The organism is Amycolatopsis sp. NPDC021455 (assembly GCF_040640995.1).
In the GTDB taxonomy this organism is placed as follows: Bacteria; Actinomycetota; Actinomycetes; order Mycobacteriales; family Pseudonocardiaceae; genus Amycolatopsis.
In genome coordinates this window covers 1-51,834 of record NZ_JBFACT010000066.1, presented here as the reverse complement: position 1 = coordinate 51,834, position 51,834 = coordinate 1, and the positions used below count along the sequence as shown (strand labels likewise).

Below are 51,834 nucleotides of genomic sequence, written 5' to 3'. Positions count from 1 at the left end.
CGTGTGGGGGGGGGCCGCGGGCGGCGGCCCCCCCCCCCGGGGGGGGGGGGGGCCCCCCCCCCCCCCCAACGCCACATTGGGTGCGTCAGACGCAACCAACGCCACATGGGGGCGCTTGGCTCCGGCCGCGCCGGACGTCGGACAACTTGCGACGCACGACACTACTTCCGCCGGGTGGACCGGCTCGGGCAGCCGCGGCGGCCTGCCCTCCCCCGCCGCGCGGTAGGTCTCGCCGATCTCGTCCGCGAGCCGGCGCAGCGACCAGCCGTCGAGCACGACGTGCGAGGCGCTCAGCGCGACCGTGGTCGCCCCGGTCCCGGAGGTGATCACCGCCGCTCGCGCCGGTGGCCCGGCGGCCAGGTCGAAGGGCTGCCAGAGCACCGCGTCGAGGTCCTTGTCCTGCTCGGTGCGCGACCGGCCGCGGCCGTCCACAAGCGACACTTCGGGGGCCGGGCCGTCGGTGCGGTAGACCAGTTCCCGGCGGGCGTGGTCGAGGCGGAACACCGAACGCAGCGCCGGGTGCCTGCCGAGCACGGACCGGATCGACGCGGCGAGCCGGGCGGCGTCCACCGGCCCGGTGTACTCCAGCACGAACGTCACGAGGTAGGCCTGCCGCAGGCCGGAAATCCGGTCGAGGAACCAGAGCCGCTGCTGGGCGGGCAACGCCGGGTACCACCCGTCGCCGGGGGTGACGGGCGAGCGCGGCAGTGGTTCGGCCGCGGTGTCCAGCAGCGCGCCGAGTCCCGTGACGGTGGGCTCGGCGAGGAAGTCCCGCAGCGCCACCTCGCCGTTCCAGCGTCGCGCCGCGTTGGCGACCATGCCGACCGCGAGCAGGGAATGCCCGCCGAGGCGGAAGAAGTCGGCGTCCGGTTCGCGCAGCGCGGCCCGCTGTGCCTCGCCGAACAGCCCCGCCGCCGACAGGGTCTCCGCGAACAGCTCCACCGCCCGCCGCCGTCCCGTCTCGGACGCTCGCGCCCGCGGCGACGGCGGCGGATCCGGCTCGGCCGGCGTGGCCAGCTTGAGTTCGCCGTCGCGGCCTCGCACGGCGCGATCCCCGGTCCGGCGCCGCCGTCGGTCGCCGGGCACCCCCGGGCCGAAGACCCACAGGTCTCCTTCGACCCCGTCGGGGAGTTCCTCGTCTCCGGCGCCGAGCACGTCCAGGCGGGTGTTCGGCACCGGCCGCAGCGATCCGCCGACGATGTCGGCCGCGAACCCGGGACACCCGGCGGCACGGTAGAAGGACCGGCCGTCGCGCTCGACGACGTCGGTGAGCACCAGGCTGGCACCGGAACACAGGCAGGCGAACGCCTCGACCACCGCCGCCGTGGCGGGAGCGAGCAGCCGGGAATCCGGGCCCAGCTCGTGCAGCCACGCCGTCGTGAGCGCCGCGTGCAGGAGATTTTCCTGCTCCCACACGACATTCTCGCCATCGGGCGAGACCAGGACCACCGCCGGAGCGCGCTCGTCGACCGGGACCGGCGCCACCGGCGGGCCCGGCTCCACGTCGGCCTCCCGGAGCACCTCGATCCCGGCCTGGTCGAGCAGCGCGAACGCGGCACCGGCCCGCAACACTCCCAGCCAGGCCGCGACCTGACGCGGGCCAGGCGAGATGGCGACGCCGACGACCGCACCGGGCCCCACACCGGCCGCCCGCAGCTTGGCGGTGGTTCCCCAGGCGAGCGCGTCGAGTTCCGCGTACGTGGCGGTCGAGCCGCCGCCCTCGACGGCGATGGCCGCGGGGTCCGCCAGCGCGAGGCTCGCCGCGACCATTTCGGGGACCGTCGTGGGTTCAGGCACGCGGCACCACCGCATCGGCGAAGAGCGACCGCGTGCCGCGGATCGCCCGCTCGACCTTCCGGAAGGCGTTCTCCGGATCCGCGAACGGGCCGACTTCGACCGCGATCGACCGTGCCCGCGCGGCCCGCAGCTGCGTGACGAAGGCGGGCAGGTCCGCGACGCCGTCACCGGGGGCGAGGTGCTCGTGGTAGCGGCCGTTCGAATCGGAGAAGTCGACGCTGTTGACCCGGCCGCTCAGCAGCGCCACCTCGGCGGCGGGCACCCCGCGGACCACCATGTGCGAGGTGTCGATGTTGGCCAGCACGGCTTCCGAGTCGACCTCGGTGATCAGCCTGGTCAGCGACGCGATGTCGTTGACCAGGGAGGTGTCGAGGGGTTCGAGCTCGACGCTGACCTCGACGCCGCGTGGTGCGGCGTAGTCGCCGATCCGGCGCACGGCGTCGACGAGCAGTTGCCACTGGGTCGCCGTCGGCCACATCGTGCGCCAGATCCATTCGCCGAGCAGGATCTTGAACACCGGGGCGCCCAGCTCGCGCGCCAGGTCGACGTGCCGCTCGGTGCGGACGATGTTCCATTCCCTGGCCACCTCGCGCGGGTCGTTGAGGCCGAAGGCGTGGCACTGCGCCATGGTCACCGGCACCCCGGCGGCCTCGACGTCGGTGCGCAGCGTGTGCAGCACCTCCGGCGTCATCTCCATGGCTTCCTCGGTGAGCGCGATCCAGTCCGCGCCGGCCTCCGCCGCGGCTCGCCAGGCGTCGCGGCCCAGCAGCGACGAGCCCATGAACGCCTGGTCGACGAGGATGCCGAGGGGCGAATCGATCACGGTGCGGGTTCCTTCCGGGAGGACGCCAAGCGCGCCAAGGCGTGCGAGGAGAGGTCGAGCCGGGCCTGCTGGGTGACGCGCCGCCGGGAGTGGGGTAGCTCGGCGACCGGGACGGCGGGGTTCCGGCAGGCCGCGCCGAGCAGGACGACGAACCCGTCGGCGAGCGCGGCGACCAGGTCGCGGGGGTAGCGTGCGGTGTCGTATTCGACGTGCCCGGTCAGGCCGCCGGGCCCGGCTTCGAGGAACACCGAGAAGTCGAACTTCGCCCACCCGGTGTCCGGTTCGTCGGCCGTCCGCCACGGCGCGGGCGGCTCGGTGCCGGTCTGCTGGAAGCTGAAGACGACCTGGACGAGCGGGCTGCGCCGGTCGGCGACCGCGGTCACCAGCCGGTCCAGGGGCAGCGATTCCGCGTCGAGCGCGGTCAGCACCTCGTCGGCGGTGGCCTCGCACAGCTGGGTGAACGTCTCGGCGTCGGCCACCTCGCAGCGGAGCGGGACGGTGTTGGCGAACAGCCCCACGAGGTCCTCGAGCTCCGGCCAGGGCCGGTTGGCCATCCCGGTGCCCAGCAGGAAGGCCGTCCGGCCCGACCACCGCCGGACGACGACGCCGAAGGCGGCGAGCAGCACGGCGAACGCCGTGACCCGCAGCCGGCGCGCCAGCTCGCGGACGTCCGTCCACAGGGGACCATCGAGGTCGAGCGGGTACCGGGCGCCCGGTCGCGGCCCGGCCACCGGTGGCCGGGGTCCGGGCCGCCGGTCGAGCGACAGATCGCCGACCAGGTCCCGCAGCCGCCCGGCACACTCGGCGACGCGGCTCGCCGTCTCGGGGCTGCCGGCCTCGGTCCGTTCCCGGACGGCGTAGGCGGAGAAGGCGATCTCGGTCGGCGGCAGCACGGGGACGTGCCCGGTCTCGGCGGCCCGGTAGGCGGTGGCCAGGTCGGCCAGGAGCACGTGGGCGGACCAGCCGTCGACCGCGATGTGGTGGGTGCGAAGCAGGACCAGGTCGCCGTCGGGGAGTCCGGGCCAGACCGTGCACCGCAGGGGCGGATCGGCTGAGGGATCGATCGGGACGGCCGCGCACCGCTCGGCCTCCTCGGCGGCATCTGCCGGACCGACGGGGCCCGCCGCACGCCGCCCGATGTCGGCGGCACTGTCCGGCTCGATCGGGCCCGCCGCACACCGCTCGGCCTCCTCGGCGGCATCGGCCGGACCGACGGGGCCCGCCGCGCTCCGCCCAGCCCCGTCGGCGGCACCGTCACGCACCTCGACTTCCACACCGGCCGGCTCGTGGATCACCTGCACCGGCCCTCCGTCCTCGAGCCGGTAGGTGGTGCGCAGCGGCTCGTGCCGGGCCACCACCGCGGCGAGCGCGACGGACAGCGCGGCCCGATCCACCGCCCCACGCCAGCGCAGCAGGATCGGCGTCGCGTACGCCGCCGTCCCGGGTTCGGCGGCCTCGACGAACCAGAGCCGTTCCTGCGCGGTCGACAGCGGGGCCGTCCGCTCGCCGGCGGACAGCCGGGTCCGGTCGAGCTTCCCCGTCGACGTCAGCGGGAGCTCGGGCAGCCGGACCCAGCGGGCGGGCACCATGTACTCCGGCAGCCGGTCCCGCAGTGCCTCGGACAAGCCCGCGGTGGGCCCCACAACGTAACCGGTGAGATGGGCGAGCGGCCCCTCGCCGGTCTTCTCCACCGCCACGGCCGTCACCAGCCCGGTGGCCAGCACCGCCGCCTCGACCTCGGCGAGTTCGACCCGGAACCCGCGCAGCTTCACCTGCCGGTCGACGCGGCCGAGGAACTCGATCGCCCCGTCGCCGCGGCGGCGGACCCGGTCGCCGGTGCGGTACCAGGGTCCCTTGCCGCCGGGGACGGCCTCGCCTGGGAAGAAACGCGCGGCGGTCTCCTCCGGGCGGCCGAGGTAGCCCATCGCCACCCCGGGCCCGCCGATCCACAGCTCGCCTTCGGCCGCCGGAACGCGGTCGTCGTCGAGGACGCACAGCCACGTGTTCTGCAGCGGGTACCCGATCGGCACGCGTCCGTCGACGGTTTCCGGCGTGCATTCGTAGAACGTGGCGAAGGTCGTGGCCTCGGTCGGGCCGTAGGCGTTGACCAGCCTGCCGGGCGGGTCCGCGTCGAGCACCCGCCGCACGACGGCCGGGTCCATCGTGTCGCCGCCGACCAGCAGCGTGGCCACCGAGGCGAACGCCGACGGCTCGGCGCGGGCGATCAGGTCGAACAGCGCGGAGGTGAGGAACAGGGCGCTGATCCGGTACCGCACCAGCAGGTCGCCCCACGTGCCGAGGTCGACCTGCCCGGCCGCGGGCGGGACGACCACGGTCGCGCCCGCGGCGAGCGTGCTCCAGACCTCGAAGGTCAGCGCGTCGAACGCCGGGTTCGCCAGCTGGGCGACCCGGTCACCGGGACCCAGCGGGCAGTAGGCGGCCGAAACCACCAGGCGCAGCACCGCGCGGTGGGGCACCACGACCCCTTTGGGCGCCCCGGTGGAACCGGAGGTGTAGGCGACGTACAGCGGCGTCTCGGGATCGAAGCGCGCCGGTCCGGACCAATCGCCACGCACCGCGGTGACGTCCAGCACCGGGACGTCCGGCAGCGGTGGCCAGCCCGGCCCCCGGACGACCACGGCGCAGGCCGCCTCCGCCAGAACGGCCGCGGTGCGCCCCGGTGGCGCGAGCGCGTCGAGCGGCACATACGCCGCGCCGAGCCGCGCGATGGCGAGCAGGGTGACGACCAGCGCGGCCGAACGGTCCACGGCCACCGCGACGCGGTCACCCGCCCCGACTCCGCGGGCCGCCAAGGCCGCGGCCAGGCCCGAAGAACGCGCCCAAAGCTGTTCGTAGGTGAGGTCTCCGTCGGCGGCGGAGACGGCGAGCGCGCCCGGCTCGGCCTCGACGCGGTCGGCGACGAGGTGGTGGATCCCCCGGTCCGCCGGCAGCGCGACCACCACGCCGTGCTGCGTCACGGAAGTACTCACCCGCCATTCCCCCGTTCAGTCCTGCCGCCTCGATTGACCTCACCCGAACGGCCGATTTACCGCCATTCGAATATGTTTCAGCCACTCGATTTCGCGCTCTCCTCAACACACTGGCGGGTGCCGCTGAGCGCGCGCTGAATGATCGCTGAGTTCCCGTCGAAAGCAGGTCCAGCGCGCGCTATCATCGCCGCGGCAAGTGTTTCCACTCCTCTTGGGACAGGCCAGGCGACCCGGACCGGGCATCCGAAATCCGACGAATTCCTTGAATTCACCGGCATCGGGATGCGACGCTCTCAGGTCGAAAGCGCCGGAATACGGCCGGGGGTCAAATGGAATTCGGGCTGTTGGGTCCGATCGCGATCTGGCACGAGGGTCGCCAGCTCGCGCTGGGCAGTGCGCAGCGCCGCTGCGTACTGGCCATGCTGCTGCTGCAGCCCGGCCAGGTGGTGCCCATGCAACGGCTGCGCGAGGCGCTGTGGCCGGGCAGGCACGTGCCCGGCACCGCCCGGAACGCCATCCAGGGCTGCGTGTCACAGTTGCGGAGCACCCTGGCCGCGGATCCCGCGATCCGGCTCGTCCACCGCCAGCCCGGCTACCTGCTCGACGTCGATCCGCAGCGGATCGACCTGTACCGCTTCCGGGAGCTGGTGGCCGCCGCGAAGGAGACCGCCGACGACCACGCCCAGGCCGCGCTGCTCGGCCGGGCGCTCAGCCACTGGCGCGGCGAACCACTGGCCGGCGTCGAGGACTCGACCATCACCGCGGCCGTCCGTTCCGCGCTCACCGACGAGCGGCTCGACGCCGAGGAGCAGTGGGTCGAAGCGCGGCTGAGGCTGGGGCACCACCGTGAGGTCACCGGCGAGCTCACCGTGCTGGTGGCCGCGAACCCGCTCCGGGAACGCCTGCGGGGGCTGCACATGCTCGCGCTGTTCCAGTCCGGCCGGCACGCCGAAGCACTGCGTGCCTTCGCCGATGCCCGGTCGGTGCTCGTCGACGAGCTGGGCATCGAACCCGGCCCGGAGCTGCAGCGCCTGCAACAGCGCATCCTCGCCGCCGACCGGACGCTGCTGAAGTCCCCGCAGCCACGGGAACCGCTCGTGCCGGTGCCGCGGCAGCTGCCCGCGCCGCCGGGCCTGCTGGCCGGCCGGGACGAGGAGCTCGCCGCGCTGCACGCGGCCGTCGCCGATCCGCGGGGTACCGGCGTGGTCACCGTCGAAGGCGCGGCGGGCACCGGGAAGACCGCGCTCTGCGTCCACTTCGGACATCAGAGCGCCGACGCGTTCCCCGACGGCCAGCTGCACCTCGACCTGCACGGGCACACCGGCCCCGGTCCCCTGCCGGCCGCCGAGGCACTCGCCCGGCTGCTGCGCGGGCTCGGCCGCCCGCCCGCACCCGGGGCCACCAGCGAACAGGAGCTCGGCGCGGCCTACCGGTCCGCGCTCGTCGGCAAGCGGATGCTGATCCTGCTGGACGACGCGCGCGACGCCGACCAGGTCCTCCCGCTGCTCCCGGGCGCCCCGGGGTGCCTCGTGCTGGTCACCGGCCGGGCCGGGCTCGCCGCGGTGGACGCCGGGCTCCGGCTGCGTCCCGCCCCGCTGGCGGAGTCCGCGGCACTGGCCGTGCTGGCGCACTGGGCGGGCGCGGACCGGATCGCGGCCGAGCCCGCCGCGGCCGCCGCCATCGCGGCCGCGTGCACCGGGCTGCCGCTGGCGCTGCGGATCGCCGGTGCGCGCCTGGCCGCCCGGCCCGGCCTCCCGATCTCGGCACTCACCAGCAGGCTGACCGATCCGCACCGCCGGCTGGACGAGCTGCGGGCCGGTTCGCACTCGGTCCGCGCGGCGTTCTCCGCGAGCCTGCGGGTCCTCGACGCCGGCGACGAGGCGGACCGGCTCGCCGCGCGGGCGTTCCGCCACGCCGGCGACGGCACGGTGCCCGGGATGTCCGCGGCGGACACCCACGCCGCGGCCGAGCGGCTCGTCGACCACCACCTGCTGGAGCCGGCGGGCCCCGGCCGGTACCGGATGCCGGAGCTGCTCCGGCTCTACGCCGCCGAACTCAGCTGCACCGAATCCCCGCCGAAGCCCCCACCCGAATCCCCGGAGGGATCCCGATGACCCGGATCGTGCTCGTCACCATGCCCTTCGCGGACTGGCGCAAGCCCTCGTTCGCGCTCAGCCAGCTCGCCGCGCTGACCCGCCGCGAGTTCGGCGACGCGGTCGAGGTCGACGTCCGCTACCTCAACTTCGAGTTCGCCGAATACCTCGGCATCGACACCTACGACGCGATCGCGGACGGCGTCGGGCACCTGATGACCGGGATCGGCGAATGGCTGTTCCGGCCGGTGGCGTTCCCCGAGGAGCCGGACAACGCCGAGGATTACTTCCGCCGCTACTACCTGGGCGCGCAGTGGCAGGAGTTCCGCGAGCGGATCGTCGAGCGCCGCGCCGGGATCGCGGACTTCTGCGCGGAGCTCGCCGAGCGCCACGACCTGTACTCCGCCGACGTCGTCGGGTTCACCTCGATGTTCGCCCAGCACGTGGCCAGCATCGGGATGGCCAAGGTGATCAAGAACCGCAACCCGGACGCGCTGACGCTGCTGGGCGGGGCCAACTGCGAGGCCCCGATGGGCGCGGTCATCGCGCAGGAGGTCGAGGCGATCGACGCGGTGTTCTCGGGACCTGCCCTGCACACCTTCCCGCAGTTCGTGCGGCAGCTGCTGGACGGCACTCCCGAAGGCCTGCACGCGATCCCGGGTGTGCTGACGGCGGAGAACTGCCACGATCCCGCCTACCGCGACACCGTCGGGCGGGAGCGCGACATCGACGACTTCTTCACCCCCGACTACACGGGCTTCGTCGCGAGTTTCGACGCCCACCGGGACCGGCTCGGCGGGCTGGAGACGGCGAAACCGATCCTGTTCTTCGAAACGTCGCGGGGCTGCTGGTGGGGCCAGCGCTCGCACTGCACGTTCTGCGGGCTCAACGGTCTCGGCATGGCCTACCGCTCGATGGCGCCGGAGCACGCCCGCGCGCAGTTCGAGTGGCTGTTCGACGAGTTCAGCCCGTGGTGCGACGAGTTCGTCTGCACCGACAACATCATGCCGAAGTCCTACCCGAAGGAAGTGTTCGCGAAGCTCGACCCACCGCCGGGCGTCTCCCTGTTCTACGAGATCAAGGTCCCGATGAGCGAGCACGACATGACCGTGCTGAGCCAGGCCAGGGTGACCCGGATCCAGCCGGGCATCGAAGCGCTGTCCACCGGGACGCTCAAGCTGATGAACAAGGGCACCACGGCGTTCCTCAACCTGCAGTTCCTGCGCAGCTGCCTCGGCCACGGCATCACGCCGGAGTGGAACCTGCTGCTCGGTTTTCCCCGGGAGCCGGAGGAGGTCTACGCCAAGTACGTCGAAGACATCCCGCTGCTGACCCACCTGCCGCCGCCGAACGGCACGTTCCTGGTGCGGTTCGACCGCTTCAGCCCCTACTACACGCAGGCCGACGAGTACGGGCTCGAGCTGACCCCGATGGACTTCTACCCGCTGATCTACCCGTTCTCCGACGAGCAGATCGCGCGGATGGCCTACTTCTTCACCGACCGCCGGGTTTCGCCGTACATGCGGCATTCGATCACCTGGCTGCGGCCGGTCACCGAGCAGGTCGAGTACTGGCAGACGCGCTGGGCCGACCGGGAAGTCCCGCCGGAACTGGTGCTGCGGTCGGACGCCGGCGAGCACTGGGTGCACGACACCCGGGACGGCACGGTCCGGACGGTCCCGATCGAGCCCGCGCTGCTGCCGCTGCTGCGCCGCCTGTCCGCGCCGGTCAAGGCGGACCGCCTGGCCGCCGACCTCGACCGGCCCGCCGAAGTCGTCGCCGCCCAGCTCGCCTACCTGCACAGCCACCGCTTGCTCTTCGGCGAAGGCGATCGGGTGATGAGCCTGGTCGTGCCGCCGCCGGGCGAACCGGCCCCCGAACCGGAACCCGCTGTCACGGCGCGGCGCGAGCTGCCGCTGGTCCAGGTGCGGCGCTGAACCGGTTCCGGGGAAAGGGAAAGCCAGATGCAACCACCAGACCGTCCGGCGGACCTCGGCGAGCCGCTCGGGCCGCGGACCGACCTCGAGTCGGAGCTCCTCGAGCTCTGGGCGGACCGGGTCGAGGTCCGGCCGCTCGGCGTGACGGACCACTTCTTCGCCCTCGGCGGCGATTCGCTGCAGGCGGTCCGGCTCGTGGCGGCCGCGCAGCGGCGGTACGGCGTGCGCATCGACCGGCGGCGGCTGTTCGCGTCGTTCACGGTCACCACCATGGCCGAGTTGCTCGGTGAAGTCTTCGGGAGGACGCATGACCCGGCTTGAGGAGTGGCTGCCGCTGGTCGGCGCGGTGACCGGAACGCCGGCCGCCGACGTCGCGGGCCGCCTCGGCGACACCTCGTTCGTGGCCCTCGGCGGAAGTTCCCTGGACGCCATCGAGCTGCTCGCGCTCGGCCAGCGGCACCTGCGGTCCAGTGTGGACAGCGCACGGCTGATCGGCCCGGAGCCGCTCGGCACCGTGCTGGCGGCGGCCACGCCGTACCTGGCGCCGCCGCCACCGGCGGACCCGGAGCCGGACCGGCCCCTGCTGCCGGGCCAGCGGGTGATGCTCGCCGCGCACCTGGCCGGCACCGACCGGCCGTACCACCTGATGTTCAGCCTCGAGACGCCCGACCCGCTCGACGAGGACCGCACCACGGCGGCGCTGGCGGAGCTGGTGGCCCGCCACGAGTCGCTGCGGACGATGTTCGTGGCCGACGGGACGGCCCAGTGCCGGCGTGTCCTGCCGCCCACCGAGCGGCCGCGGATCCTCCGCCAGCATCTGCCGTCCGTCCACAGTGTCCAGACCGCTCACGAGCTCTACGCGAGGGCGAGTGACGCGCTGCTCCGGCCGTTCGAGCGGCCGCCGGTGGTGTTCGTGCTCGGCCGGGCCGGCCGCGGCAGCGTGCTGACCATGCTGGTCCACCACGTCCTGGCCGACGGGTGGAGCATCGGGCTGCTCTGGCGTCAGTTCGGCGAGCTGTACCGCGGCGAGGCGGCCGCCCCCGGCCGGTCCCCGGACCAGGTCGCCGACCGGCACGCGGAGCTGAGGTCCTCGGGCGCGCTGGACGAGATCACCGCCCGCGCGGTCGATCGGCTGGCCGGGGCGCCGACCGTGGTGTCGCTGCCGGCCGACGCGCCGCGCCCGCCGGAGTCCGACGGCCGCGGCGCCCGGCTCGTTTTCCCCCTCCCCGAGCCGCTCGCCACCGCGACCGGGGCGCTGGCCGCCCGGTGCGGGGTCACGACCACCGCGGTGCTGATGACGGCGTGGGCGCTGACCGTCGCCCGGCGGACCGGCCTCACCGACCTGTTGCTCGGGCTGCCGGTGTCGGGCCGGTTCGGCGCCGGCACGGCCGGCGTCGTCGGGCTCTGCACCCGGGTCGTGCCGGTCCGGTGCCGGATCGACGACGGCGACAGCGCCGAAGCCTGCGTGCGCGGGATCAGCGCGGCGATCGCCGCCGCGACCGGCGGCGCCGACGTGCCCTTCGAACACCTCGTCGCCGCGCTCGGCGAGGATCCCGATCCGGCTCGCAATCCCGTGGCCCAGATCGGGTTCGCCGCGCACGACCAGCTCGTCCCCGAGTGGATCGGACCGGGCTGGCGCGTGCACGAAGGCCACTGCGGCGGGTCGGTGTTCGACGCGCTGCTCTACGTCCAGGCCTGGTCCGGCGGGCCCCGGCTGGCACTGGAGTACGCGACTTCGGTGCTGAGCCCGGCCGACGCCGGCGACCTCGCCGAGTCCTTCGAAGCCGGGCTGACCGAGCTGACGGCGTATCCCCGGCGTCGGCTGGGCCGCGCGCGGACGATCTCCGCGGACCAGCGTGCCCGCCTCGATCGCCTGGGCACCGGCACGCCCGTCGACAGCGACGGCGACCTCTGGCACGCGTTCGAGCGCGCGGCCGCCGCCGCACCGGACGCCGTGGCGATCAGCGACACGCACGCCGACGTCACCCTGACCTACGCGCAGCTGCACGGCTTCGCCTCGGCGCAGGCCCGGCAGCTCGCCGAGGCCGGCGTCGAGGCGGGTGACCGGGTGCTGATCGACCTGCCGCGGTCGGCGAGCGAAGCCGTCGGTGTGCTCGCGACGCTGTGTCTCGGCGCGAGCTACGTCGCCATCGATCCGGCGGCCACCCGGGAATGGCGCACGCACGTGCTGGCGACCGCGGCGCCGAAGGCCCGGATCGGGCCGGAGACGGCGATCGACCTCACCGGGCCCGTCCCGGCCGGCCGCCCTCTGCCGGAGGTCACCGGGAAGACGGCTTACATCGCGTACACCTCCGGCTCGACCGGTCTGCCGAAGGGTGTCGTCGTCACCCACCGCGGCGTGCTGCGGCTGGCCGCCGACCCGGACCTGTTCGTCCCGGCCGCGGACACCCGGATGCTCCGCATGGCGCCCCTGGCCTTCGACGCCTCCACGCTCGAACTCCTGGTCCCGCTGGTGAGGGGGGACACCGTCGAGGTGTACCCGCCGGGCGAGCCCGCGCCCGCCGCGCTGGCCGGGTTCCTCCACGACCGTCCGGTCACCCACGTCTGGCTGACGTCGGGTCTGTTCCGGATCGTGGCCGAACACCGCCCGGACGCCTTCCGCGGAGTGCGTCAGCTGTTCACCGGCGGCGGCGTGGTGTCGCCGCCGCACGTGCGGCGCGTCCTGGACCACTGCCCCGGGCTGCGGGTGACCAACGGCTACGGCCCCACCGAGAACACGACGTTCACCACGACGCACACCGTCGACGGTGCCCACCAGGTCGGGCCCGACCTGCCGATCGGGCGGCCGGTCGCCGGGACCGGCGTGGTGCTCCTCGACGCCGGCGGCGGGCTGGTCCCGCCGGGCGGGCTCGGCGAGCTGCACACGACCGGCGCCGGGCTCGCCGACGGCTACCTGGACGATCCCGCCCGGACCGGCGAGGTCTTCACCGGCCCGCCGTCGACCGGCCTCCGGACGTACCGGACCGGCGACCTGGCCCGCTGGGGCACCGACGGCACGCTCCACTTCCACGGGCGCCACGACCGGCAGGTCAAGATCGCGGGCCACCGGGTCGAGCTGGCCGACGTCGAGCGGCGGATCGCGAGCCGGGACGGCGTGCTCGACGCGCTGGTGTTCCTGTCCGGCGAGGACCGGCTGTGCGCGGCGGTCCGGACCGGCGGCGCGTCGCTGGCCACGATCCGGCAGGCCGTCGAGGCCGAGCTGCCGGCCTACGCGCGCCCGCAACGGTGGCTGCCCGTCACCGAGTTCCCCCTCACCCGCAACGGCAAGGTGGACCTCCGGGCGCTGTCCGCCGAAACGCTGCCGGCGCTCGCCACGACGACCGCCGAAGACGACGTCGCCGCGTTGGAGAAGGTCATCGCGGACGCCTGGACGACGGTGCTCGGCACTGACGACTTCGACCACGACGAGGCGTTCTTCGACGTCGGCGGCGACTCGCTCCGGCTCGCCCTGGTCCGCCACCAGCTCCGGGAACGGCTGCCGGAGCAGCCGCTGCCGCTGGTGGACCTGTACCGCTTCCCGACCGTCGAATCCCTGGCGCGGCACCTGGCGGGCATCGACACATGAGCGGGGCGGACATCGCGGTAATCGGGTTCGCCTGCCGGTTCCCCGGCGCGGACGACGTCTGGCGGTACTGGTCGAACATCGAGGCGGGCCGCGTCTCGATCACCACCATGAGCCGGGACGAACTGCTGCGCAACGGCGTCGGCGAGTCCGAAGTGGACGATCCGTGGTACGTGCCGTCCCGTGGCCGGATCGACGGCCCGGGCCGGTTCGACGCGGACTTCTTCGGCATCACGCCGAAGGACGCGGCCCTGATGGACCCGCAGCACCGCTTGCTGATGCAGACCGCGTGGGAGGCGCTCGAAACGGCCGGGCTGACGACGAACCGCCCGTTCGGCCGGATCGGCGTGTTCGCCGGCTCCGGGTTCGGCCACTACCTCGTCGACGCCGTGCTGAAGGATCCGGACGTCGCCGGCTCGCACGGCCTGCTCGCGGCGGTGCTCGGCAACGAAAAGGACCACCTGGCCGCGAAGCTCGCCTACCGGCTGGACCTGGGCGGACCGGCCGTGACCGTGCAGACCGCGTGCTCGACGTCGCTGGTCGCGGTGCACCTGGCCCGGCAGAGCCTGCTCGCGGGTGACGCGGACGTCGTGCTCGCCGGCGGGGTCTCCGTGCCGTTCCCGCAGGACACCGGCTACCTGTACGAGCCGGGCGGGGTCCTGTCGCCGGACGGCGGCTGCCGGCCGTTCGACGCGACCGCCGCCGGCACCGTGCCGGGCGGCGGCGTCGGCGTGGTGGTGCTGAAGCGCCTCGACGACGCGGTCCGAGACGGCGACCTGGTGTACGCGGTGGTCAAGGGCTCGGCGATCAACAACGACGGCGGCGCCAAGGCCGGGTACACCGCGCCCGGGGTGCGTGGCCAGGTCGACGTGCTCAGCCGGGCCTACGCGAACGCCGCGGTGGAACCGGAGACCGTCGGCTATCTCGAAGCGCACGGCACGGCGACCGAGGTCGGCGACGCGATCGAGCTCGCCGCGCTGTCGGAGGTGTTCGGCGGCCGTGACCGGCCCTGTTCGCTCGGCTCGGTGAAGGCCAACGTGGGGCACCTCGACGCCGCGGCGGGCGTGGCCGGGTTCATCAAGGCGGTGCTGGCGCTGCACTTCGAGCGGATCCCGCCGATGGCGGGCCTGACCCGGCCGCGGGCCGAGATCGCCGACGGCACCACGTTCACCCTGGACCGCCGGGCACGCAAGTGGACGGACTCCCGGACCCGGCGCGCCGCCGTCAGCGCCTTCGGTCTCGGCGGGACCAACGCGCACGTCGTCCTGGAGGAAGCGCCGGCCCGGACCGGTCTCGCGCCGCGGCCGCGGCAGGCGACCGCGGTCCTGCCCGTCTCCGCGCGTACCGCGGCCGAGCTCGAGGCGGCGAAGGCCAGGCTCGCGGCTCACCTGCGCACGGCGAACGACGTGTCGGTCCACGACGTGGCCCTGACGCTCCAGTCGCACCGCCGTCACTTCCCGTACCGGCACGCCGTCGCCGCCGAAGACGTGCCGTCCGCCGTCGCGCGGTTGACCGATCCGGCCGGCGGACCGGCCGTGAAGCGCCCGAACCCGGTGTTCCTGTTCCCGGGGCAGGGCTCCGAATACGCCGGGATGTCGGCGGAGCCCTACGCCGGCCAGCCGTCGTTCCGGTCCGATGTGGACAGTCTCGCCGAGGCGGCCACCGGCGTCCTCGGGTTCGACCTCCGCGAAGTCCTCCTGGATCCGGGCGCGCCCGCCGAGCGCGTCCACCGCACGGACGTCGCCCAGCCCGCGCTGCTCGTGCACGAATACGCGCTCGGGCGCCTGCTGGTGTCCTGGGGTGTCCGGCCCGCCGTCCTGATCGGCCACTCCGCCGGCGAGTACGCCGCCGCCTGCCTGGCCGGCGAGCTGGACGTCGAGGACGCGCTGCACCTCGTGGCCCTGCGGGGTTCGCTCATGCAGGCCGCCCCACCGGGCCGGATGCTCGCCGCGCTCACCGGCGAGGCGGTCGCCCGGCGGCAGGCCCGCGAGATCGGCGGCCTCGACCTCGCCGCGGTGAACGGCACCGACAACGTCGTCCTCTCGGGCACCGAGCAGGCGATCGACGAGCTGCGGGCGCGTTTCGACCGCCTCGGCGTGCGGCACCGGATGCTCCCCGCCCGCCGGGCGTTCCATTCCCGGATGATGGCCGACGCCGCCGACGGGCTCCGGCGTGCGCCGGCCGCGGCTCGCGGCCGGGACAGGCGGATCGACGTCGTCAGCGCACTCGACGGCACACTGCTCCCCCGCGGCACCCGCCGCGACGCCGGTTACTGGGCCGACCAGGTCGTCGCGCCGGTGCGGTTCCTCGAGGCGCTGCGAACCGGCCTGGCGACGGCGAATCCGGTCCTGGTCGAGGTCGGGCCCGGCAAGGCGCTCACCGCGGCCGCGCGGGCACTGCCCGAGGCGCGTGACGCCGCCAAGATCACGGTGCAGCCGGGCCGGACGAGCCCGGTCGTGGCCGCCGCCGGCGCGTTGTGGGCGGCCGGGGTGCACGTCCGCTGGGACGACGTCCGGCAGAGCGCGGCCGCCCGGATCCCGCTGCCGACGTACCCGTTCGCCCGCAACGAATACCTGCTGCGGCCCCCGGCCGCCGAGCCGGTGCCGGTGGCCGAGCCGGCCGAGCCGGCTTCCGAGCCCGTTCTGGCGCAGGTCATCGAGGTGTGGCTGGACCTGCTCGGGACCGCCGGAGTGCTCCCCGGGTCGGACTTCTTCGACCTCGGCGGCGAGTCGCTGCTGTTCGTCCGGATGGTGGCGCGGCTGCAGCGGCGGTTCGGCGTCCCACTCGACGTGGACGCACTGGCGGCCACCCCGACCCCCGCGGCGATCGCCGCGGTCATCACCGCCGCACCGGAACGGAACTGACATGGCACCGACCGTGGAGCAGCTGACCGGCCACAGTGGATCGCCGGCCGTCGTCGTCACGGACTTCCAGCCGCTGTCGGCGCAGCGGTCGCTGGCCGCGGAGCTGAGCGCGGCCGGCGCGGACCTGACGATCCTGCGCATCGACGCGGTCCGCGACCTGGCGGGCGGCTCTTCCTATCGCGGCCTGGACGATCTGGCCGAAACCTACGCCGGGCTGCTGGCGGGCGCGGAGATCGGCTGTGTCGTCGGCTACTGCAGTGCCTCCGGGCTGGCCGAACGGATCGCCGCGCGGCTCGGCGGGCTGCCGGTCGTGCTCGTCAAGCCCACCCGGCCGACGTTCGCGCAGGCTGTCGACGACTTCGGCGGCTTCGCGGCGAAGCTGGGTTCGTCCGCCGACGGCACCTCGTTCGACCCCGCGCGAGGCGCGCCGGAAACACATGCCGCGATGAACCGCGAACTCGCGGCCGCCCTGGCGGCGTGGGCGCTGGCCGAGGACATCGACGCCGACGAAGTGGAGCTGCTGGAGACCGAGCTGCTCGCCCGGTTCGACGGCTGGCTCGGCTTCCTCCTGGCCGCCGCGCAGCACCCCGACCCGCTGCCCCGCCGGGACGTCGTCCCCGGCGCCGAGCTGGACGACGACATGGTGACGGCGACCCTGACCGCGATCGAACGGGTCCGCGCCGAGCGCGCCCTCGGCGTCGACGGCGACACCCTGCTGGGTGCCGCGTGCGCGGTGCTGGTCCACCGCGTCACGGGCCGCGAGCGGGTCGTGGTCGGGCACGGTGAGCGCCGGAGCGCCGTGCGGCTCGGCCCGGACACGACGTTCCGCGAGGTGCTCGACCGGTTCCACCCGCCAGGCCGGGAGGAGGACGGCTGCGACGTGGTCGTGCGGGAGAGTGCCGTCACCACGGACCGGACCGGGGTGGTGACCGACGAACGGCTCGCCACCGTGCTGCCCGCCCTCGTCCGGCACCCCGACCGGCCGATCCGCCGGGCCGGGCTCGTCGGCGCGCGGGAACGGGAGCGGCTGCTCGCCTTCAACCCCGCGAGCACGCCCTTTCCGGACCGGCCGGTGCACGAAGTGATCCGTGACCAGGCCCGGCGGTCACCCGAGCGGGTCGCCGTCCGCCTCGGCCCGGCCGAACTCACCTACCGTGAGCTGCTCGGTCAGGCCGAGGCCGTGGCGGACCGGCTGCGCGAGGAGGGCGTCGAACCGGGCCGCGTGGTCGCGCTCTGTGCCGAACGCAGCCCGGCCATGGTCGTCGCGATCCTCGGCATCCTGCTGGCCGGGGCGGCCTACCTCCCGCTGGACGGCACCCATCCCCCGGCCCGGCTGACCGCGATGGCCGGCACCGCCGGGGCCGCGGCGGTGCTGGCCGACGACCACAACCGGGCCGCGGTCGCCGGGCTCGGCCCGGCTCAGTACACAGTGGACGGACGACCCACCGGCACCGGCCGGGTCCGGCCGGCCACGGCGCCGCCGTCCACCGGCAGCGCGTACGTCATGTTCACCTCCGGGTCGACCGGCACCCCGAAGGGGGTCGAGATGACCCACCGGAGCCTCGCGAACCGGCTGGCCTGGATGCAGGACACCTACCGGCTGACCGAAGAGGACGTCGTGCTCCAGAAGACGCCGTACACGTTCGACGTCTCGGTCTGGGAGCTCCTGTGGCCGCTGATGGCCGGCGCCCGGCTGGTGCTCGCCGAGCCGGGCGCGCACGCCGATCCGGAGGCGATCGTCGAGGTGATCCGGCGCGAACGGGTGACCACCGTGCACTTCGTGCCGTCGATGCTGGCTTTGTTCGCGGCCGAACCGGGGGTCGCCGCCTGCCGGTCGCTGCGGACGGTGATCTGCAGTGGCGAAGTCCTGCCGCCGCGGACGGTCAACAAGCTGACCTCGGTCCTGCCGGTGCCGGTGCACAACCTGTACGGCCCCACCGAGGCGGCGATCGACGTCACCGCGTGGCCCTGCCGCCGTCCCGAACCGGACACCGGCGTGCCGATCGGACGGCCGATCGCGAACGTCGCGGTCTACCTGCTCGACGAGGAGCGGCGCCTGGCCCCGCTCGGCGGCCGCGGCGAGCTGTACCTCGGCGGCGAATGCCTCGCCCGCGGCTACGCCGGCCGCCCCGACCTCACCGCGGACCGCTTCGTCGAAGTCGCCGTGGCGGGCGCGCCGGAACGCGTGTACCGCACGGGCGACCTCGGCTGGTGGACCCCGGACGGCTGCCTGCACTACGCCGGCCGCACCGACGGCCAGGTGAAGATCGGCGGCAGGCGGGTGGAGCTGGGCGAGATCGAAGCCGTGCTGCGCGGGCACGGCCGCGTCGGCAACGCGGCGGTCGTCCTGCGCGGCGACGTCCTCGTCGGTTACGTCGTCCCCGAAGGCGAGCCGCCCGACGAGGCCGAGCTGCGCGACCACCTGGCCGGGCACCTGCCGGGTTACATGGTGCCCGCCCGGTTCGTGGTGATCCCGCGCGTGCCGACGACGGCCAACGGCAAGCTCGACCGGGCCGCCCTGCCCGAACCGGGCCGCCGGCGGCGAACGTCTTGAACGACTCGTTCAGGTCATCGGAGGTCCTGAACGAGTCGTTCAAGACGTTTGTCCGGGCTAACCGGCCAGCAGCCGGACGGCGAGTGCGGACTCTTCGAGTGCCGGGTCCTGGCGCAGGATCGCGATCTCGAGGTCCCGCAGCCGCTGGTTGGGGTCGATGCCGAGGTTGTCGGCCAAGGCGGCGCGCAGCCTGCGGTACACGCCGAGCGCGTCGGCCTGCCTGCCGGTGCGGTACAGCGCGAGCATCAGCTGCGCGTGCACCTGCTCGTCGAGCGGGCGCGCGAGGGCCAGCCGCTCCAGTTCCGGTTCGAGCTGGGCGTGCTCACCGAGGGCGAGCCTGGCCCGGATCAGGGCCAGCTGGGCCCGGGTGCGCAACCGCTCGAGGCTCGCGGCCTGCTCGTCCAGCCACGCCACACCGCCGACGTCGATCAGGGCCCGGTCCCGCCACAGGGCCAGCGCGGCGCGCAGCGTCGCGACGCTCTCGCCCGGGTCGTCGCAGTATTCGCCGCGCGCGATCAGGCGCCGCGCCTCGGTCACGTCGGTCGTGCCGGAACCGAGCAGGTAGCCCGGTGGCCGGGCGACGATCGCGGTGCGGTCGCCGAGGATGCGCCGGAGCGAGGACATGTGGCTTTGCAGGGTGTTCGGCGACACCCCGCCCGCCTCGGCACCCCAGACGGCTTCGATCAGCCAGCCCGTGCCGGCGATTCCTTCGCCGTGCAGCGCGAGTGCCGCCAGCACCGCTCTTCGCCGGAGCCCCGATATCGACACGGGCACGCCGTCGACGAGGGCGTCGACGGGGCCGAGCAGTCTGACACGCACTTGGCCTCCCCCTGAGTTTCCGCTGAAATCCCGCGGGGACGCTTGCCCCCAGCCCGCACGATTCCACAAGCCGTCGACAATCCGTCGACAGTCGCGGCTCACGGGCCGAGGCGGCCGATCACGCCGGCGGCCGCGGCGCAGGCCTCATCGGTCACGACGTGCTCGTTCCCCGGTGCGATGGCCAGGTCGACCCGGGCTCCGGCGACCTCGAAGAGCCGGCCGGTTTCCACGACCCGGTGGGCGGGGACCCAGGGGTCGTCCTCGATGCTCCGCAGCAGCACCGGCACGCCGTCGAGCTCGCCGCCGGCAAGCGGGCTGATCGGGTCGGGCCCGATGAACCCGCCGGTGAGCAGCACCGCGGCGCCGACGCGGCGCGGCCGGGTGAGCAGCAGGTGCGCCAGCAGGCAGGCGCCCTGCGAGAACCCCAGCAGCACCAGGTCGCCGGCGGCCGTTCCGGCGTCGAGCAGCGTCTCGATCCGGGCCTCGATCGCCGCGAGCGCGTTGTCGAGGTGGGGCTGGTTCCCGGCGATCGGCTCCCGGAACGGCAGCGGGTACCAGGTGCCGCCGGCCGCTGCCGGCGCGACGAACCGCGCCGGCAGCGGGCCGAGCCGCCCGGTCAGCTCGCGCATGAACCCGGGCTCCTGCCCGCGGCCGTGCACGGCGAGCACCACGACGGACGCCTCGGCCGGGCCCCAGGTCAGGACCGGCTGCCCCAGATGGGGATTCACCCTCAGCCGTCGATCGGCTCGAGCGCGGCGAGCAGTTCGTCGCGGCGGTGTTCGAACTGCTCGGGCAGCTGGAACCGCTGCCCCAGCTCGTGCGGCGATTCGTCGCAGTCCCAGCCGCCGTCGGCGTGGGTGACCGCCAGCTCGAACAGGGCGCCGGCCGGGGACCGGACGTAGACGCTCTTGAAGTACTTGCGGTCCTTCAGTTCCGAGATGTCGGTGTAGCCGCGGCCCTCGACCTCGAACTTCAGCTCGTCCTGGTTCTCCAGGGTGTCGGCGTTCCAGGCGAAGTGGTGGTGGGTGCCGGCCCCGTAGTGCCAGGTCCCCTGCTCGTCGCGGCGGTTGACGGTGATCTCGAGGTGGTTGCCGTGGGCCTGCTTCCCGAGCTGCACGGCGATCCGGTCGCCCTCTTCGGCGAGCCCGTCCTGGGCGTAGAAGGTGTCGTTGGCGAACTCGACCGTGCGGTCGGGCGTCGTCACGTGCACCCCGAGACCGTGCAGGCCGTGGATCGCGTACTCCGGCGGGACCCCGTGCCCGGCGTGACCGACGCGGTCGTCGCCTTCGTTGGTCACGAGCATGTACTCGATGCCGCACGGGTGCTCGAACGCCAGCCGCCGCCGGCCGAAGACCTCCACGTCGCGGACCTCGACGTCGTGCTCGGTCAGCCGCCGGTGCCAGTGGTCGAGGCTCCCCTCGGGGACCGACAGCAGCACCTCGCGGCTCTGGTTGGTGCCGCGTTTGCCGTACAGCCCGGCCTGCGCCCAGGGGAAGGTCGTGACGACGCTCGACGGGTCGCCGTTCGCGTTCGCGTAGTACAGGTGGTAGATCGGCACCGAGCCGTCGAAGAGGACGGTGCGCTTGATGAACCTCATGCCCAGCACCTTGACGTGGAAGTCGACGTCTTCCTGCGCCCCGCCGACGGACAGCGTGATGTGGTGGGAACCTTCGATGTAGGCCATTGCGGGCGTCTCCTCGTCGAGCTGCGGCCACTGGGGAACCCAAGCTACGAACGGCGGGCCGTCGCGGGCATCGGCGGAATGTGCACGACGATGTCGCCGATGTGCACAGCCGGGGCCACGGCGTACCCTGACCGCGTTGCCCACGTGCCCCCAGGAGCGACCATGGCCGGTTCGTTCAGCCTGCTGCCCACCGGGAGCGCGGTACCGCGCACCGCCGCCGAGGTCGGCCCGGGCGTCTGGGAACAGCAGGTCAACGCCGGCGTGTCGCTCCACTTCAGCTTCGAGTTCGACACCTCGAGGAGCTTCGCCGGTTCCATCACCCACCGCTCGCTGGGCGACCTCGGCCTGTTCGGCGTGGCCTGCCGCCGGCACACCGTCCACCGCCGTCCCGAGGACCTGACGCGCGCGGGCGACGCCTATTTCCTGCTGACCCTGCAGCTCGCCGGAGCCAAGCAGGTCACCCAGGCCGGCCGGTCCGCGACCCTCCGCGCCGGCGAGTTCGCGCTCTACGATTCGGAACGCCCGCTGACCCTCGACGTCGGCGACGGCTACCGGTCGGTGAACGTGCGCTTCCGCAAGGCGGCGCTCGGCGCCCACGACGCGGAGGCCTTCGCCGAGCTGGCGGCCCGCACGTTCTCCACCGAGCACGGCATCGCGCCCGTGGTCTGGTCGACGATCCTCAACCTGGGTTCGCTGGCCCCGGCCCACCAGTCCGCCGGAATCCTGCTGGCGGGCAACGTGATCGACATGACGGCGACGATGCTGCGAGCCCAGGCGGGCATCACCGGCCCGGCCGGCCGCGACGACCGCGCCCGGCGCCGGCAGGCCGTGCAGGCCTGCATCGACGAACGACTGTCCGATCCGGACCTGCGCGTCGAGACGATCGCGGCCGCCTGCTTCGTTTCCGTGCGCCACCTGCACGCGCTGTTCCGCGACAGCGGCCACACGGTGGCCGGGTGGATCCGCCACCGCCGCGTGGAAGCCTGCAAGCGCGACCTGGCGAACCCGGCCGCCCGCACGGTCCCGGTCGCCGCGATCGGCGCCCGCTGGGGTTTCGCCGACGCGTCCCACTTCGGCCAGGTCTTCAAGAACACCGCCGGCGTCACCCCGGCCGAGTTCCGCCGCCAAGCCTTGGCGTGAGCTCACCCGACGTTCCCCGTCAGCAGCAGGTAGCCGGCGACGAGCAGGAGCGGGCCCGCGATGACGCCGATCAGGAGGCATCCCGAGCCGGTCCGCACGTCCTGTTCGGTGGCGTCGGTCAGCTGTGCGCGGGTGGCGCCGGTGACGAGGTGCTTGCCGCGCGCCTCACCGAGCAGCGGGTGGCCGTTCCGGAACCCGGGCCGTCCCTGCACGTGGAGCGGCTCGCCGGCCGGCAACACGTCTTCGCGCACACTCCAGCCCAGCGAACTCGACAGCAGCCCGCGTTCGAACGACTCCCCGCTCACCAGGCCCCGGGCGATCAAGCCCCGCAGGTGGGCGCTTTCCCGCGCGGAGCTCACGTCCTCCGCCACCACGTGCCGCACGGGCGGCCGGTGGCCGGTCCGGCTCGAGCGGCGGACGGGGTGGACCAGCCGGCCGTCGACGAGGACCGCCCCGGAACCGTCCCGGACCGCGAACGCCATGTCGCCGCCGGCTTCCCAGGCCAGGATCGTGGAACCGCCGTCGGAAATGGTGTTCTCCACCACCTGGCTGAAGTACCACACGCACGGCTCGCCGGACAGCGGCGCGATCAGCGGTCCCGCCGGGCCGGGCGAACTCCGCCCTTCGACCGCGCACAGCCGTTGTCCCGAGGCGGTCACTTCGGCGCACCGGGTGACGGGCAGGCGGGCGAGCCGCCTCCGTTCCCGGCGGGCACCCCAGGTCAGCAACGCCCAGACCGGCATCACCATGGTCAACGCGGCACCGAGCACCAGGAGCACGACCGCGACAGCCGTCATGTCGCCCTCCCAGCCTCGGTCCCGGGCCGGGAGATAGTACCTGGGATCCGGCGCCTTTCGGGGCGTTTCGCAATACCACGAGGGGCCACCCGGCGGTGTCCGGAATGGACAGCCGCCGCGGTGGCCCCTCACCCTGCCGGGGGTGTTCCTTAGAAGCCGGCCGCCTGGGCGGCGTTGAGCACCGGGATCCACGTGTTCGACGCGGCGCGCGCGTAGAACGAGTTGGTGGACCGGTCGCTGCCGGAGGTGACCGCGAGCAGCTGGTTGCTGGCGTTGATCACCGGGCCGCCGCTCCAGCCGCCGAACGCGACGCAGTTGTTGGTGAACAGGTAGGTGTCACCGTTGAAGCCGCCCGCGTCGCGGCCGTTGCCGATGCAGTGCAGCTGGTTCTGGCCGCCGTACATCTCCTGCGGGTAGCCGTGGGTGTCCCAGCCGTTGATCGTGCCGGAGTTGTTCGACACCCAGCCGAGGCCGCCGACCACGTTCGTGATCTTGTTCGCGCCCTGCGCGGCGATCGCCACGGTCGCCACGTCGTCTTCGTGGGTGAAGCCGTCGTTGCCGTGGTTGAAGTACGTCGTCGGGATCCAGAACTGCGCGGCGTTCCAGGTGCCCAGCGGGCGGCTGTTGTTGTCGTACGACGGGATGAAGATGAAGTTCGAGCTCCAGATCGACTGGCCGGCCCCACCCTGGAACACGCAGTGCGCCGCGGTGGCGACCACGCTCTTGCCGGTGGAGTTGATGACCGAGCCGGAACAGACGTACGTCAGGCCGTCCCGGGGGTTGACGAAGAAGACCTTGCCGGTCACCCGCGACTTGAAGTCCGAGGTGTACGGCCGGGCGACCTGCGCGTTGCCGAACTGGTCACCGCCCGGCGTCAGCACCGGGTTGGCCGCCTGCGGCTGGGCCGCCACCTTGGGGACGTCCTGGGCGACCGGTCTGGCGCTGCGCAGCCGCTCCGGCGTCCAGAACTTCTCCGCCTGCCCCTGGGTGAGCCGGTCGATCTGCGGGGACTGCACGACACCGTCCGGTGCCGCCGCGGCCGCGACCGGCGCCGACGCGACCAGCGCGCCGCCGGCCACCAGGCCGGCGACCGCCAGGAAAGTTTTCAGCCGCAAAGCACGGATTCCCATATGTTCTCCTCCCAATGAATGCGCGAAAAGGCGATCGGAAAATGACCCCGGCATCCGCCACGGCCGCCAGCGCGGAAACAGGCATGGCACACCCGTGGAACGGCTACGGATGTGACCAGGCAAAGCGCGACTTCGGCAACCACGTCGTCAGCCGGGACAACCGGCCGATCCCGTTCGGCCGGCTTCCGATCTCCCCGTGATCGGTAGATCCGACAACCCCTTTGAGGCGACGCCGCACCGGGCGCCGCGGCACAGTGTTCCAATTTACCGAAGTGATGTCAACACGAGCTCGATGACCGGGAATGGCCATGATTCTTTTCCCCGCCGAAGGCCCGGGAAAGAATGAGAAATTTTCAACAACCGCTTCGGCCGATGAGTCTAAGCGTGCAACACGACCGGACCATTGGCGGCGCACCCGGTTATCAGTGGTACAGGTGCGATGTCAATCGCCCTGGAGGGCACGCTTCCGGCCGGTTTCCGATCGGAGACACCACTCTTTTGCCAGTCCTCCGGCGACGCACGATCGGCCGTTTGCGTTGCACGCCCGCCGTTACCGCCGTTCGCCGCTCAAACCCTTCCGAACGCCAATGTGCAAGGCCGAAGCGGAACGTCGTCCGGCGTTAACCCGCGGACGGTCATCGGCGGCCCGGAAGGGCCGAACCAGACGGCCTCGCCGTACAAACCGAACAGGGCGTCCGCCATGGCCTGCCACCGTGCGCGGTCGGCGGCGGTCGCCATCGAAGTCCGGTTCACCTCGAGGGTCAGCAATGGCCGGTTGTCCCGGAGCACGGCGAACGCACCACGGACGAATTCCGGTTCGAAACTCTCGATGTCGACCTTGACGACGTCGGGCGCGCCGTGCTCGGCCGCGTAGCGGTCCCCGGTCGTGACAACCACCTCGAAGCTGCCGCCACCGTCGCGCACGAGGTGGGAGCCACCGGCACCGGAGGCCAGGACGGCCATCGGCCTGCGCCCGGCCTCGTCCGCCAGTGCGGCCTCGACCGGCTCGACGTTGTCGACGCCGTTCAGGCCGATGTTCGCGCGCAGCCGCGCCATGGTGGCCGGAATCGGTTCGAAGGCGACCACCCGCCGAGCTCGCCGGGCCAGCAGAACGGTGTAGATCCCGACGTTGGCCCCGACGTCCCACACGACGTCGGCGGGTTTGATCCGCGGAAGCAGCCAGTCCAGCTCCCGTTCTTCGAATCCGCCGGACCGCACGAACGGGTAGAGCGTCAGGTCGCGGCCGATCACGAACCGGGCGCCGCGAAACTCGACGGGCCGGTCCCAGGAACGCCTGAACCTGATGCGGTTCAGCGCCGCGTACGCACCGCCGACGAGCCGGCTTTCCGCCAGCGGCGTCCGGACCACGAAATTCCGCAGGCTCCGTTCGATTCCCATGTCGATCTCTCCCCTCTCGACAACCCGGCCAAGCTAGTACAGCGCCACGGACGGCGAAAGTCGCGCGGAAGCGGGCCTGGCGCACGTCGCGGTCGCCGGCGGAATGGCCCTCGTCAGCGGCGGCTTCGGCCGGTTCCGGCGGCCGTTCGCCGGCGTGCCGGGCCGAGCGTGGTGGCGAGGGCGACCAGGGGTGCCGCCACCGACGTCACGCACACCGCGATCAGGGGTAAGCCCGGGTGGGGCCGGCCGGCGATCCCCGGCGGGAGGTCGGGTGGCCGGAAGCGCAGGCGGGTCGTCATGTGGTGCCAGACGAAGATCTCGCGGTAGATCGTGTACCAGCTGAACGCCCACCCGGCCACGGCGATCCGGCGCACCCACCGCGCCGGCCGGTGGCGGTCAGCCCGCATGACGGGCCCGGCGCAGGATGGCGGCGCGCAGGGCTTCCGCCGGGACGCCGGTGGTGTGCACGATCCGGGGCACCAGCCCGCCGTCCGCGGTGACGACCGCGACGGCGAGGGTCGTCGCGTCGACGGCGGTGCTGCCCGCGCGTTTCGCCTCGTGCACGGCCGCGTCCAGGCAGCGCTGGGCGCGGCCGGTGACGGGCAGGTGCCCGCCGGGCCGGCGGGGGCGCCGGCGGTGGTACCAGCGTCGCCGCGGCCCGGGCCGTGCCGGGCGCAGGGCCTCCGGCCCGAACGTGGCCTCGACGGTCCGGCGCACGGTCTGCAGGTCGATGCCGAGGCTGGCCAGCGCTTCGCCGTCGAGGCGGTCGAAAACGGTGGCGGTGCCGCCCAGCAGCCGCCGGGTCTGCTCGGTCACGCGCGCGGGGGTGAGTCCGTGCTCCCGCAGCACCGCGCCGGCCGGGTCCGGTGACTCGGCGACGGCGAACAGCAGGTGCTCGCAGCCGATTCCGCCGTGGCCGAGGGCGCGGGCCTGTTGCTGGGCGCGGCCGACGATGCGGCGGGCGCCGTCGTCGAACGCTCGGTTCACGATCGGCTCCTGTTCCGGCGGCCGTGCTTGCGGTGGACCGTCTGCTTGGTGACGCCGAGCCGGGCGGCGATGTCCTGCCAGCTCCAGCCCAGTGCCCGGGCCCGGTCGACCTGAAGGGTTTCCAGTTCTTCGGTCAGGATCCGCAGCGAGGCCACGGCGCGCAGCCCGATGTCCGGATCGCTGTTGGCGGCTCCGGCGGCGAGGTCGAGTGTCTTCTCCATGTCGTCAGCATAAGCTGACACAAGGTGGGCGTCAACATAAGCTGACGAAAGCGAGTTGAGGCAGTGGCTGAAGTTCCCCGAAGATGACCCTCATGACGATCACGTCAGGCACCCTGACCGTACGGCGGACCGGCGAGCACGACGCGGCGCGGGTCGCCGCGCTGCGCCGTGCGTGGGTCGAGGAGGAGTCCGGCCACCCCCTGGAGGACGACGGCTTCGAGGACCGCTTCGCGGAGTGGTACGCGGCCGAGGCCGCGCGCCGGGTGATCTTCCTGGCCGAACTCGGCAACGAGCCGGTCGGGATGGTCAACCTCGTCACCTTCACCCGGATGCCGAAACCGGGCCGGGCGCCTTCGCTCTGGTACTACCTGGGCAACGCCTTCGTCCTCGCCGGCCACCGCGACCGGGGCATCGGCACCACCCTGCTCGACACGGCGATCGGCTACGCCCGCGAGCAGGGTGCGGTGCGGATCGTGCTGGCCCCGAGCGAGCGCTCGAGGCCGTTCTACCGGCGGGCGGGCTTCGGGCCGGCGACGATGCTCCTGGCCAAGGAGCCGGTCAGGTGACGGTGAAGCGCGCGGTCAGCGTGGCCGCCGAGCTGGTGCCGACGTAGACCTCGATCTCGCCTGGCTCGACGCGGAACTTCGCGGCGTTGTCGTAGAAGCCGACGTCTTCGGGGGTGAGGGTGAACGACACCGTCTTCGACGCGCCTGCGGCCAGGGTGACCCGCTCGAAGCCGCGGAGCCGCCGGACCGGCTGCACGATGCTCGCGACCGGGTCGCGCAGGTACAGCTGGACGACTTCGTCGCCCGTGCGGCCGCCGGTGTTGGTCACCTGGGCGCTGACCTGGATCCGGCCGCCGCGGGCGGGCATCCGGGTGGCCGACAGGCGCAGGCCGTCGACGCGGAACGTCGTGTACGACAGCCCGTGGCCGAACTCGTACAGCGGGCCGGACTCCAGGTCGAGGTACTTCGACGTGTACTTGTTTGCCGGATCGGCGGGACGGCCGGTGTTCTCGTGGTTGTAGTAGATCGGGACCTGGCCGACCGCGCGCGGGAAGCTCACCGGCAGCTTGCCGCCCGGGTTGACCACGCCGAACAGGACGTCGGCGATCGCGTGCCCGCCCTGCACCCCCGGCGCCCACGCTTCGAGGACGGCCGTGGCGTTGTCGTGCAGGTACGGGATCGTCAGCGGACGGCCGTTGACCAGCACCACCACGAACGGCTTCCCGGTCTCCTTGATCGCGGCCACCAGCTGCTGCTGCACGCCGGGCAGGTCGATGCTGCTGCGCGCGGCCGCTTCGCCGCTCATGGCGGCGGTTTCGCCGACCACGACGACGGTCACGTCGGCCGCGCGGGCCGCCTGCTGCGCGGCGGCGAACCCACTGGTGTCGGTGCCGTCGACGGTGCAGCCGGCGGTGAACGTCACGGTGGCGCCGGGCGCCGCGGCCTTGATCCCGTCGACCACGGTCACCGGTGGCGTGGTGAACGCCCCGGTCCCGAGGCCCGGCCAGGTGCCGTTGAGGTCGTAGGTCGCCGCGCCGAGCGGCCCGACGACGGCCACCGAGCGGACCGACTTCGCCAGCGGCAGCACCGGCCCGTCGTTCTTCAGCAGCACCATGCACCGCCCGGCGGCCTGCCGGGACGCGGCGAGCGCGGCCGCAGAAGGCGCTTTCACTTCACCGGATTCGTCGACGTAGGGCCGCTCGAACAGCCCGAGTTCGAACTTGACCAGCAGGATCCGGCGGACGGCGTCGTCGATCTGGTCGCGGGTGATCCGGCGTTCGGCCAGCAGCTGCCTGCCGTACCGCACGTAGTTGGTGCTGACCATTTCCATGTCCACGCCGGCCGGCAGCGCGGCGGCCGCGGCGTCGGCGCCGTCCCCGGCGAGCCCGTGCAGGATCAGCTCCTCGATGCCGGTGTAGTCGCTGACGACGAACCCGCGGAACCCGTAGGCGCCCTTGAGCACGTCGTGCAGAACGTAACCGTTGCCGTGGGCGGGAACTCCGCTGATCGTGTTGAAGCTCGCCATCACCGTCGCCACGCCGGCTTCGACACTGGCCTTGAACGGCGGCAAGTAAAGGTTGTGCAGCCGCTGCGGCGAGACGTCGACGGTGTTGTAGTCCCGGCCGCCCTCCGCTCCCCCGTAGGCGACGAAGTGCTTGGCGCAGGCGGCGAGCCGGTCCGGCGACGAGTAGTCCTCACCCTGGTAGCCGCGGACCTTCGCGACGGCCATGCGGCTCGCCAGGTAGGGGTCCTCGCCGTAGCCCTCGGCGATGCGGCCCCAGCGCGGCTCGTGGGTCACGTCCATCATCGGGGCGTACGTCCAGTGGATCCCGCTGCGCCGGGCCTCCTTCGCGGCGACCGTCGCGTCGGTGGCCGCGACCCCGGGATCGAAGCTCGCGCCCTGGGCCAGCGGGATCGGGAAGTTCGTGGTGTACCCGTGGATCACGTCGAGGCCGAAAATGAGCGGGATGCGCAACCGGGTCTGTTCGACGGCGATGTGCTGCAGCGCGTTGAGCTTCGTGGCGCCCACGACCGAAAAGACGCCGCCGAGCTGCCCGGTCGCCAACGCGGCCCGCGCGGCGTCTTCGGTGCCGACGAGCTGGAGCTGGCCGAGCTTCTCCTCGAGGGTCATCTTCCCGAGGAGGGCCTCGACCCGGCCGTCGCGCTCCGGCCGGGCTGCGGGGTCCGCCGCGGCGGGCGACGCGAGCAGGGACGTGGCTCCCCCGGCGGCGAGGAGGCCGCCGACCCCGACGAGCAGGCTGCGCCGGTTCACCCCGTCGGCGGTTGCCGCGGCTTCGTGACTCCCGGGCTGTTCCATGGTGGGGACCTTTCGCGAGAGAACGGGACCAGCCAGCATAGGCACCGGCGGACACTTTCCGCCTGCTCGCTTTTCCGGTCACCTCTTGCCCGGTCACCTCTTGCCCGGTCACCACGGGCCGGTCAGCAGCGCGGCATCACGTCGTCGAAGGTCGCGCAGTTGTCCTGGTCCCACGGGGTCGACTGCCACTGGTCGGCGGTCAGGACCCGGGAGGTGTCCCCCGCGACGAACTTCCAGGGGCCGTAGTAGTCGTTGCTGAACCAGTAGTTGTCCTGGTCGTGGGTGATGGCGTCCTGGATGACCGTGCCCTTGTAGGGCGACCAGGCGGGATAGGTCCCGTAGTTGGACAGCAGGGCCATCTTGCCGCACATCCCGTTCGTGCAGCCGACGTGCGCCGGGTCGAAGCGGAACGTGTTGCTGTGCACCTCGACGAGCTGGGTCTTCCAGCGGCAGTCGTCGTACAGCGGTTCGTCCGCGATGGCCGGCGCGGAGCACTGCGTCCGGTCGGTGACGAGCTTGGTGCACGTGTTGATCGACGTGTTGGCCGGGCTGTTGCAGAACCGGTCGGCGTTCTCCCACGCGGTGATCCCGGACCAGTTGTCCTCGAAGGTGTTGTCGTAGATGTCGATCAGGTGGGTCCGGGCGGGCACCCGCGGTTCGCCGCCCGACTCCGACAGGTACACGCTGGCCACCGGGAAGTTGTCGCCCTTGTCGGACCGGCGCTTGCCGGCCACCAGGCTGTTGCGCCGCAGGACGTTGTCGCGGAAGACCAGGTTGTAGCTGATTTCGTAGAACAGCGCCTCGGCGTCGTTGTCTTCGATGAGGTTGTTCTCGATCAGGAAGTCGTTGTTGTCGGTGTCCGCCCAGAGGCCGGCGCCGTGGTTGTGGTGGATCCAGTTGCCGCGGACGTCGGCCTTGTCGACGACCCAGAACTTGATTCCGCCGCTGCACCCGCAGCCGGGGCTGCGCGTTTCCCAGTCGTCGGTGTTGTTGCCCGCGATTTCGTTGCCTTCGATGACCAGCGCGGAGATGGTGCTGTCGGAGCGGTAGGCGTTCATGCCGTATTGGCCGTTGTTGCGCAGGCAGGTGTGCCGCACTTCCTGCCGGGCACCGGCCATCAGCCCGGCGCCGGAGTTGTTCTGGATGGTGGTGTTTTCGATGATCCAGTGCGCACCGGAATCGTGGTTGACCACGCCCTGGTCCTGCGGGGCGACGAAGTTCTGGATCGTCAGCCCGCGGATCACGACGTCCTTCGCCAGCTGGGTGAAGGCCGCCCGGTTGATGCCCTGCCCGTCGAGCACCGCGCCGGGCGCGCCGAGGTAGACGTCGCCGTCCTTGGGGATGACCTGCCCGAACGGGTCCGCGGCCAGCGTGTGCTTGCCCGGCGGCAACCAGAACGTCGTCCCCGGCGGCGACTCCTGCGACTTGCGGTAGAGGTCGCCGGGCACCGCGGCGTCGACGGAGACGGCGCCCGCCGGCGCGGTCACGTTCAGCGCCGGCTGGTGATCGCACACCGGCCCGGGTGTCACCGCGGCCGCGGTCGCCGCCGGGCCGGGTGCCACGACCACCGCGGCGGGCAGGACGATGGCCAGGATCCAATTCATGCGCGACATGTCGTGCAACCTACGCAGTTCATCGCGAAACGGCTTGGGCCGAACGAGTCGTTTAAGTAACTTTTCGGGTATACCAACTCACGAAAATTTCGGTGATTACTCCACGACCGTGAAACCCGTGGGAACAATCGATTCAAGACGCCGTTATCGTGGCGCGACGCCGGTATTCGACCGGAATTCCCGCCGTCCGGCGGATATCGGTCGGGTGACCGGCCGACGGCCGGCTCGCGGCCGCGGCGGCCGGCGCGGGCGGGTCCGTCGGGGCATCGGCGGAGATCATCGGCGCCGCGGCGCCCGCGCGCGGCACCGGCCTCCCGAATCCCGGACCACGATCTTTCCCGTTAAACGGAGAACTACCTGAGCGTGTGATTTCACGCCATTCATCACGCCTGCTTCTTCGGGGGCGGCCTATGCTGGTCCGACCGTGTTCCGGATTTGTCCTCCACCCGGCGGTTCCCGCACACCGATCGGGTATTTGCGCAGGTCAGCGGCCCAGAATGGGCGGTACCGTGCAGAGCGGACAGAACTTCTGCCCCGACCTCCCGGGCCGGAGAATTCACCCGGGAGCCGCACTGAGAAAGGACCCCGAGAAATCATGTCTGCATTGCGACGACTGGCTGTCGCCGGCGCTTTCGCGCTGCCGCTTTCCCTCGTCATCGCCTGTCCCGCGACCGCCGATCCGCTGGGGTGGCCGGACGAAGGGTGGAGCGCCGAAAGCTCCGGCAGCTGGGCCGGCATCGGCGGGGCCGGCACGACCGACACCGAGGAGGGTTCGGACTGGTGGGGCCACCACTGGTCCGAGACGGAGACCGCCGTGGCCGGCATCGGCGGCGCCGCCGTGACGCATTCCGGCGAGTCCGGCTGGGACTCGGACGACGACTACGACGCTCCCGCCGTGGCCCGGCCCCACCACGTCGTGGGCCACCCGGACCCGGTCATGGACGAGGCGCCCGCCGTGCGCCCGGTGTACGACACGAGCACCGACGACACGGACGCCGATGACGTCGGTTACGCCGCCGAGTCGCACTCGGCGGGGGTGGACGGCGCGTCCTCGGCGCACGTCGTGAGCCACGCGGGTGAGCACCACGCCGTCTACGAGGCGGAGAAGCTGACCGCCGGCCCGTACGGCGCATCGTCGGAGGGTGCGCACTCGGTGGCGGTGCCGGACTACGCCGGTCACCACTCCTGGTACACCGCGGCGGGCGTGGACGGCGCCGAAGCGCACTCGGTCACCGCGGTGGCCGACGCCGACGACTGGACCGTCGACCACGCCGTGCACCACTACTTCGACGACGACCAGGGCTGACGCTCGCGGCCGAAGCGGGCCGGGTCCGCGCGGTACGGACCCGGCCCGCTCAGTGCGCGGAAGTGGACTGGAGCAGGCCGAGGACGGCGGCGGACTTCGCCTGGTCGAGGAACCGCAGGCCCATGAAGTGGTCGCCGGGGTTGAAGCCGGGCAGTGCCCAGATCTCTTCGTACGGCAGCTCGACGCGCCGGTAGCGCCGCAGGCTGTAGACGTTGCTGAACAGGCACTTCCCGGGGTCGGGGCGCCACAGCCGGCGGGCGAACGCCGGGTTGCGGAACCCGTGCCCCACCTCGGCGGTGGCCTGGACGTGCTTGCGCCCGGTGAAGAGCACGACGTCGCCGGTGGTCACGGTGTCCATCCGGCGGTCGTACTTGTCCTTGGCGCCCCAGAACCGCGCTCGCCCGCCCGGGTGCAGGGCGTCGAGGCGGGCGAGGTCCGCGGGGTCGAGGAGGTCGGCGAACTCGCGGAAGGCCACGGTCCGCTCGAGGGACTCCGATCCGTACCGGCGTGCGTCCGGCGTGCCGTAGGCGGGCTGGATGAAGACCTGGGCCACGGCCGGAACGGTAGCTCAGCCGCCGTGGGTGCTGTCGCTCTGGTAGTCGGTGTAGGTGTAGGGGTTGTCGAGGATCTTCGTCTCCGGGACGTCCGGGTTCATCCCCTGCCGCCACGCCTCCTCGCCCAGCTGCGCGCGCAGGTGCTCCACCGTCTCCTCGACGCGGCGGCGGACGGCCGCCAGGTCGACGCCCACCAGCCGGCCGTCGCGCTTGACGATGCGGCCGTTGACCAGCACGGTGTGGACGTCGCCGCGCTGGGCCTGGAACGCCACGTGGCCGTAGGGGTTGAGCAGCGGGAACGACGCCGGTGAGTCGTCGTTCTTCAGCAGCACCACGTCGGCCTTCTTGCCGACCTCGAGGCTGCCGAGGTCGGCGCGGCCCAGTGCCCGCGCGCCGCCGCGGGTGGCCCACTCGACCACCTGCTCGGCTCGCAGTGCCGCGTGCGTGACCGTTTCGCCCTTGGCGTGCGCTTCCAGGTGCTCGCGGGACCGGTCGGCGCCCAGCGTCGCGCGCATCGCCGAGAACAGGTCGCCGCTCCACCACACCGACGTGTCCATCGACAGCGACACCGGGATGCCGTACTTCCGCAGGGCCCAGGTGGGCGGGTAGCCCTGGCCGGCGCTCTGCTCGCTTTCGGTCGAGACCGACACCGAGCCGCCGGTCGCGGCGATCCGGTGGTAGGAGTCGGCCGACAGCGACGCGCCGTGGACGTAGATCGTCTCCGGCGTCATGAACCCGTGGTCGTGCATCAGCCGGATGCTGTCGTCGCCGGTGGCGCCCCAGACGCCCGCGTGCGTGGTCACCGGCACGCCGAGCTCCCGGGCGACTTCGAAGGCCGGCTTCTCGGGGAACTCCGGGTCGCCGGTGACGTCGAAGGCGAGCTGGAAGCCGAGCAGGTCGTCGCCGGTGATGCGGCGGGAGACGAAGTCGCGGAACTCGGGGGTGCCGGTCCAGTTCGCCGGCGCGTCCTGGATGTTGCCGTAGGCCAGGACGAACCGGCCGGGCACGGCTTGCAGCGCGTCGGCCGCGGCGTCGGCGTGCTGGGTGGTCTGCAGGCCGTGCGACCAGTCGACGGTCGTGGTGACCCCGGCTTCCAGGGCCTCGAGCGCGCCGAGCAGGTTGCCGGCGTAGATGTCTTCGGGGCGGAAGACCTTGCCCCACTCGAGGTAGTACCAGACGAAGTACTGGGTGAGTGTCCAGTCGGCGCCGTAGCCGCGCATGGCGGTCTGCCACAGGTGGCGGTGCGTGTCGATCATGCCGGGCAGGACGATCCCGCCGCTGGCGTCGATCTCGGTCGTGCCCGGCGGCACCTCCAGTGCCGGGCCGATCGCGGTGATCCGGTCGCCTTCGACGAGGACGTCTTCGCCGACGAGCACGCGGCGGGCGTCGTCGAGGGTCAGCACGGTGCCGCCCCGGAGGACGACCGGACCGTCGGTGGGCTGCGTCATCGCTGCCTCCAGTTGCGTACACTCGTCCGCCCTGCGGACACTTGAGGGGCGCAGTCACCTTTGCCCAGTGCCGCGCCGGTGTCAATCCCCGCCGCCTCCCCGCCGCTACGCTGCCCGGGAGGACCACTGCAGGAGGAGGTCGCGCATGCCACGCGAGGGAACGGGTCCCGACTTCATCGAGGCGCTGGCGCGCGGGCTCGAGGTGATCACGGCGTTCCGGCCGCAGCGGCCGGAGATGACGCTGGCCGAGGTGGCCACGGCCGCCGGGCTGGCCCGCCCCACCGCGCGCCGGATCCTGCTCACCCTGGAAGAGCTCGGTTACGTCCGCGCCGACGGCCGTGGCTACGCCCTGACCCCGCGCGTGCTCGACCTCGGCGTCGCCTACGTGCGTTCGATGGGCCTGTGGGACGTCGCCCGGCCGCACCTGGAGCGCCTGGTCGCCCGCACCGGCGAGTCGTGTTCGATCGCCCAGCTCGACGGTTCGGACATCGTCTACGTCGCCCGGGTGGCGGTGCCGAAGATCGTCGGGCTGACCGTGCAGATCGGCACCCGGTTCCCGGCGCTGCCGACGTCGCTGGGCAAGGTGCAGCTCGCGGCCCTGCCGCCGGACGAGCTGGACGCGGTGCTGGCGCAGCCGACGCGCTCGGGGCTGGTGCCGCGCTGGCAGCCGGAGCGGGCCGAGCGCGACGCCGAGCTGCGCGAGGTCCGGGCCCGTGGCTGGGCGCTGACCGACGAGCAGCTCGCGCTGGGCATCCGCTCGGTGGCCGCGCCGCTGCGCGACGGGTCCGGCCGGGTGATCGCCGGCGTCAACGTCAACTGCCACGCCGCGGAGACGCCCGTCGACCGCCTGCTGGAGCACCACCTGCCGTTGCTGCTGCAGACCGCCGGGGAGATCAGCGCCGACTTCGCCCGGCTGGACGACGTCCCGCACGTGACCGTGCCCGCCGTGTCTTGACCCGGTCCGCGCGCCAGAGCAGACTGCTTCGCGGACACTCGTCCGCTGAACGGACAGAAGGCGAGGAAACCGGGTGACCACCACCGCAACGGGCCCGCTGGCGGGACTGCTGGTCGCGGACTTCTCCCGGGTGCTCGCCGGCCCGTACGCCACGATGCTGCTGGCTGACCTGGGTGCCGACGTCGTCAAGGTCGAGGGCCCGCAGGGCGACGAGACCCGCACGTGGATGCCGCCGGTGCGCGGCGACGTCTCGACCTACTACCTCGGCGTCAACCGGGGGAAGCGGTCGATCGCCCTCGACCTGCGGGAGGAGGCGGACGCCGCGGTCGCCCGCGAGCTGGCCGCCCGCGCGGACGTGGTGATCGAGAACTTCAAGCCGGGCGGCCTGGCCAAGTACGGCCTCGACTACGCCGCGGTCAGCGCGGCCAACCCCGGCTCGGTCTACGCCTCGATCAGTGGGTTCGGCTCGGGCGAGGGACGGCACGTGCCGGGTTACGACCTCATGGTGCAGGCGATCTCGGGTTTGATGAGCCTGACCGGGGACCCGGACGGGCCGCCGTACCGGGCCGGGATCTCGGTGTTCGACGTGATGGCGGGCAACCACGCGGTGATCGGCATCCTCGCCGCGCTGCGCCACCGCGACGCGACCGGCGAAGGGCAGCACGTCGAGGTCAACCTGCTGTCCTCGGCGCTGACCGGGCTGGTGAACCACAGCTCGGCCTACGCCGCCGGCGGCGTGGTGCCGTACCGGATGGGCAACGCCCACCCGAGTGTCTTCCCCTACGAGCCGCTGCCCACCGCCGACAACGACCTGATCGTCGCCGCGGCCAACGACGGGCAGTTCCGCCGGCTGTGCGAGGTCCTGGACCTGCCGGATGTCCCGGACGACCCGCGGTTCGCCCGCAACGCCGACCGCACGAAGAACCGCGAGGAACTCCGGCCGCTGCTGGAGGAGCGCCTGAAGACCCGTGGCGCGGACGAGTGGTTCGACGCGCTGACGAAGGTCGGTGTCCCTTGTGGACCGATCAACACGATCGACGGCGGCTTCGCGATGGCCGAACGATTCGGGCTGGACCCGGTAGTCGAGGTCGGCGACGGCGACCGCGCCGTCCCCACCACCCGCCACCCGATCCGGTTCTCCGCCACCCCCGCCGCCTACCGGCTGCCGCCGCCGGAACTCGACGAGCACGGCGCGGAACTGCGTGCGTGGCTGACGGAGGCGGCGAATGACTGACCCGGTCTACGAAACCGCGCTCGGAGCGTCCACAAAGGACAAGATCACGCTCCTCGGCCAGGACCTCGCCGAGGACGTGATGGGCACGGTCGGCTTCGGCGAGCTGGCCTTCTGGCTGGCGACCCAGCGCCGTCCGGCCAAAGGGGAAACCCGGGTCTTCGAGGCGGTGCTGGCCGCGCTGGCCGACCACGGCTTCACCCCGACCGCGATCGTCACGCGGCTGACCTACCTGTCCGCGCCGGACTCGGTCCAGGGTGCGCTGGCCGCGGGCCTGCTGGGTGGCGGGTCGCGCTTCTTGGGGGTCACCGAGGACTGCGGCCGGTTCCTGCACGCCGTGCTGGCCGAAGCCGAGCTGCCCACGGACGAGGCAGGCTGGGACGCGCTCGCGCTCGAAACCGTCCAAAAGCGCCGTGCGGAGCGGAAGTTCGTCCCGGGGCTCGGGCACCACGTGCACAAGGACGGCGACCCGCGCACCCCGCGGCTGTTCGCGATCGCCGACGAGGAGGGCCTGCGCGGCCCGCACCTGGAGCTGTTCGCCGCGATCGGCCGGGTGCACCCGCGGGTGCTGGGCAAGACGCTGCCGCTCAACGGTGCCGGTGTCTGCGGGGCCGCGCTCGCCGACCTGGGGCTGCCGCTGGAGCTGCTGCGGGGGTTCGCGTTGCTCGCCCGGACCGCCGGGCTGATCGGCCAGCTCGCCGAGGAGCTGCGGCACCCGGTCGCGAACGACATCTTCCTGTCGGTCGACCTGAACAACCGGTCGGTCGCCCCGGATCCGGAACCGTGAGAGGAACGCCGATGCAGCTCGTCACCGAGGACAACATCACCGAGCTCGCCGCGGAGCGCTGGGCGAGCGCGCACGACCCGCGGACGGCGGAGGTCATGGCCGCGCTCGTGCGGCACCTGCACGCCTTCGCCCGCGAAGTGCGGCTGAGCGAGACCGAGTGGATGGCCGCGATGCGGTGGCTGACCCGAACCGGGCAGATCAGCGACGAGAAGCGGGAAGAGTTCATCCTCGCCTCCGACGTGCTCGGCCTGAGCATGCTGGTGGTCCAGATGAACCACGCCTTCGACGCGAAGGCGACCCCGGCCACCGTGCTCGGCCCGTTCCACATCGACGGCTCGCCGGAGAAGGACTTCGGCGGCGACATGTCCGACGGCTTGCCCGGCACGCCGCTCTACATCACCGGTTTCGTCCGCGACCTCGACGGCTCGCCCGTCACCGGTGCGGTCCTCGACGTGTGGCAGGCCGACGAAGAGGGCGCGTACGAGTCGCAGATCCCGGACGTCGACGAGGCCCGGCTGCGGGCGAAGTACAGCACTCGCGCCGACGGGTCCTACTGCCTGCGGACCATCGCGCCCAAGGGGTACTCGATCCCGATGGACGGCCCGGTCGGCGAGCTCATCCGCGGCACCGACATCAGTCACTTCCGGCCCGCCCACGTGCACTTCCTGATCAACGCCGCCGGTTACGAGCCGCTGATCACGCACCTGTTCCAGGAAGGCGCGCAGTACCTCGACAGCGACGTCGTGTTCGGCACCAAGCAGGAGCTGGTCGTCGCCTTCGAGCCGCGCGATCCCGGGCCGACGCCGGACGGCGGGGAGTCGGCGGAGCCGTGGCTGGAAGCGCGGTACGACTTCGTCCTCCAGCCCGTCTGACCGCCGTGCGCGCCGCTGAGATCCGGGCGGCCGGGCAACCCCCGGTGGTGACCGGCCGGCCGGACCCCGAGCCGGGGTCCGGCGACATCGCCGTGAGTGTCACGGCGGCGCCGATCACCCCGCTCGACCTGCTCTGCGCGTCCGGCACGTCCTACTTCGGCGTTCCCTCGACGCCGTATGTGCCGGGAGTGCAGGGCGTCGGCGTCCTCACGCGGCCGATGCCGACGCACCCGGCGGGGACGCCGGTCTGGTTCGCCACGACCGCGGGCATGCGTCCCGGGGACGGCAGCATGGCCGAGCACGCGGTGGTCGCGCCCGAGGATCTGGTCGCCCTGCCGCCCGGTGCCGACCACACGCTCGTCGCGGCGCTCGGGCTGTCGGCGGTAGCGGCGTGGATGTGCCTGACGGCGACGGGCGGGCTCGCGCCGGGCGAGACCGTGCTGGTGCTCGGGGCGGGCGGCGTGGTCGGACAGGCGGCGTTGCAGCTGGCGCGGGTGGCCGGCGCCGGGCACGTCGTGGCGTGCGCGCGCTCGGATGCCGCGTTGGAGCGGGCCTTGCGGCTGGGCGCGGACCGCGTCGTCCGGCTCGAGGAGGGTGACGACGCGGGTTCGCTGGCGCGGCGGCTGGGTGAGGCCACCGGGCCGGTGGACCTCGCCGTCGACCCGGTGTGCGGAGTCCCGGCCGCGGCGGCGCTGCGCACCCTGCGCCAGGGTGGCCGGCTGGTCAACCTGGGCAGCGCGGCCGGCGAGGAGTTCGCGGTGCCCTCGGCCGTACTGCGCAGCCGGTCGCTGCGCGTCCTCGGCTACACGAACAACGAGCTCACCGCCGACGAGCGCCGCGAAGCCCTCCTCACCGTGGTGGCTCACGCGATGGCGGGCGAGCTCACGGTCGGCTACGAGCGCGTCCCGCTCGCCGACGCCGGCGACGCCTGGACGCGGCCGGGCCGGATCGTGCTGGTGCCCTGATCAGCGGCCGTACCCCTCGGCGGCGAGCACCTTCCCGATCTGGTCGTAGACGGCCGGGTCGTCCGGCGCCACGGTGGCGAGCCCGTCGACGTACCGGTTGTACATGCAGAACGCCGCGGCGATCAGGACGGTGTCGTGCAGCTCGAGGTCCGTCGCCCCCTGGGCACGCGCGGCGGCGACCAGTTCGGGCGTGACGGCACGGCCGGTCTCGCGGACGGCGAGGGCGATCCGCAGCAGGGACTTGAGCTTTTCCGAGACGGGCGCGTCGTCGACCCCGGCACAGGCTGCGTCGACGACAGCACGGCCGCCGTCGAGGGTCTCGGCCGCGGCGGCGGCGTGGCTGCCGTGGCAGAAGCGGCATTCGTTGCCGTTCGACACGACCGCCGCGATCAGTTCGCGCTCCCCGACGGTGAGGCTGCTCGGGCCGCGCAGGAGGGTCTGGGCCAGGTGGTTGAGCGGCACGGCGGTTTCGGGCCGGTAGGCCATCAGCGACCGGATCCCGGGCAGCTGCGGGTCGAGCGGAATGTGCGGCATCGTTCCTCCTTTGCGGGGGTGGAGATCGTCCCCGCGCAGTCTTTCCGGCCGCGAAGGTCCGGCCAACCTCCGTATTGCCCAACCGGGGCTGCCGAGAGCGCTTTCCACAGTGGACTGAACCAATGGCCGACCACAGTCAGTGGAGCAACGATCGTGACATAAACGTTCCAACTCCCAGGGGCCTGCCGGTAGCGTGCGTCCATGCGGGTGAAGTGGGGGAAGATTGGACAACCCAGAGTGACCAAGCCGTGGCGGGCGGCCCCGAGGGCCGCCCTTTCCAGTCCGCTCACGTTGATCGTGGCGGCCGTGACCTCGTTGCTCGCCTGTTTTCTCGGCACCGCCGCGGTGCTGCAGGCGTCCGCGGCCGGCGGGGCGGCGGTGGCCTACCAGACCGGGATCACCTGTCCCGACAGCTACGGCCCGATGTTCGGCAAGGGCAACATGCCGGTCCGGGACATCCCCGCGGTGACCGGCGCGATCCAGCGGCACGCCGCCGCCCACGGGTTCTCCACGCCGGTGGTCAGCCAGTACACCCACGTGCTGCGCGGCGTCGAGTTCAACGGCGACCCGCACTACAAGGTCCGGTTCGGCTACCGGGACCAGGCCGGCCTGGACAACCTGGCGCTGCGGCAGGGCACCCGCGCGCCGGGGCTGTGGCTGGGCAACGTCGTGGCCGACGCCGAGCACATCGGCGTCGGCACGAAGCCGAGCCTGCAGGGGGTTCCGCTGCCGCCGGTCACCGGGATCTACCGCGACCTGCTCGACCCGCCGCCGCGGTGGTGGTGCTCGCAGCAGTCCGGCGCCGTCGTCGACCGGCTCGCCGACGACCCGGTCGACTCGACCGTGTTCGCCACCGACCGGAAGACGTTCGACGACACGGTGCAGGCGATCGGCCTGCCGGTGCTGGAGTTCTTCCACGTCTCCTTCTACGAGCCCGCGCCGACGACCCTGAGCGCGGCGGAGGATCTGGTGCGCCGTTCGCGCGACCTCGTCGCCGACGTCCGCGCCGACCTGACCGCCCAGGGGCTCGGCTCGCTGGTCGCCGCCGACGTCCCGACGTTCGAGCGCTCGGCGGTGATCGCCCGCCAGGCCCAGGACAACGTGTTCGTCTCGATCCTGCCGCTGGCGCTGATCAGCGTCCTGGTCGGCTGCGCCGGCCTCGGCACGGTGGCCCTGCAGTGGTACCAGCGGCGGCACGCGCAGCTGCGGCTGCTCTCGGCCCGCGGCAGCGGCCCGGCGGCGCTGGGCGGGCTCGCGGTCGCCGAACTGGGCCTGCCGATCCTGCTCGGCGGCGCCGCGGGCGCGGTCGCGGCGCGGGTGCTGCTCGGTGTGTACGGGCCGCCCGGGGCACCCGATCCGGCGGCCGTGCTGCGCGCCGGCGTCGTCGCGGCGGTGACGCTGGTGGTGTCGCTGACGCTGCTGGCGCTCGTCGTGGCCGTGCGGGCGCACCGGGAGTTCGAGCTGGGCCGGGTCCGGCGCCGCGGCAACCGGGTGCGGCTGCTGGCGTACTTCCCGTGGGAGCTCGCCACGGCCGGGATGGCGTGGCTGGGCTGGACCCGCCTGGCCCGCTACGGCACTGCGTCGCGGCTGGGAAATCCATTACCGCAGGTCGATCCGCTGGCGCTGACGTATCCGGTGTTCGTGGTGCTGACCGTGGGCCTGCTGACCGCGCGGCTGGCGTGGCTGGCGCTGCACGCCTCGCACCGGGCCCGGTTCTGGTCGCGCCCGGCGCTGCAGCTGGCGATCCGGCGGCTGGCCGGCGCCCGGGCCCCGGTGACCGGGGTGCTGGTCATCGGCACCCTCTCCATCGGCACGCTGGCCACCGGGATCGGCATCGCCCGCGGCCAGGAGGAGGCCCTGGACACCAAGTCGGCGATCTTCGTCGGCAGCAACACCCGCCTCGACACCGACAGCCCGATCGGCATGGGTGACATCGCGATGCCCGCGTCGCTGGCGGGAACCAGCACCGTGGTCGGGGAGCTGACCGGCACCGGCAGCGTGGTGCTGGTGGTCGACCCGGCGACGTTCGCCCGCGGCGCCGCCGTGGACCGCGTCCCCGGCGGCGACCTCCCCGAGCTGCTGCGGAAGATCTCGCAGCCGGACCCGCGCGGCACGCCGGTGATCCGGGTCGGGCACACGGCCAAGCAGACCGGCGAGCTGCCGGGCGGCCTGCCGGACGCCGTCGTCGCCGGTGACCTGCCGGTGTTCCCGATGATCGGCACCTCCCCCGGCTACGTCGTTTCGCGCGCGGTGCTCGGCCGGGCGCAGCTGGACGGGGTGCCGAAGTGGAGTGTGCTGACGACGTCGCCGATGGCGGAGGCGACCGCCGCGCTGCGGGCGGCGGGGGTGTTCATCCCGAACCGGGTCAGCCGCGAGTCCGCTTTGGACGGTCTGCCGTTCTTCGTGGTGTCGTGGACGTTCTCGTTCGTGGCGCTGCTGGGTGCGGTGCTCGGGGTGGTGGCGGTCCTGGCGCTGCTGGTGGCGGTCGAGGTCCGGCGGCGGCAGAACGCGCTGGCCGGGGCGCTGGTGCTGCGGATGGGCATGCGGCCGCGGACGCTGCTGGCCAGTCACCTGATGGAGCTGGGCGCGCTGAGCGGGCTGGCGATCGCCGTCGGGGTCGTGTGCGGGGTTTCGGTGGCGGGCCTGTCGGTGCCGCGGTTCGACCCGGCGACGTTCCTCGCGCCGCGGTCGGAGCTGCCGGATCCGCTGCCGTTCGTGCTGACCGTGCTGGCCGTGGGCGTGCTGGTGGTGGGCCTGGCCGGCTGGATCGCGGTGCGCTCGGTGCGCACCGCCCGGACCGCGGAGCTGATCCGTGCCTGAGAAGCCCCTCTTTTCCTTACGCGGCATCGGTGTCGACTACCAGACGCCGGCCGGCGTGGTCACCGGCGTCGACGACGTCAGCATCGACGTGCCCGCGCGCGGGATGACCGTGCTCGCGGGACCGTCGGGGTCGGGGAAGTCGACGCTGCTGCGGGTGCTGGGGCTGTTCGAGCCGCCCGCGCGCGGCACGATGACGTTCCAGGGCGCCGATGTCCGCAAGCTCCGGCACCGGGAGCGGCGGGCGTTGCGGCGCCACCACCTGGGGCTGGTGTTCCAGAACCCGGCCGACAACCTGCTGGGCTACCTGACCGTGGCGGAGAACCTCCGTGCCGCGGCCGAGGCCGCCGGGACCGAGTGCACCGCCGAGGACATCCTCGGGCAGCTGGGCCTGCACGGCACCGGCGGCTGGAAGATCTCCGCGCTTTCGGGCGGGCAGCAGCAGCGGCTGGCGTTCGGGTGCGTGCTGGCCGCGCGCTCGACGGTGGTCCTGGCCGACGAGCCGACGTCGCAGCTGGACGCGGCGTCGGCCGACCTGGTGCTGGACACCCTGCGGTTTCTGGTGGACCAGGATTTCGCGGTGCTCGTCGCCTCGCACGACGAGCGCCTCATCGACCTCGGCGCGCGGGTGGCCCGGCTGCACAAGGGTTCGCTCGAAGGCGTCGAAGAACGGGAGCCGCCGGCATGACAGTCGTGGAAGCCGTCGGGCTGCGCCGCAGTTTCGCCCACCCGAGCGGGGACATCGAGGTGCTGCGCGGGCTGGAGCTGCGCGTGGGTGCCGGTGAGCTGGTGACGGTGTCGGGCCGGTCGGGCTCGGGCAAGAGCGCGTTGCTGGCGCTGCTGTGCGGGTTCGACTCCCCCGACTCCGGTTGTGTGCTGCTCGACGGCGTCCCCATCAGCGGCGCGCCGCCGTGGCACACGTGCGCGGTGCTGCCGCAGGCCCTGGGGCTGGCCAACGAGCTGACGATCGCCGAGAACGTCGCCCTGCCGCTGCGGCTGCGCGCGGACGTCCCGCGCCCGTCGCCGTCGGCGATCGCCGAGCGGGTCACCGGCCTGCTGGACGAGCTGGGCATCGGCGGGCTCGGCGACCGCTACCCCCTGGAGGTGTCGTTCGGGCAGCAGCAGCGGGTGGCGCTGGCCCGGGCGGTCGCCGGGCGGCCGCGGGTGCTGCTGACCGACGAGCCGACCGCGCACCTGGACGCCGGCTCGACGCCCCGGGTGCTGCGGCTGCTGCGCCGGTGCGCGGAAGAGGGGGCGGCCGTGATCGTGGCGACCCACGACGAGGAGGTCCACCGCATCGCCGACCGCCGTGTCCGGCTGCTCGACGGCGTCCTTACGGCGCTGCTGGACTGACCGAAGCCCCGGAGTCCGGCACCCCGGCGTAGTCGGGCAGGTCGACGCCGTTGATGGCGCGCTCGATCAGCGGCATGAGCGCTTCCATGTCGGGCTCGGCGTCCGCGGCGGCGTCGCGGCTCTGGACGTGCAGCCGGCCGATCTCCTGGTTGGCCTCGACGTACGGGCGCATCCGCGTCTCGTAGCCGGCGAACCCGGCCTCGGGGTCCCACCCGGCGGCGGCGAGTTCGCCGGCCAGCAGGTAGGCGCCGACCAGGGCCAGCCCGGTGCCGCCGCCGGACATCGGCGACGAGCAGGACGCCGCGTCGCCGATCAGCCCCACTCGTCCGTGCGACCAGCGGTCCATGACCACCTGGGCGACCTGGTCGAGGTAGAAGTCCGGGGTGCTGTCCAGGTGGGCGAGGATGCGCGGGGTCTGCCAGCCCAGACCGGCCATGCGCTCGCGCAGGAGGTTCTTCTGCGCCTCGATGTCGCGGTGGTCGACGTCGAAGCCGGCCGAGGGGAAGGAGAGCATGGCCATCGCCCGGGTGGGGTCCTTGAGGGGCCGCAGGCCGGCGGAGCGGCCCTCGTGCTGGTAGTCGAGCATCCAGCGGTCGATCCCGAACTCGTTGGGCACGCTGTAGAAGGCCAGCACGAGCCCGAGGTGGCGGACGAACCGCTCGCGGGGCCCGAAGACCATCGCGCGCAACGCCGAGTGCAGTCCGTCGGCGCCGATGACCAGGTCGAAGCGCCGCCGGTCGCCACCCGCGAACGTGACGTCGACGCCGTCCGCGTCCTGGGTGAGCTCGGCGATGCGGTCGCCGAAGAGGTACTCGACACGAGCGCGGGTGTCGTCGTAGAGCACCTGCGACAGGTCTCCGCGCAGGATCTCGATGTCGGCGATGTACCCGTCGCCGCCGTCGTCCTCGGCGCGGAAGGTCTCCAGCACGTTCCCGCCGACGTCCACGGTGTGCGCGCCGGCGGTCTCGGTGCGGGCCGCACGCACCGCGGCGTCCAGCCCCATCCGCCGGATGACCTCCTTGGCGACCCCGCGCGCGTCGACGGCCTGCCCGCCGGGACGCAGTCCGGGAGCCCGCTCGACCACGGTCACCTCGGCTCCGCGGCGGCTCAGCCAATGGGCCAGCGCGGGCCCCGCGATGCTCGCCCCGGCCACCAAAACCCTGCTCCCGCTCATCGCGGTCCCCCCAACTCCGTCCCGATGCCGGTCCGGAGTGTAGCCGCGGTGACCCCGCCAACCGATCAGGAATCGAGAAGCGCTGGTCAGCGGGCCGGGAATAGCGTCGTCGACGTACCACGGACCACGACTTCAGGAGCACCGAAGATGAGCACCCAGGGGATCAAGACCGTCCTGCACCCCGTCACCGACCTGGCCGCCGCCAAGGCCGTCTACACCGCCCTGCTGGGTACCGAGCCGCAGGCCGACGCGCCCTACTACGTCGGCTACGACACGCAAGGCCAGCACATCGGCCTGGTGCCGAACGGCGCGCAGCAGGGTATGACCGGGCCGGTGACGTACTGGCACGTCGGCGACATCGAGGCGAAGCTCGCCGAGGTGACCGCGGCGGGCGCGAAGGTCAAGGACGAGCCGAAGGACGTCGGCAACGGGCGCCTGGTGGCGACCTTCACCGACGCCGACGGCAACGTCCTCGGCCTCCTGCAGGACCCCCAGAGCTAGTCGAGCGCGGTGGCCCGGCTGACCTCCTCCCAGGCGGCCAGGTCCGCCGCGACGGCCTCGTGGTGGGCGCGGATCGCTTCGACGGCGTCCGCGCCCAGCGCGAGCCGCAGCGGCGCGTCGTCGCTGCCCACCGCGCGGACGATCGCGGCGGCCGCCTTGGCCGGGTCGCCGGGCTGGGTGCCGTCCATGTTCTCGACCGCTTCGCGGGTTCCGCCGGTGGACACGGTGTAGGCGTCGATCGTGCGGGACCGGTGCATCCGGGCGCCGCCGAACTCGGTGCGGAACGCGCCGGGCTCGACGATCAGCACCTTCACGCCGAAGGGCGCGACCTCCGCGGCCAGTGCTTCGGAGATGCCTTCCAGGGCGAACTTGGTCGCGCAGTAGGCGCCGTAGCCCGGCGGGGCCAGCTGCCCGCCCATCGAGGTGATCTGCACGATCGTGCCGCTGCCCTGCGCGCGCAGGTGCGGCAGCGCGGCCTTGGTCACCTCGACCGCGCCGAAGAACATCACTTCCATCACCGCGCGCAGCTCGGTCATGGTGAGCTCTTCGACCGCGCCGACCGTGCCGCTGCCGGCGTTGTTGACCACGACGTCGATCCGGCCGAACTCCTCGAGCGCGGTCTTCACCGCCGCGTCGATCTGACCGGCGTCGGTGACGTCCAGTGCCGCGGTGCGGACCCGATCGCCACCGTGTTCCCGCAGTTCGGCCAGGGTCTCCGGCCGCCGGGCGGTGGCCAGCACGCGGTCGCCCGCGGCCAGGGCGGCCAGCGCGATTTCCCGGCCGAAGCCGGCGGAGCAGCCGGTGATCAGCCAGACGCGGCCGTCGGTGTTCGTCATCTTCGGTTTCCTCCCAGTGGTTTTCCTCCTTCCATCCTGGCGACGATCATGACCGGGCGGCCAACACCGATGTCCTGCCGCGGCTACAGTCTGAGCCTGTGACTCCCGAGTTGCGGCAGCTTCGCTACTTCGTCGCTGTCGCCGACGAAACCAGCTTCACCCGCGCCGCCGCGGGCCTGCACATCGCGCAGCAGTCGCTGTCGCAGCAGATCACCGTCCTGGAACGGGCCTTGGGCGCGCGGCTGTTCGACCGAGGCGCGCGCGGAGCGCGGCTCACCGCCGTCGGGGAGCTGTTCCTGCCGGAGGCCCGCGCGGTGCTGGCCCGCGCGGACGAAGCCGTCGCGACGCTCGGGCGGGCGGTGCGCGGCGAGATCGGCAGCGTGCGGCTGGTCTTCCTCGCCACGACGGCGAACTACCTGCTGCCGCCAGTGGTCCGCGCCGTCCGTGAGCGGTTCCCCGACCTCGCGGTGTCGACGGCCGAGGCGTCGATCGCCGAGCTCGTCGACGGTCTGCGGGAAGGCCGGTTCGACCTGGCCTTCACCCGGCCGCCGCTGGTCGAGGGCCTGGTGTCGCGGACGCTGCTGACCGAGGAGGTCTGCGCGGTGCTCCCGGCCGACCACCCGCTGGCCGGCCGGGCTTCGCTGAAGCTGGCCGACCTGGCCGCCGAGCCGTGGGTTCTCACCCCGCGCAGCAGCTGGGATCCCTGGCACCGCCGTTACGACGACGACTTCGCCGCCGCGGGCTTCATCCCGCGCGTGGTGCAGCGGGCGTCGACCGTGCAGGGGCTGCTGGGCCTGGTCGCGGCCGGGGTCGGCGTCACCCGGCTGGCCCGCTCGTCGCACAGCCTCCGCCGCACCGGCGTGGCGTTCGTCCCGTTGGAGGACGACGTCGCGCTCACCGAGCTGGTGTGGTTGCCGGGCAACGACAATCCGGCGGTGCGGACGATCGCCGATCTGGCCGCCGGCCTCGCGGCGGCCACTGACCTGACCGAGGCGGGTTAGAACGCCTTCGCGACGTCCCGGGCTGTTTCGTGGGCGATGCGGAAGGCTTCCTCGGTGTCGCCGGTGAGGGTGGGGTGGAACCGGATCTCGGCGACGTCGTCGATGCCGGTCCAGTTGAGCCAGCCGGTGAAGAACGGCGCCTGGAAGTCCGCGCCGAACTCGGGCCCGAGGCCGGGCGCCCACACGGCGCTGGTGTAGATGACGGCGGCGCGCTTGCCCCGGCCGGCGAGCAGGTGCTGGTAGCCGGTCACCGGGTCGACGCCGAAGACCAGGCCGGGCTGGGAAACGACGTCGATGAACTGCTTGAGCACGTACGGCACCCCGGAGTTCCACATCGGCACGCTGAACAGGATCCGGTCGGCGGCGTCGAACCGGGCGAAGGCTTCGCCGGCCGCGCGCCACGCCTCGCCTTCTTCACCTTGCGGAGTGCCGCCGCCGAAGACGGTCATCTTGGCGCGCGCCGCGGCGGGGCCGAACGCCGGCAGCGAGCCGTCCCAGAGGTCCCATTCGTCGATCTCGGCGCTCGGGTGAACGGTGCGGTAGGTGTCCAGGAAAGTAGCTGCCAGGCGCAGCGACTGGGAGTCCTCGCCCCGGGGCGACGCGGAAATGTGCAGCAGATCGGGCATGTCTCGGCTCCTCGACAGTTTTACGGACCACGGTCCGGTTATGCCTTGACCGTATCGGACCACAGTCCGTTTCGTCAAGGCGCGGAGTGACCGGTGACGCACCGTGTCCGGGACCGAAGTCGATCACCCGATCCGTAGAATCGACGGCGATGCGACGTCTTCGGTGGTATTGGGGGGCCCTGGTCCTCGCGTGCGTGGCCGTGCTGGCCGCGTTCTTCGTCTTCTTCGGCTCGGAAAGCCGCCCCGGACACCCACAGCCGCGGCAGGGACCGCCCGGCACCGGCCCGCTCACGGTCGTCGCGATGGGTGACAGCACGGTCTCCGGCGAAGGCGCCGGGCAGTACACCGCCGCCACCAACGGCCAGGGCGGCAACTGGTGCCACCGCTCCCCCAACGCGTTCGTCGAGAAGATCGCCGTGCCCGGTGTCACCGCGCACGTGAACCTCGGCTGTTCCGGCGCGCCCGCCGAGCAGGTCGCGCTCGGCGACGTCAAGCAGTGGACGGAAGGTTCGCAGGCGCAGCAACTGGCGGCGCTGGTGAAGGACCACCGGGTGGCCGCGGTGGTGATCGCGGTCGGCGCGAACGACGAACCGAAGTTCTCCAACCAGGTCACCGAGTGCTTCAAGGCGTGGTTCAGCCCCGGCGGCCCGCCCTGCAGCACCGCACTGAAGCAGACCTGGCAGTCCAAAGTGGACGCGATGGTGCCGAAGGTCGCGAAGGCGGTCTCGGACGTGAAGACGGTGCTGGCGCAGGCGGGATACGTGCCCGCGGACTACCAGCTGATCCTGCAGTCCTACGCCGCGCCGATCGGCCCCGACCTGCCGGAGGACCTGCGCAGCCTCAACGGCTGCCCGTTCCGGGTCGAGGACCTGCAGTGGATCTCCCAGACCGGCATCGGCATCCTGTCCTCAGGCCTGAAGGCAGCCGCACAGCAGTCCGGCGCGCGGTTCCTGGACCTGGCCAAGGCGGGTTTCAAACACGAGGCGTGCAGTGGCGGCGCGAACCCCGCCACGGAGTGGTTCACGCGGCTGACGCTGCAGCTGGCCGACCTCAGCCGGGTCGAGCGGGCGGGACACGCGCTGCAGGAGTCGTTCCACCCCAACGCCGCCGGCCACACCGCGATCGCCAACTGCCTCACCGAGTTCATCGCGGCCCGCGACGGCAACGCGTCCTGCCTGGCGGGTGCGGACGGCAAGCTCCACGCGGCCCCGGAAGTCGTCGCCCGCTGACGTACCGTTCCGGTACGCGGTGTCAGAGGTCGAGGGCGGCGCGCAGGGCGATGTCGATGCGTTCCTGGACGTCCTGGTCGATCTCGGCGACGCGTTCGTCGAACCACGGTCGGTAGAGCCGGGTCAGGTTGAGCGTCGACACCCAGTAGCGGGCGTCGATCGCCACGCCGAGGATGTCCATCGGGTCGCGGTCGAGCAGTTCGGTGCCGAGCAGCCAGGGCCGTTCGGACTCGTTCACCCCGTCCGAGGACAGCAGCACGACCGTGCGCTGCCGGGCCGGTTCGGTCGGGGGGTGGTACGTCCAGACTTCACCCCTGCGCACGCAGATCCTTCTCCGCCGCGCTGCGTTCGGCCTCGTCCGATTCCGCGACGCCCGGTTCCGGCTTCTGCGGGGTGTAGCCGGTGCGGACCGCCTCGCGCCTGGCCGCCTTCGACAGCCAGGACGAGACCGAGATTCCGTGGGCTTTCGCGGCTCGTTCGGCGAATTCCAGCGCGCCGCTGTCCAGCGAAAGAGTCACCTTACGTGTTGCCATACCTTTTACCGTACCAGCGCCCCGGCCACCGGGCGGGACGCCGGGATCAGAACGTCGGCGAACGTCCCTCGAACGGCGTAGAGAGCACGACCGTCGTGCGCGTCGACACCTTCGCGGCCTCCCGGATCCGGCGCAGCAGGTCCTCCAGCGCCAGCGGCGACTGGACGCGCACCAGCAGGATGTAGGACTCGTCGCCGGCCACCGAGTAGCACGACTCGATCTCCTTGATGTGCTGGATCCGCTGGGGGTAGTCGTCCGGCGCCGCCGGGTCGTTCGGCGTCAGCGAGATCAGCGCCGTCAGCGGCAGCCCGATCTGCTCGCCGTCCAGCCGCGCGGTGTAGCCGAGGATGACCCCGCGCTGCTCGAGGCGGCGCACCCGCTGGTGCACCGCCGACACCGACAGCCCGACGCGCTCGGCGAGGTCGGTGAAGCTGCGCCGCCCGTCGGCCGCGAGCTCCTGCACGATCGCCTGGTCGAGCGGCTCCAGGCCGCCGGGCGTCATGCGTCCAGCACGACGAGCTCGTGCGGCTGGTTGTTGACGGACTCGACGCCGTCCTCGGTGACGATGACGATGTCCTCGATCCGGGCGCCCCACCGGCCCGGCTGGTAGATGCCCGGCTCGACGCTGAAGGCCATGCCCGGCTCCAGCGGCAGCGCGTTCCCCGCGATGATGTACGGCTCCTCGTGCACGTCCAGGCCGATGCCGTGGCCGGTGCGGTGGATGAAGTACTCGCCGAACCCGGCCTCGGCGATGACGTCGCGCGCGGCGGCGTCGACGGCCTCGGCGGTCACGCCGGGCCGCACGGCGGCGACCGCGGCGGCCTGGGCACGCTGCAGCACCGCGTAGGTCCCGGCGACGTCGGCATCCCGCGGCTCGCCGACGGCGTAGGTCCGGGTGGAGTCGGAGTTGTAGCCCGCCGGCAGCGGCCCGCCGATGTCGACGACCACGACGTCACCCTCCTCGATGACGCGATCGGAGACGTCGTGGTGCGGGCTCGCGCCGTTCGGGCCGGAACCGACGATGACGAAGTCCGCCTGGACGTGCCCCTCCTCGACGATGGCCGCGGCGATGTCGGCACCGACCTCCGCCTCGGTGCGGCCGGGCCGCAGGAACTCCGGGACGCGGGCGTGCACCCGGTCGATCGCCGCACCGGCCTCGCGCAGCGACGCGATCTCGGCGGCGTCCTTGCGCATCCGCAGCTCCCGCACGACCGGCCCGGCCAGCGTCTGCTCGGCCTCCCCGAGGGCGGCCCGCAACGCGAGCACGTGCAGCGCCGGGGTGAAGTCGCTGACCGCGACCCGGCCGGGCTTGCCGAGCCGGTCGACGACCAGCTTGTAGGGGTCGTCGCCGTCCACCCAGGTGAGCAACTCGACGCCGAGCTCGTCGGTCGGGACGTCGGCGTAGCCGGGCGCCTCCAGCTTCGGCACCACCAGCGCGGGCGTGCCGTCGGCCGGAACGACGAGGGTGGTCAGCCGCTCGAACGAGCCACCCGCCTGGCCGAGCAGGTAGCGCAGGTCGGAGCCGGGCGCGATCAGCAGGGCATCGGTGCTCGCGGCGGCCGCGGCGGCCCGGGCGCGGTCCAACCGGGCACGAAGGGCGGCGGCATCGGGAGCGGGCGTGTGGAGGGAACGGCGCGACATGGGCCCGAGCCTAGTGGGCCGCACACGGCGGCCGGACCGCCTGGGCCCACGACATGCCGAGCCGGGTGACCCGCACCGTCCGGCAGGCCGCGCTCCCCCGGCCGGACCAGGGCAGAGGGTCGCGAATGAGTCATCGGGGACCGACCAACAACCCGCGAAGACAATAACGGCCCCCCCCGGCCCCCCCCCCCCGGCGGGGGGGCCCCCCCACGCGCGCG

General features: G+C 72.8%; 44 protein-coding genes. 20 read left to right on the top strand and 24 right to left on the bottom strand.

Translation table 11 applies throughout. The features are described 5' to 3' along the window. From AB0G28_RS40535 to AB0G28_RS40525, 3 genes are all read right to left on the bottom strand, one after another. The coding region (locus AB0G28_RS40535; protein WP_361102445.1) for a condensation domain-containing protein at positions 1 to 1,797 on the bottom strand (1,797 nt) is incomplete at its 3' end. Beyond that, positions 1,790 to 2,620: a sugar phosphate isomerase/epimerase family protein gene (locus tag AB0G28_RS40530; RefSeq protein ID WP_361102442.1), complete on the bottom strand. Its 831-nt coding sequence runs from the start codon at positions 2,618 to 2,620 to the stop codon at positions 1,790 to 1,792. The genes AB0G28_RS40530 and AB0G28_RS40535, both read right to left, overlap by 8 nt. Next, a complete protein-coding gene (locus tag AB0G28_RS40525) occupies positions 2,617 to 5,610 on the bottom strand; it encodes an amino acid adenylation domain-containing protein (protein ID WP_361102439.1) in 2,994 nt (997 codons plus the stop codon). The genes AB0G28_RS40530 and AB0G28_RS40525 overlap by 4 nt, the downstream gene beginning before the upstream one ends. A gap of 329 nt (positions 5,611 to 5,939) precedes the next feature. Between AB0G28_RS40525 and AB0G28_RS40520 the strand changes: the two genes are divergently transcribed. Genes AB0G28_RS40520 through AB0G28_RS40495 form a run of 6 tightly spaced genes read left to right on the top strand, consistent with a single transcriptional unit; the run spans position 5,940 to position 18,641 of the window. Further along, a complete protein-coding gene (locus tag AB0G28_RS40520) occupies positions 5,940 to 7,724 on the top strand; it encodes a transcriptional regulator (RefSeq protein WP_361102436.1) in 1,785 nt (594 codons plus the stop codon). Further along, positions 7,721 to 9,640: a RiPP maturation radical SAM C-methyltransferase gene (locus AB0G28_RS40515; protein WP_361102433.1), complete on the top strand. Its 1,920-nt coding sequence runs from the start codon at positions 7,721 to 7,723 to the stop codon at positions 9,638 to 9,640. Before AB0G28_RS40520 ends, AB0G28_RS40515 begins: the two co-directional genes overlap by 4 nt. Positions 9,641 to 9,667: 27 nt before the next feature. After that, positions 9,668 to 9,961, top strand: coding sequence for a phosphopantetheine-binding protein (locus AB0G28_RS40510; protein WP_361102430.1), 294 nt, complete (start codon positions 9,668 to 9,670; stop codon positions 9,959 to 9,961). Continuing rightward, entirely contained in the window at positions 9,948 to 13,226 is a 3,279-nt protein-coding gene (locus tag AB0G28_RS40505; RefSeq protein WP_361102427.1) for an AMP-binding protein, read from the top strand. The genes AB0G28_RS40510 and AB0G28_RS40505 overlap by 14 nt, the downstream gene beginning before the upstream one ends. Then, positions 13,223 to 16,087 (top strand): beta-ketoacyl synthase N-terminal-like domain-containing protein, encoded by a 2,865-nt coding sequence (locus tag AB0G28_RS40500; protein ID WP_361102424.1) that lies wholly within the window; start codon positions 13,223 to 13,225, stop codon positions 16,085 to 16,087. Before AB0G28_RS40505 ends, AB0G28_RS40500 begins: the two co-directional genes overlap by 4 nt. A 1-nt stretch (position 16,088) precedes the next feature. Beyond that, positions 16,089 to 18,641: an amino acid adenylation domain-containing protein gene (locus tag AB0G28_RS40495; RefSeq protein WP_361102421.1), complete on the top strand. Its 2,553-nt coding sequence runs from the start codon at positions 16,089 to 16,091 to the stop codon at positions 18,639 to 18,641. A gap of 57 nt (positions 18,642 to 18,698) precedes the next feature. Here the strand turns inward: AB0G28_RS40495 and AB0G28_RS40490 are convergent, their stop codons facing one another. The 3 genes from AB0G28_RS40490 to AB0G28_RS40480 all read right to left on the bottom strand — a co-directional run bounded on the left by AB0G28_RS40490 (position 18,699) and on the right by AB0G28_RS40480 (position 21,144). Next, positions 18,699 to 19,460: an AfsR/SARP family transcriptional regulator gene (locus AB0G28_RS40490; protein WP_361102418.1), complete on the bottom strand. Its 762-nt coding sequence runs from the start codon at positions 19,458 to 19,460 to the stop codon at positions 18,699 to 18,701. Positions 19,461 to 19,558: 98 nt separating this feature from the next. Beyond that, the gene (locus AB0G28_RS40485; protein ID WP_361102415.1) at positions 19,559 to 20,188 is read right to left on the bottom strand and encodes a phospholipase; all 630 of its coding nucleotides are present in this window, start codon (positions 20,186 to 20,188) and stop codon (positions 19,559 to 19,561) included. Between the two features lie 2 nt (positions 20,189 to 20,190). Beyond that, entirely contained in the window at positions 20,191 to 21,144 is a 954-nt protein-coding gene (locus tag AB0G28_RS40480) for a VOC family protein (RefSeq protein ID WP_361102412.1), read from the bottom strand. Positions 21,145 to 21,306: 162 nt separating this feature from the next. On the opposite strand from AB0G28_RS40480, the gene AB0G28_RS40475 reads away from it, so the two are divergent. After that, entirely contained in the window at positions 21,307 to 22,284 is a 978-nt protein-coding gene (locus tag AB0G28_RS40475; RefSeq protein ID WP_361102409.1) for a helix-turn-helix domain-containing protein, read from the top strand. Between the two features lie 2 nt (positions 22,285 to 22,286). Here the strand turns inward: AB0G28_RS40475 and AB0G28_RS40470 are convergent, their stop codons facing one another. From AB0G28_RS40470 to AB0G28_RS40445, 6 genes are all read right to left on the bottom strand, one after another. Further along, on the bottom strand, positions 22,287 to 23,081 hold the full coding sequence (locus tag AB0G28_RS40470) for a hypothetical protein (protein WP_361102406.1): 795 nt from the start codon (positions 23,079 to 23,081) through the stop codon (positions 22,287 to 22,289). Between the two features lie 149 nt (positions 23,082 to 23,230). After that, the gene (locus AB0G28_RS40465; RefSeq protein WP_361102403.1) at positions 23,231 to 24,211 is read right to left on the bottom strand and encodes a trypsin-like serine protease; all 981 of its coding nucleotides are present in this window, start codon (positions 24,209 to 24,211) and stop codon (positions 23,231 to 23,233) included. A 567-nt stretch (positions 24,212 to 24,778) separates the two neighbouring features. Further along, on the bottom strand, positions 24,779 to 25,609 hold the full coding sequence (locus AB0G28_RS40460; RefSeq protein ID WP_361102400.1) for an FkbM family methyltransferase: 831 nt from the start codon (positions 25,607 to 25,609) through the stop codon (positions 24,779 to 24,781). Positions 25,610 to 25,722: 113 nt separating this feature from the next. Beyond that, positions 25,723 to 26,016 (bottom strand): hypothetical protein, encoded by a 294-nt coding sequence (locus AB0G28_RS40455; protein ID WP_361102397.1) that lies wholly within the window; start codon positions 26,014 to 26,016, stop codon positions 25,723 to 25,725. Further along, the gene (locus AB0G28_RS40450) at positions 26,006 to 26,596 is read right to left on the bottom strand and encodes a Clp protease N-terminal domain-containing protein (RefSeq protein ID WP_361102393.1); all 591 of its coding nucleotides are present in this window, start codon (positions 26,594 to 26,596) and stop codon (positions 26,006 to 26,008) included. Before AB0G28_RS40450 ends, AB0G28_RS40455 begins: the two co-directional genes overlap by 11 nt. Next, positions 26,593 to 26,817 carry a helix-turn-helix domain-containing protein gene (locus AB0G28_RS40445; protein ID WP_361102390.1) on the bottom strand — a complete coding sequence of 75 codons (225 nt, stop codon included), beginning with the start codon at positions 26,815 to 26,817 and terminating at the stop codon, positions 26,593 to 26,595. The genes AB0G28_RS40450 and AB0G28_RS40445 overlap by 4 nt, the downstream gene beginning before the upstream one ends. A gap of 92 nt (positions 26,818 to 26,909) precedes the next feature. On the opposite strand from AB0G28_RS40445, the gene AB0G28_RS40440 reads away from it, so the two are divergent. Further along, positions 26,910 to 27,383, top strand: a complete 474-nt coding sequence (locus AB0G28_RS40440) for a GNAT family N-acetyltransferase (protein WP_361102387.1) — start codon at positions 26,910 to 26,912, stop codon at positions 27,381 to 27,383. On the opposite strand, the gene AB0G28_RS40435 is transcribed toward AB0G28_RS40440, so the two are convergent. Next, on the bottom strand, positions 27,376 to 29,640 hold the full coding sequence (locus tag AB0G28_RS40435; protein ID WP_361102384.1) for a glycoside hydrolase family 3 N-terminal domain-containing protein: 2,265 nt from the start codon (positions 29,638 to 29,640) through the stop codon (positions 27,376 to 27,378). The two genes, AB0G28_RS40440 and AB0G28_RS40435, sit on opposite strands and share 8 nt — an antisense overlap. Before the next feature lie 122 nt (positions 29,641 to 29,762). Beyond that, on the bottom strand, positions 29,763 to 31,253 hold the full coding sequence (locus AB0G28_RS40430; protein ID WP_361102381.1) for a right-handed parallel beta-helix repeat-containing protein: 1,491 nt from the start codon (positions 31,251 to 31,253) through the stop codon (positions 29,763 to 29,765). Between the two features lie 595 nt (positions 31,254 to 31,848). On the opposite strand from AB0G28_RS40430, the gene AB0G28_RS40425 reads away from it, so the two are divergent. Continuing rightward, the gene (locus AB0G28_RS40425) at positions 31,849 to 32,559 is read left to right on the top strand and encodes a hypothetical protein (RefSeq protein ID WP_361102378.1); all 711 of its coding nucleotides are present in this window, start codon (positions 31,849 to 31,851) and stop codon (positions 32,557 to 32,559) included. 49 nt (positions 32,560 to 32,608) lie between these two features. Here AB0G28_RS40425 and AB0G28_RS40420 read toward each other — a convergent pair whose 3' ends face one another. Together AB0G28_RS40420 and AB0G28_RS40415 are read right to left on the bottom strand one after the other, a co-directional pair. Then, positions 32,609 to 33,112 (bottom strand): hypothetical protein, encoded by a 504-nt coding sequence (locus tag AB0G28_RS40420; protein WP_361102375.1) that lies wholly within the window; start codon positions 33,110 to 33,112, stop codon positions 32,609 to 32,611. Between the two features lie 15 nt (positions 33,113 to 33,127). Beyond that, on the bottom strand, positions 33,128 to 34,561 hold the full coding sequence (locus tag AB0G28_RS40415) for an amidohydrolase family protein (RefSeq protein WP_361102372.1): 1,434 nt from the start codon (positions 34,559 to 34,561) through the stop codon (positions 33,128 to 33,130). Between the two features lie 145 nt (positions 34,562 to 34,706). Here AB0G28_RS40415 and AB0G28_RS40410 point away from each other — a divergent pair, with 145 nt between their 5' ends. The 5 genes from AB0G28_RS40410 (at position 34,707) to AB0G28_RS40390 (ending at position 39,371) form a co-directional block, all read left to right on the top strand. Then, positions 34,707 to 35,516 carry an IclR family transcriptional regulator C-terminal domain-containing protein gene (locus tag AB0G28_RS40410; protein ID WP_361102369.1) on the top strand — a complete coding sequence of 270 codons (810 nt, stop codon included), beginning with the start codon at positions 34,707 to 34,709 and terminating at the stop codon, positions 35,514 to 35,516. A 73-nt stretch (positions 35,517 to 35,589) separates the two neighbouring features. Further along, positions 35,590 to 36,750 (top strand): CoA transferase, encoded by a 1,161-nt coding sequence (locus AB0G28_RS40405; protein WP_361102366.1) that lies wholly within the window; start codon positions 35,590 to 35,592, stop codon positions 36,748 to 36,750. Further along, the gene (locus AB0G28_RS40400; RefSeq protein WP_361102363.1) at positions 36,743 to 37,534 is read left to right on the top strand and encodes a citryl-CoA lyase; all 792 of its coding nucleotides are present in this window, start codon (positions 36,743 to 36,745) and stop codon (positions 37,532 to 37,534) included. Before AB0G28_RS40405 ends, AB0G28_RS40400 begins: the two co-directional genes overlap by 8 nt. 11 nt (positions 37,535 to 37,545) lie before the next feature. Beyond that, on the top strand, positions 37,546 to 38,406 hold the full coding sequence (locus AB0G28_RS40395; protein WP_361102360.1) for a dioxygenase: 861 nt from the start codon (positions 37,546 to 37,548) through the stop codon (positions 38,404 to 38,406). Positions 38,407 to 38,411: 5 nt separating this feature from the next. Further along, positions 38,412 to 39,371: a zinc-binding alcohol dehydrogenase family protein gene (locus AB0G28_RS40390; protein ID WP_361102357.1), complete on the top strand. Its 960-nt coding sequence runs from the start codon at positions 38,412 to 38,414 to the stop codon at positions 39,369 to 39,371. On the opposite strand, the gene AB0G28_RS40385 is transcribed toward AB0G28_RS40390, so the two are convergent. After that, positions 39,372 to 39,905: a carboxymuconolactone decarboxylase family protein gene (locus AB0G28_RS40385; protein ID WP_361102354.1), complete on the bottom strand. Its 534-nt coding sequence runs from the start codon at positions 39,903 to 39,905 to the stop codon at positions 39,372 to 39,374. 237 nt (positions 39,906 to 40,142) lie between these two features. Between AB0G28_RS40385 and AB0G28_RS40380 the strand changes: the two genes are divergently transcribed. The 3 genes from AB0G28_RS40380 to AB0G28_RS40370 are packed head-to-tail and all read left to right on the top strand — an operon-like array spanning position 40,143 to position 44,075. Next, positions 40,143 to 42,725: an FtsX-like permease family protein gene (locus tag AB0G28_RS40380; RefSeq protein WP_361102351.1), complete on the top strand. Its 2,583-nt coding sequence runs from the start codon at positions 40,143 to 40,145 to the stop codon at positions 42,723 to 42,725. Beyond that, a complete protein-coding gene (locus AB0G28_RS40375; protein ID WP_361102348.1) occupies positions 42,718 to 43,410 on the top strand; it encodes an ATP-binding cassette domain-containing protein in 693 nt (230 codons plus the stop codon). The genes AB0G28_RS40380 and AB0G28_RS40375 overlap by 8 nt, the downstream gene beginning before the upstream one ends. After that, entirely contained in the window at positions 43,407 to 44,075 is a 669-nt protein-coding gene (locus AB0G28_RS40370) for an ATP-binding cassette domain-containing protein (RefSeq protein ID WP_361102345.1), read from the top strand. The genes AB0G28_RS40375 and AB0G28_RS40370 overlap by 4 nt, the downstream gene beginning before the upstream one ends. Here AB0G28_RS40370 and AB0G28_RS40365 read toward each other — a convergent pair. Beyond that, positions 44,056 to 45,249 carry an FAD-dependent monooxygenase gene (locus AB0G28_RS40365; RefSeq protein ID WP_361102342.1) on the bottom strand — a complete coding sequence of 398 codons (1,194 nt, stop codon included), beginning with the start codon at positions 45,247 to 45,249 and terminating at the stop codon, positions 44,056 to 44,058. The genes AB0G28_RS40370 and AB0G28_RS40365 overlap by 20 nt on opposite strands. A gap of 147 nt (positions 45,250 to 45,396) precedes the next feature. Here AB0G28_RS40365 and AB0G28_RS40360 point away from each other — a divergent pair, with 147 nt between their 5' ends. Next, positions 45,397 to 45,750: a VOC family protein gene (locus tag AB0G28_RS40360; protein WP_361102339.1), complete on the top strand. Its 354-nt coding sequence runs from the start codon at positions 45,397 to 45,399 to the stop codon at positions 45,748 to 45,750. On the opposite strand, the gene AB0G28_RS40355 is transcribed toward AB0G28_RS40360, so the two are convergent. Beyond that, positions 45,747 to 46,586, bottom strand: a complete 840-nt coding sequence (locus AB0G28_RS40355) for an oxidoreductase (protein WP_361102336.1) — start codon at positions 46,584 to 46,586, stop codon at positions 45,747 to 45,749. The genes AB0G28_RS40360 and AB0G28_RS40355 overlap by 4 nt on opposite strands. Positions 46,587 to 46,684: 98 nt before the next feature. Here AB0G28_RS40355 and AB0G28_RS40350 point away from each other — a divergent pair, with 98 nt between their 5' ends. After that, a complete protein-coding gene (locus AB0G28_RS40350) occupies positions 46,685 to 47,587 on the top strand; it encodes a LysR family transcriptional regulator (protein ID WP_361102333.1) in 903 nt (300 codons plus the stop codon). Here AB0G28_RS40350 and AB0G28_RS40345 read toward each other — a convergent pair. Beyond that, complete coding sequence (locus AB0G28_RS40345) at positions 47,584 to 48,213, bottom strand: NAD(P)H-dependent oxidoreductase (protein ID WP_361102330.1); 630 nt, start codon at positions 48,211 to 48,213, stop codon at positions 47,584 to 47,586. The two genes, AB0G28_RS40350 and AB0G28_RS40345, sit on opposite strands and share 4 nt — an antisense overlap. A gap of 149 nt (positions 48,214 to 48,362) precedes the next feature. Between AB0G28_RS40345 and AB0G28_RS40340 the strand changes: the two genes are divergently transcribed. Then, positions 48,363 to 49,442, top strand: coding sequence for a GDSL-type esterase/lipase family protein (locus AB0G28_RS40340; RefSeq protein ID WP_361102327.1), 1,080 nt, complete (start codon positions 48,363 to 48,365; stop codon positions 49,440 to 49,442). 22 nt (positions 49,443 to 49,464) lie between these two features. On the opposite strand, the gene AB0G28_RS40335 is transcribed toward AB0G28_RS40340, so the two are convergent. Genes AB0G28_RS40335 through AB0G28_RS40320 form a run of 4 tightly spaced genes read right to left on the bottom strand, consistent with a single transcriptional unit; the run spans position 49,465 to position 51,616 of the window. Continuing rightward, positions 49,465 to 49,764: a hypothetical protein gene (locus AB0G28_RS40335; RefSeq protein WP_020638237.1), complete on the bottom strand. Its 300-nt coding sequence runs from the start codon at positions 49,762 to 49,764 to the stop codon at positions 49,465 to 49,467. Further along, on the bottom strand, positions 49,751 to 49,975 hold the full coding sequence (locus AB0G28_RS40330) for a hypothetical protein (protein ID WP_093946846.1): 225 nt from the start codon (positions 49,973 to 49,975) through the stop codon (positions 49,751 to 49,753). The genes AB0G28_RS40335 and AB0G28_RS40330 overlap by 14 nt, the downstream gene beginning before the upstream one ends. Positions 49,976 to 50,021: 46 nt before the next feature. Continuing rightward, positions 50,022 to 50,477, bottom strand: a complete 456-nt coding sequence (locus tag AB0G28_RS40325; RefSeq protein WP_361102323.1) for an Lrp/AsnC family transcriptional regulator — start codon at positions 50,475 to 50,477, stop codon at positions 50,022 to 50,024. After that, positions 50,474 to 51,616 (bottom strand): Xaa-Pro peptidase family protein, encoded by a 1,143-nt coding sequence (locus tag AB0G28_RS40320; RefSeq protein WP_361102320.1) that lies wholly within the window; start codon positions 51,614 to 51,616, stop codon positions 50,474 to 50,476. Before AB0G28_RS40320 ends, AB0G28_RS40325 begins: the two co-directional genes overlap by 4 nt. Between the last annotated feature and the right edge of the window lie 218 nt (positions 51,617 to 51,834).

What these genes read in the sequence shown, in the direction of transcription:
- AB0G28_RS40520 (WP_361102436.1), top strand. Translation starts at nt 5,940, where the DNA reads ATGGAATTCGGGCTGTTGGGTCCGATCGCGATCTGGCACGAGGGTCGC.
- AB0G28_RS40515 (WP_361102433.1), top strand. Translation starts at nt 7,721, where the DNA reads ATGACCCGGATCGTGCTCGTCACCATGCCCTTCGCGGACTGGCGCAAG.
- AB0G28_RS40510 (WP_361102430.1), top strand. Translation starts at nt 9,668, where the DNA reads ATGCAACCACCAGACCGTCCGGCGGACCTCGGCGAGCCGCTCGGGCCG.
- AB0G28_RS40505 (WP_361102427.1), top strand. Translation starts at nt 9,948, where the DNA reads ATGACCCGGCTTGAGGAGTGGCTGCCGCTGGTCGGCGCGGTGACCGGA.
- AB0G28_RS40500 (WP_361102424.1), top strand. Translation starts at nt 13,223, where the DNA reads ATGAGCGGGGCGGACATCGCGGTAATCGGGTTCGCCTGCCGGTTCCCC.
- AB0G28_RS40495 (WP_361102421.1), top strand. Translation starts at nt 16,089, where the DNA reads ATGGCACCGACCGTGGAGCAGCTGACCGGCCACAGTGGATCGCCGGCC.
- AB0G28_RS40480 (WP_361102412.1), bottom strand. Translation starts at nt 21,144, where the DNA reads ATGGCCTACATCGAAGGTTCCCACCACATCACGCTGTCCGTCGGCGGG.
- AB0G28_RS40475 (WP_361102409.1), top strand. Translation starts at nt 21,307, where the DNA reads ATGGCCGGTTCGTTCAGCCTGCTGCCCACCGGGAGCGCGGTACCGCGC.
- AB0G28_RS40470 (WP_361102406.1), bottom strand. Translation starts at nt 23,081, where the DNA reads ATGACGGCTGTCGCGGTCGTGCTCCTGGTGCTCGGTGCCGCGTTGACC.
- AB0G28_RS40465 (WP_361102403.1), bottom strand. Translation starts at nt 24,211, where the DNA reads ATGGGAATCCGTGCTTTGCGGCTGAAAACTTTCCTGGCGGTCGCCGGC.
- AB0G28_RS40460 (WP_361102400.1), bottom strand. Translation starts at nt 25,609, where the DNA reads ATGGGAATCGAACGGAGCCTGCGGAATTTCGTGGTCCGGACGCCGCTG.
- AB0G28_RS40455 (WP_361102397.1), bottom strand. Translation starts at nt 26,016, where the DNA reads ATGCGGGCTGACCGCCACCGGCCGGCGCGGTGGGTGCGCCGGATCGCC.
- AB0G28_RS40445 (WP_361102390.1), bottom strand. Translation starts at nt 26,817, where the DNA reads ATGGAGAAGACACTCGACCTCGCCGCCGGAGCCGCCAACAGCGATCCG.
- AB0G28_RS40440 (WP_361102387.1), top strand. Translation starts at nt 26,910, where the DNA reads ATGACGATCACGTCAGGCACCCTGACCGTACGGCGGACCGGCGAGCAC.
- AB0G28_RS40435 (WP_361102384.1), bottom strand. Translation starts at nt 29,640, where the DNA reads ATGGAACAGCCCGGGAGTCACGAAGCCGCGGCAACCGCCGACGGGGTG.
- AB0G28_RS40430 (WP_361102381.1), bottom strand. Translation starts at nt 31,253, where the DNA reads ATGTCGCGCATGAATTGGATCCTGGCCATCGTCCTGCCCGCCGCGGTG.
- AB0G28_RS40425 (WP_361102378.1), top strand. Translation starts at nt 31,849, where the DNA reads ATGTCTGCATTGCGACGACTGGCTGTCGCCGGCGCTTTCGCGCTGCCG.
- AB0G28_RS40415 (WP_361102372.1), bottom strand. Translation starts at nt 34,561, where the DNA reads ATGACGCAGCCCACCGACGGTCCGGTCGTCCTCCGGGGCGGCACCGTG.
- AB0G28_RS40410 (WP_361102369.1), top strand. Translation starts at nt 34,707, where the DNA reads ATGCCACGCGAGGGAACGGGTCCCGACTTCATCGAGGCGCTGGCGCGC.
- AB0G28_RS40400 (WP_361102363.1), top strand. Translation starts at nt 36,743, where the DNA reads ATGACTGACCCGGTCTACGAAACCGCGCTCGGAGCGTCCACAAAGGAC.
- AB0G28_RS40395 (WP_361102360.1), top strand. Translation starts at nt 37,546, where the DNA reads ATGCAGCTCGTCACCGAGGACAACATCACCGAGCTCGCCGCGGAGCGC.
- AB0G28_RS40385 (WP_361102354.1), bottom strand. Translation starts at nt 39,905, where the DNA reads ATGCCGCACATTCCGCTCGACCCGCAGCTGCCCGGGATCCGGTCGCTG.
- AB0G28_RS40370 (WP_361102345.1), top strand. Translation starts at nt 43,407, where the DNA reads ATGACAGTCGTGGAAGCCGTCGGGCTGCGCCGCAGTTTCGCCCACCCG.
- AB0G28_RS40365 (WP_361102342.1), bottom strand. Translation starts at nt 45,249, where the DNA reads ATGAGCGGGAGCAGGGTTTTGGTGGCCGGGGCGAGCATCGCGGGGCCC.
- AB0G28_RS40360 (WP_361102339.1), top strand. Translation starts at nt 45,397, where the DNA reads ATGAGCACCCAGGGGATCAAGACCGTCCTGCACCCCGTCACCGACCTG.
- AB0G28_RS40355 (WP_361102336.1), bottom strand. Translation starts at nt 46,586, where the DNA reads ATGACGAACACCGACGGCCGCGTCTGGCTGATCACCGGCTGCTCCGCC.
- AB0G28_RS40345 (WP_361102330.1), bottom strand. Translation starts at nt 48,213, where the DNA reads ATGCCCGATCTGCTGCACATTTCCGCGTCGCCCCGGGGCGAGGACTCC.
- AB0G28_RS40340 (WP_361102327.1), top strand. Translation starts at nt 48,363, where the DNA reads ATGCGACGTCTTCGGTGGTATTGGGGGGCCCTGGTCCTCGCGTGCGTG.
- AB0G28_RS40330 (WP_093946846.1), bottom strand. Translation starts at nt 49,975, where the DNA reads ATGGCAACACGTAAGGTGACTCTTTCGCTGGACAGCGGCGCGCTGGAA.
- AB0G28_RS40325 (WP_361102323.1), bottom strand. Translation starts at nt 50,477, where the DNA reads ATGACGCCCGGCGGCCTGGAGCCGCTCGACCAGGCGATCGTGCAGGAG.
- AB0G28_RS40320 (WP_361102320.1), bottom strand. Translation starts at nt 51,616, where the DNA reads ATGTCGCGCCGTTCCCTCCACACGCCCGCTCCCGATGCCGCCGCCCTT.